This window comes from Candidatus Eisenbacteria bacterium, assembly GCA_016867715.1.
Lineage (GTDB): Bacteria > Orphanbacterota > Orphanbacteria > Orphanbacterales > Orphanbacteraceae > VGIW01.
In genome coordinates, this window is sequence record VGIW01000012.1 from 1 (window position 1) to 55,290 (window position 55,290).

Below are 55,290 nucleotides of genomic sequence, written 5' to 3' on the forward strand. Positions count from 1 at the left end.
GCCGAGCGTGGCGGGGTTCGTTCAGCAACTCCCGGCTCTCGCACCTGCCCTGGTCCTGATCGTGCGCGCCATCCGGTTCCACGTAGCTCCGACGACCTGTGATGACCGCATCCGGCGACGCATCGAAGCCGCGCTCGCCCAGCATCTACGCGAGCAGGATGGCGACGTCGGGGCTTTCCAAGACGAGCACGTTCGGTACGTGCCTCGACGGCCCAACGAGAAACCGATCCTCGTGCGCTTCGGGTGGCAACAGCGCCCGCTCGGGGGACCGGACACGATCGAGGCGTGAAGTACAATCCGACAACGTCCCCAGTACTGTGGTCGAACCACCAGCGAAAGGCAGGCACTGACCCGAGCCGGCGCTATCTACAAGGAGAGAAGCTCGATGGACGAGGAACGGAAGGTTCTGCCACTGAAGGAAGCTTATCGTTTCGGCGCAGAGAAAGGCCTCGGTCCGGAAATGGCCGAGATCAGGGAAATGGAGATTGAGTGGGACTTGTCGTACAACTCGTCCCTGCGCCGCGGGTATGTCGTCGATCTCCTTGACCGGAAACAGCTGTTCGATGACTTCAAAGAGCAGTATTGGCCTGCAGGTAAGACTCCTTGGGGGGAGCGGAAGAGCGCGTTCTGGCTTCGCCTCAAAACTCGATATGAGGACTTTCTCGCGGGGCGTGGCGAAACCGTTGCTGACCCAGAGGAGACCGACGAGGATCAGGCGTTCGCGGCCGAGACTGACCTCCGAGATTTCCTCGCGAACAACCTTGGGTGCGTGGAGCCCGGCCTAGTGCTCTACCGTGACGGCGAACGAACCGGCGTGGAGTTTCCAGTAGAGGACGGCCGCGTCGACATCCTCGCGGCCGACAGGTCCGGGCGATTCGTGGTCTTTGAGCTGAAGCTGGCTCGCGGGCGCAACAAGGTGCTCGGGCAATTGCTCTACTATATGGGTTGGGTCGACCGACATCTCGGTCAGGCTCCCTGCCGTGGGGTGATCGTGGCGAAAGAGATCTCAGAGGATCTGATCTTGGCCACCCAGCGTGTCCAGGGCGTTTCGCTCTACCGTTACAAACTCAGCGTGTCCGTTGAGCGCGTAACCTGAAACAGAGGACTGTGCCTCAACGTGAAGTAGACGTCGGAAGGAGGGCAGTGCCCTTTCCCCAGCCGTCCGCGCTCGGCGGAGCCTGCGGAGGCGTGTGGAGTTCGCGCGTGAGGCCCGCGGCGCCCCGTGTCGCGCGTTTGCGCCCGTTCCACAGGCGGCAGCGCGCGGGGCCGTGTGGAATCGCCGCCCGACGGCCCGCTGCGCCCCGTGTCGCGCGTGTGCGCCCGTTCCACAGGCGGGAGCGCGTGCGTGCGGAGGCGTGTGGAGTCTGCGCGCAAGGCCCCGCGCCCCGTGGAGCGCACCAGAGCGGCAGGGACACAGGAAAGGGCGAGGCAACTTCTGCCTTGGCCTTGAGGAACTCGGCCTTCTCACGGAACGGACAGGCATCGAACTGACGCTGGCAGGATGTCAGGTATTGGCAGCCAGAAAAGATCCGTCTACCTCCTTTTCAGAAGGCGCATTTCCTCGGGCTGGAGGATCTTGACCACCTCGTCGTTCTTGAAGAGGAACCCGTACTCCTGCATTCCGACGTAACCGCCGAACCGGTTCTTCGCATTGACACCGACTGCGACCATGTAACCTGCGTAAAGACGCCCGCCGAGCAACGGCGGCTCTTTCACCCACATCCTCTGTGGACTTCCGAATTCGTAGTGGGCTGAGTAGGGATCGAAGAGGACTCTCTCGAAGTACGTCCGAATGGCAGTCTGGTAGTCGATCGTCAGGGGACGCCCATAGTCAAGACTGTCGATCTCCTGCTGCGTCGGCATGGTCGCGCAGCTAACCATGAGAAGCGCGCATATTGCCCCCAAAAGTGCCTGAACATTCATCACGCGACCTCCGGCTCCGCCGTCTCATCCCTCGGACACAGCCCCCCGGACCGGGCATATGTACTCCGGGCGCCAGTCCATCTATGCTCAAGTCATAATAGTATCATACTGTCAACTGTCAACGGCCGCCCGTGAGGGTTCCGCCAATTCTGCCCGTTCGATTCCCGGAGATTGTGACCGGTTGACGACGGAGGGTTCTGATACTGTCCGTAACCGCTTTATAGTCACGACCGGTTTTCGCGGGCACGGCACCACGCGTCTTCACGGAAGCCGCGTCACAGGCGCGTGGAATCGCCTCCCGACGCCCCTCGGCGCGTGTGCGCGAGGTCCACAGGCGGGAGCGCGAGGCGGAGCGTGGCCCGACGGCCCGCAGCGCCCCGTGGAGCCCACCGGACCCGCAGTTCCACAGGCGGGAGCGCGAGGCGGAGAGGCGCCCGACGGCCCGCGGCGCGTGTGCGCACGTTCCACAGGCGCGAGCGAGAGGCGGACAGGCGCCCGAAGGCCCGCGGCGCTCGTCCCACAGGCGGGAGCGGGAGGCGGAGGGGGAACTGATTGATCTTCAAGAGGATGGCTTTCCACCAGAGAAGACTCTGGACCGGTGATGAGAGGACACACCAGACCGGTGCTCACAGCCCTTCCCTCCCGACGCTTATTCGTGCTAGAGTTGACCCGTCCGCCTCCCCATGGGACCGGCCCAGCTTGACTAGACGGGGGGGAGCGAGGAGTTACGAAGCTTGAGGCGCGGCCATTGAGCGGCACTGCCAGCCGACAATCTAAACGTATCCACCGATGAGGTGATCACATGGATCCCTCGCAAGCGCTTCGAGAATGGCTCGCGAACGAGGAGGAACTCCTGGGATTCCTACAGGAGCGCAAGTGGTTCAGCAAGCGTTTCCTCGTACTGACCGACCACCGTCTCATCCTCTTCGAGAGGCGGTTCTGGGGTCGCCTCAAGGACCTTAGTGATAAGCAATGGCGACAGTTCATTGATGTTCATCTCGAACAAGGGTTCTTTTCTTCAAGCATGAGGCTAACCTTCTTCACCTACCATGACTCCATCGCGTATCATGATCCACACAATCCCAAGCAAATAGAGGCCCAGGCATGGGTCTTCGACAACTTGGACAAGAAAGGCGCCCGTCATGCCTACGTAATGCTTAAAGCCAAGGAAGGAGAATGGAAAGAGAGGCGCCTCCGAGAGCAAATCGAGCGAGAGAAGTCTTGTCGTGCCGTTCACTTCCACGGTGTCCAGAACTTCCCTGAGGGTAGGGATTCTCCGACCTAACTTGGTGTCTCACCTAACGGCACCGAGTATCGCCGTGGTTATAAGCACTGGCCTGCCCCCCGAGAATTGGCTTTGGGGGAGAGTGGGTCTGTGACCGAGCGATTCTACGATCCGGTCTGGCAGGAATATGGCGATGTCCGGCAGCAAACCAGGACTGAGCACCATTTGGCTTACCGTCGTGAATAGCAGCCATAACCGACACGACTATACGTTCGAAACCCTCACCGCCCGCGACCATCGTCAGGGCAAGCAACTAATTGGCCAAGGTGTGATGGTACTCATTGGAGGCTCACTGCTATCATTGCTGATCGGGCTCCCTGAGGGTATTGCATTCTGTGTACTGGTCGGGATCGGCATGATCGTCTGGGGGCGTATCAAGATCTGGTCGCCCCGCTGAAGTCGGCAGGGCCTTCCACCCTGTGTGGTGGCGCGGTCTCATCTGAGATTCAGTTGAGCGAAAGGGACTTCCAGAGTTGCTCGCCATGAGCGGTTGGAATCGCATCCGAATGGCACTGCGGAAGCTTCAGCGCTTCCTCCTACCCGACCGAGGTCGCTCGAGGACCAAGGGCTCTCGGCGTCACTTCATCACATACCACGTCACACCCCCCGAAGCCCTTAGAGGTACTGAACCGGTCGGCTTCCCGCCTCTCCGTCGCGCCTCCCGCCGTCGACGCCGCGGGGCCGGACAAGGCACAGATCCATCGTACGCCTCCTTCCGCATAGCGGCTCGTACACGACCTAAGCAGTGTCCCTTCTGCCGAAGTCGCGAGAGTGTAACCCGATCCTCCTCGGATGGTTGGCAATGTAGAACCTGTGGATATCTCTGGTAGCTATCATGAAACGAGAGGAAAGACGGTGACAGATTTTTCGCTGCTGTCGATATCAGATCCCGAATTGAATCCATTTGACCGACAGGAACGAATGTCCTGGTGGGACGCGAAGAAGGTGAGCTCTTCCACCTTGCTCGTCGCCGGGGCGGGCGCTACTGGCAACGAAACTCTGAAGAATCTAGCACTTCTGGGCGTGCGACGAATACTAGTCGCAGATTTTGACAAGATAGCCCTCTCGAACCTGAGTCGCACTGTGCTCTTCGCCAGAAATGACCTTGGCAGGAGCAAGGCGCGCATTGCTGCCAAGCGCACTCGGCAGATGTGCCTGGCGGAAGATCCACAGATCGATTGTTTTGACGGAGACATCGTATGGGATCTCGGCACTGGCGTTTACATGGAGATGGACCTTGTCTTCGGTTGCCTCGACAATGCCGAGGCTCGGCTGGCCATCAATCGCCAATGTTGGCTGGCCAATACTCCCTGGATCGACTCCGGGATTCTGGAATTGGGGGCGCACGTAGCCACATACATACCTCTTGAGGGGCCCTGTTACCAATGTGGAATACGGCGGGAGACCCTTGCTTCTGCACGCACTCGGTATTCCTGCGACGATTTCAAGAAGTCTTTACTTGCAGAAGGAAAGCTGCCAACGGTTCAGGTAACCTCCGCGCTGGCTGCGGCCCTTCAAGTGCAGGAAGGCATGAAGCTGCTCTGCGGGCGGACAGCCAAAGGTGGGCGCTATTTTCACTACGATGGAAACACAAACACACTGGATACTTACGACACGCAGGCAACGCCGAACTGCATCGCATGCACTACTTATCCTGGTGTCCATGCTCTGGGAGCATCTGCGGAGATGACGGTGCGGGAGTTTCTGACCTACGTGAGTGATGCCAAGTTGTCCGGCCGCGGTGCAACTCTCGATCTGCGAGGCGACAGGACATTTGTCTACAGTATCCGTTGTCCCGGATGCGGAAGAGCCCGACGCCTTCTGAAACCCTCATTCAAGCTTTTCGACACGGACGCATACTGTCCTCGTTGTAGACGGCGGATCCCGGAACATACGGGCCCCCCGAATGATGTTCCGGCGGAGAAAACTCTCCTGCCAGCCCTCTCATTGCAGGCGAGTGAAGACCCGGTGCTGAATCTCAGACTGCGAGATCTCGGTATTCCATGGTACCATGTCGTTTCTGTGCAGGATGCCGGGGGAGAGTATCGGTACTACCTCTTGGGCGCGGATCGCTCCCGAGTGTTCCCAAGCATTACAATGCAGTCTCGTATTGGGCGCTCTCAGGAGAAGGAGACGACTGTCACCCGACGCCAGCTGATAGAAGTTTCCAGGTTACGGAGAGACCAGAAAGGAGAGGAATCGCAATGGCCGAGATCAAGGTGACCTTTGTCCATCCAACTGATGGGCGCAATGCGACCGTGACGCTCGATGACACTATGACACCCGAGGAGGCGATTGCGGAGTTAATTACCAATGACTTTATCGCTCCTAGCACGTTCGGGTACTGTCTCGGGAAGAAGGGTGGCGACCGGCTCGCGAACGACGTCGGACTTGGCCACGGGGGAGTTAAGGACGGTGACAAGCTTACCGTGATCCCAAACACCGATGCTGGAAGGCATTGAGAGGAGCCACCCATGCCTAGCCCCCAACAAGCACGTCTAGTCCGCCTGAAGAACGATTATCAGGAAATGCTGAACATCAAGGGTGCGGTTGTCACTTGGCATGCCATAGGCGGGTCTCCTCCATACCTTGAGGAATATGAACTTGCTGTAAGGGTCCGCACGATCATCGGCCCCGGTCCATCTTACCGGGAAGAGCATCGCATTGGGGTTAGGCTTCCCCCTTCCTATCCGGTCTCCCCGCCCCTAATAGTTATGAAGAGCTCCCCACAGCCGTTTCACCCAAACTGGTTCGCAGATGGACGGTGGTGCTGTGGACCCTGGACCCTAGAAGGTTTGGGCCAGCACGTTGTGAGAATGATACGGACCCTGCAGTTCGATCCAGAAATAACGAACCCGGATAGCCCCGCCAATCGGGAAGCAAACACCTGGTATCTAGAGCATCGCGAACGTGGGATCTTCCCCTGTGACCGAAAAGGACTTCCGGATCCGACGCAATCCCGTTTCGTCATGCAAAAGGAGACACTGAAGAAGACGTTCCGAATGGAGTAGACCTGGTCATGTGAAGCGGGCCATCTGACAAGACCGGATTGCGGGGAAACCATGCCAAAGACGAAACTCCCGCCCGACCATTCGAGGTTAACTGAGCAAATGGTGGCGATCGAACGACAGCGGTGGATTACTCAGGACCTTAAGGCTCTTGGAGCTCTATTAGATGGGAAGCAGGAGTCAATACGGCTACTGAAGCAAAGTGGTGAAGGTGTTGACGCGCATGTGTTTCTCTTTGAAACGCGGTTGCCTCTGATCATTGGGGTTGGTGTGGAAGGCCAGAACAAGTACAGGATTCCCTTCCACATTAAAGTCACGCTCCCTCGCGGCTATCCCCGAACGGCTTCCCCCATGTTTCGGATCCGCCCCATCCCATATCACCCTCTGGTGGATCGTCCTTCCTTTTTCCGTAGCTTCTTCACAGATTGGGCTACCTGGACGGGGCGTTTTCCTAACGGCCTGGCTCTCTCGGAGCAACTGGAATTGTTGATCCGCTGTCTTGTTCTTATCCCGGAAGCACTGGCCCAGGTGAGCCCAAAGAGCAAATCCGCCGACGTGCAGGGATGGTACCAATCCGTAGTGAAAAGGGGGAGTTACCCGCTAGGGGCTGAGCGTTTCAGGCAAAGCAGCAGCGGGAGCGGGAAGACGTTTGCCATGGAAACCGAAGTTGTAGCGGGGGGCTCTGTCGGATCCGCCGCGAACGTGATCGTTAGGAAGCGCTTCGACATCGAGAAGATCACTCCGGCGTATCGTCCGGAGAAAGGGAGCGTCCCCAGGCTGACAGGTGTTACTCCTTCTAACGCCTCCAAAGCGAGTGGCTCGTATCAACTCATCATCACAAAGAGGGCGGCACGGGATATTCTTGATCACGTGCACTGGGGTGAGGAGCCGAGGGAGCCACTGCACGAGCAAGGCGGGATACTCCTCGGTTATGCGATCGAAGACATTAGGGCCGGTGTGATTTGCGGGGTCGTGAAACGAGCGGTGCCAGGAGAGCCATCGCGCGCTTCCAGCGTCTATCTAGAGCTGAATCACGACGCCTGGTGGCGCATGTATGCCATTGTCGATGATCTCTCGAAAGCGAATTCCCAGCGCGGCTTGCACATTGTTGGCTGGTATCATACCCATCCAGGGAGTCTGGGCGTCTTCATGTCGGGCACTGATCTCAACACCCAGAGAACAGTGTTCCGCGCGGACTGGCAGTTCGCTGTCGTGATGAATCCACAACGCTGCATTTGGCGCGCGTACCATGGGCCCCATGCGGAGGAGTGTCTAGGGTTCTTGGAGGGCTGAGCGGGAACGAATGGACCCCTCGCGCCCTTCCTCGCGGATATCTAGGAATGAATACCTATCTCCTGGATTCTCGGAAGCACGCGGCCTTCCTGGCGGAGGAGCGTATTGATCCATTCACCCGAGAGCCCTTGCGTCCCGGCGACGAGATCGTCATCTGCGCGAGGGATAAGATGGCATTTCATTTGGCTTCCTGGAACGTACAAAACGGGTGCCCGATCTGCCACTGCACGGAAACTGGCACTCTCCCAGTGTCGACCCGTCACCCGTCGTTCCGGCAGCGGACCAAGCCGCGGGTGACAGAAGTTGCGGAGAGGAGTATTCCGAGGAGGGAAGCAAGAGGCTCGAGAATCGGCGTCCTTCTCCTCGTCGGGGCTATGGCAGCTGTGGGAGTGTGGGGCGTTATATTTCGCGTAGATACTAGCTCCCGTGAACGGGCCCGAGCAATCGACCGCCGTGCAATTGCGAGGGGGGCCGTGTCCGCAGAGGTCACAGCCGTGAACCTGAGGCGCTCACCGGGGTACTTAGGGAAGAGCCTAGCCGACGTCATTAAGGAGGTTCCATCTGGTACTGGAGTGGAAATACTCAATGGACCAACGGTGGTGGATGGATTGCCCTGGTGGGAGGTGAGGTGTTTGGGCTCTGCGGGTTGGATGGCGGAGCGGACGACGAGTGGGAAGAAGATCATAGCCAGGCAGTGAGCCCAGAGAAGAGGTTGGCGGTATAGCCTGTGTACGAGCGAGTGAGAGGTGTGACGATCGCGAGCACTACAGGAGATAGGCATCCGATCACAGGGAGAAGGTTCTCGGCGGAGATTTTGGGACGCCATGCCGATTTCGCCCGACCGGCGATCGGGACAAGCCACGAATCGTCCCGAAATAGCCATCGCGTTCACAGAACACGAAAGTCCCCTTCCGGCCCCACGACCGGAGCGTGAGACGAGAGCTGCCCACGCCGGGTCGATGCAGGGATGGGCTTTCACGGTGGGCGGGCCGCTCGGCTTTCTGCTCTCAGGATAGCCGCCGTTTCTTGAAGCGTCGATAGGGGACGCCGGGCGATTCTGTCAAGTGCTTGGTCGCAGGTTCGAGTCTCGGCCGGGGTGCCCGTTGGTACGCAAACTCTAACCGATTGATATTGATGAAGTTACGAGAGGGGGTTGGGGCTGGCTCCCCGGGCAGGACTCGAACCTGCAACCAACCGGTTAACAGCCGGTTGCTCTACCATTGAGCTACCGAGGAACCTCAAGCGAGCCGATTCGTTCGGGACGGCCGGATCGCCGTCCCATGGTGCGTGATTCTAGTGCATCCCGGACCGGATGAGAAGGCCCGGGTGCGGACGCCGGGTCGTGCCGGCCTCCGCTCGCGGTCCGGGCCGCGGCTACTTCTCGAAGAGCTCGACCGCGGAGAGCATCACGTAGCAGTCCGGCTGCGGACAGACGTGCGGCTCCTCGCCCTCCGCGTGCTCGTGATCATGCTCGTGCTCGTGAGCGCACTCCTGCTCCGCTTCCGCCGTGACCGGCTCGACCACCACGAGTTCTCCCTCGACTCGGATGCGCGCCCCTTCACACGTCGTCGGCACGGTCACCGAATGATCCGCGCTCTTCGCGTAGATCTTCGCTCCGCCGGGGCCCTCCTCGACGAGCGCCCAGCAGCCGGAGCCCTTGCACACTCCCGTCACGGTCCCTTGCACCAACACCGTTTCTCCGGCGTAGGCGCGCGGGTTCTCCATCAACTTGGCGATCGAAATCGTCTTGGTCGCGCCGATCGATTCGCCGGCCCTGTAGTACGGTTCGCTTCCGCATGCGACAGCGATGAGTCCCACAAGCGCGATCGCACCAATCGTCATCCGCGTTCTTCTCATCGAGCGAGATCTCCTCATCCGCAGTATCGTCGGCCTCGCGCTCCCCGCGAGGTCCGATCGAAGCTCCTCGCGTTCGATTCGAGACGCCGAACAGCAAGTCCCCGCGCCTCCGCGGGGACCGCATCTCGAACCGACCGCCGTCTCTTCCCTACCCCTTTTCGGCGGGCGCGGATTCCGTCGGCGTGCCCGCGCGCGCTGCGGCCTCTTCCTCCGCGCGCTTCCTCTCTTCCTTCTTCTTCTTCTTCTTCTCGACCTTCTCCTCGAGCTCCTCGATTTTCGGCTCGAGATCCACGAGCTCGATGAGAGAAAGCGGAGCGTTATCGCCCCGGCGGCGTCCCGCCTTCAGGATGCGCGTGTACCCGCCGTTCCGGTTGGCATAGGTCGGCGCGATGGTGTCGAACAGCTCGCGCACCACTTCCGCATCCGTGATCGTGCGCATCACGAGCCGCCGCGCGTGAAGGTCGCCCCTCTTCGCCGTCGTGATCAGCTTCTCGGCCAGCATTCGGAGCTCCTTCGCCCGGGCGTCGGTCGTCTCGATCCGACGCTTCCGGAAGAGCGATGTGACCATGTTCCGGAACATCGCCTCCCGGTGGCTCGTGCTCATGTTGAGGTGCCGGCCGGCTTTCTGATGTCGCATCGCGCGAAACCCTTCCTTCCCTAGGTCTCGTTCGGCTCGGCGCCGCCGCCCGTATGCCCGGAGAGGACCTCATCCAGGTTCATCCCGAACGAAAGATTCATGCCTCTCAAAATATCCGAGATCTCCTTCAGCGATTTCCGGCCGAAGTTCCTGTACTTCAGCATGTCGGCCTCGGTCTTCTGGACGAGATCGCCGATCGTGCGGATTTGCGCCGACTGAAGACAGTTGCTCGAACGGACCGAGAGCTCCAGCTCATCGACGCTACGCGAAAAGAGATCGCGCAGCTCCTCGACCTTCTCGTCCTCGATTTCTTCTTCTTCCGTCGTCGGCTCCTGCTCGAAGGTCATGAAGAGAACGAGATGATCCTTCAGGATCTTGGCCGCGTGCGAGACCGCGTCCTCGGGGGCGATCGTCCCGTTCGTCCACACCTCGAGGATCAGCCGGTCGTAGTCGGTCTTCTGGCCGACGCGCGTCTCCTCGACGCGGAACGTCACGCGCCGCACCGGCGAGTAGAGGGAATCGACCGCGACCACGCCGATCGGGGATTCCTCGAGCGGCTGCTGGTCCGCCGCCACGTACCCGCGGCCCACGTTCACGCCGACCTGCATCTTGAGCGAGGCGCCCTTGTCGAGCGACGCGATATGAAGGGTCGGGTTCAGAACCGTCATCCCCGCGGGGACCTCGAAGAGATCCGCCGTCACCTCGCCCGGGCCCTCGACATCGAGCGCCAGCGGCTTCGGCTCGTCGCCGTCGAGCCGGATCACCAGGTTCTTGAGGTTCAAAACGATATCCGTGACGTCCTCGACGACGCCCGGAAGGGTCGTGAACTCGTGCCGGGCGCCCTCGATCTTCACGTAGTACGGAGCCGCTCCCTGCAAGGAAGAGAGAAGCACGCGACGGAGAGCGCTTCCGAGAGTGGTTCCGTATCCTCTCTCAAGCGGCTCGGCGACGAACTTTCCGTACGTCTCCGTGTGCGTCTCTTCTTCCCTCTGGATCGCCTTCGGCATCTGGAGACTCTTCCACTTCATCTTACGCCGCCCCCATGGACTACTTCGAGTAAAGCTCCACAATGAGCTGCTCGTTCACATTCGCCGGAATCGCGTCGCGCGCGGGCATCTCCATTATGTGGCCGGAGAGCTTGTCGATATCCCGGGAGAGCCACGCGCAGAGCTGGTCCTCCCGGCGCCGTTCCTTCACTTCCTTAAAGACATGAAGCGATCGGCTCTTCTCGGCGACCTGCACGACCTCCCCTCTCGCGAGCCCATACGAGGGGATGCTGACCTTGCGCCCGTTGACCTGAAAGTGGCCGTGACGGACGAGCTGCCGCGCCGCCGAGCGGGAGGGCGCGAACCCGAGACGGAAGACGACATTGTCGAGGCGCCTCTCGAGCAGCCGGAGCAGGTTGTCTCCGGTCACGCCCGGCTGCCGCTCGGCTTCCGCGAAGTACTTCCGGAACTGCCTCTCGAGAATGCCGTAGATCCTTCTCGCTTTCTGTTTCTCTCTGAGCTGCAATGCGAAGTCCGATTGCTTCCGGCGCGGACGCTGGCCGTGCTCGCCGGGAGCATACCCGCGCCGATCGAAGCTGCACCTCGGGGAGAAACAACGATCCCCCTTCAGGAAGAGCTTCGCCCCTTCCCGCCGGCACAGCTTGCACTTCGCGTCGGTGTATCGTGCCATTCCCTTCCTCCGTGCGAACCGACGGCCCCCCGGCCGGGGCTCACTCTAGACGCGGCGCCTCTTCGGTGGCCGACAACCGTTGTGCGGAATCGGCGTCACGTCCCGAATCGACGAGATATCGAGGCCCGCAGCTTGCAGAGAGCGGATAGCGGCCTCGCGCCCCGCTCCCGGTCCCTTGACCAGGACTTCCACTTTCCTCAGCCCCATGGAGAGCGCCACCTTCGCCGACTCCTCGGCGGCGAGCTGCGCCGCGAACGGCGTGCTCTTCTTCGAGCCCTTGAACCCGATCCGCCCGGCGCTCGACCACGAAACAACGTTCCCCTTCGAGTCCGTAATCGTCACGATCGTGTTGTTGAACGTGGACTGAATGTGCGCCGTGCCGTACGGCTCGACCCGTTTGTCTTTCCGTTTCTTCTTCTTTTCCTTCGGGGGTGCCAAGCGCGGACCTCCTCTCCCCGGTCTTCCCGCGGAGCGCTGCGGGGCCGACCCGCCTTACGACTTCTTCTTCATGACGCCCGAACCCTTCTTCGGGCCTTTTCTCGTGCGCGCGTTCGTGCTCGTTCTTTGACCGCGCACGGGGAGTCCTCTCCGGTGGCGGAGGCCGCGATACGTCCCGATGTCCATGATCCGCTTGATGTTCATGGCCACCTCGTTGCGCAGGGCTCCCTCGACCTTGTGCTCGTTCTCGATGATCTTCCGGAGCTTGGCCGTGTCTTCCTCCGACAAGCTCTTCGCGCGGAGATCGGGGTTCACGCCCGCCGCCGCGAGAATCTTCCGCGACGTCGAGAACCCGATCCCGTAGATGTAGGTCAGAGCGACCTCGATGCGCTTCTCGGCCGGGAGATCGACCCCAGCGATACGGGCCACCGGCGACCCTCCTTTCCTCGAAACCTAAAGCATCACTGCTGTTTCTGTTTATGCCGCGGGTTCTTCTTGCAGATGACCCGCACGATCCCATTTCGTTTCACGATCTTGCAGTTCTCGCAGATCTTCTTTACCGACGCCCGCACTTTCATCGCAACTCACCTCGCATCCGCGTTCGCTTCTACTTGTATCGATAAATGATCCGGCCGCGGCTGAGGTCGTACGGAGACAGCTCGACCGTGACCTTGTCCCCGGGCAGGATTCGGATGAAGTGCATGCGAATCTTCCCGGAGATATGGGCCAGGACTCGATGGCCGTTCTCGAGTTCCACCCGGAACATCGCGTTCGGGAGGGGCTCGATCACGGTTCCCTCGACCTGCACCGCCTGTTCTTTCGCCATCCTTCCTCCCTAGCTCGTGAGGATGTCGGGGCCGTTCTTGCGCACGGCGACCGTGTGCTCGAAGTGCGCGCTGAGCGACCGGTCCGCGGTCACCACGGTCCAATCATCCTCGAGGAACCGTACGTCGGGGCCGCCCGCGTTCACCATCGGCTCGATCGCGAGGACCATCCCCTCTCGAAGACGCACTCCTTTTCCGGGGCGCCCGTAGTTCGGGACCTGCGGGTCCTCGTGCATGTTGCGGCCGATGCCGTGCCCGACCAACTTGCGGACGATCGAGAACCCTTGCGCTTCCACCTCGCTCTGCACCGCGTGGGAGATATCGCCGAGACAGTTCCCGGGGCGCGCCATCTCGATCCCCTTGTAGAGCGCCGCGCGCGTCGCATCGAGAAGTCTCTTCGCTTCGTCGCCGATCTCCCCGACCGGGAACGTCGCCGCCGAATCTCCGTGGAAGCCGTTCTTGTAAGCGCCCACGTCGATCCCGACGATGTCTCCCTCTTTCAGCGCCCTATTACCGGGTATTCCGTGCACGACCTCCTCGTTGATCGAGGCGCAGATGCTCGCGGGGTACCCGTTGTATCCCTTGAAGGACGGCTCCGCACCGCGCGATCGGATGTGCGCGGCGATCAGCTCGTCCAGCTCCTCCGTCGTCACGCCCGGAGCGATCTTCTCCGCCGCGAGGCGAAGCGCGCTCGCGACGATCGCCCCGCTCTCCCGCATCCTCTCGATCTCCTCGTCCCTCTTCAGAATGATCATGCCGCCCCCGCAGCCGTTACCGCCGCCCGCGGAGCCGTCCTTTCTTCATGAAACCGTCGTAATGCCGCATCAACAGGTGCGACTCGATCTGCTGCAGGGTGTCCAGACCGACGCCGACGACGATCAGAAGGCTCGTCCCCCCAAAATAGAACGGGACGTTGAACCGGCTGATCAGGAAGATCGGCAGGATCGTGATGAGGGCGAGGAAGATCCCTCCCGGGAGCGTGATCCGGGTGAGGATCCGGTCGATGTACTCGGACGTCCTCTTGCCCGGGCGGATTCCCGGAATGAACCCGCCGTACTTCCTCATGTTATCCGCGAGGTCCGCGGGGTTGAAGATGATCGCCGTATAGAAGTACGCGAAGAAGACGATCACCACCGAATACGCGATGTTGTACAGCGCCGTGTCCGGCGCGAAGAGGTTCGCGAGACTCTGAAACGCCTCGCTGTTGTGGAAGAACATCGTGGCCGCCGTCGAGGGGAACATCAGAACCGATTGGGCGAAGATGATCGGGATGACGCCCGCGGTGTTCACCCGAAGCGGAATGTGCGTGCTCTGCCCGCCGTACACCTTGCGCCCGACGATGCGTTTCGCGTATTGAACGGGAATCCGTCTTTGGCCCTGCGTGATCATGATCACCGCCGCGGTGATCGCGACCATCACGATGACGAGAAACGCCATGAGGAACGGGGAGAGTGTTCCCGCACGGAGCATGGCGAATGTCGTAATGGCGTCGATCGGGAACTGCGCGACGATCCCGATGAAGATGATCAGCGAGATCCCGTTCCCGATCCCCCGCTCCGTGATCTGCTCGCCGAGCCACATGATGAAGACCGTCCCGGACGTCATCGTGAGAACCGTCAGGAAGCGGAACGCCCATCCGGCCGCGGGAACAACGGGAGCGGTTTGGTCTTCGACGGGAACGGTGAGACTCTCGAGGAAGATGCTGATCCCATAGCCCTGGATAATTGAAAGGACCACGGTCCCGTACCGCGTGTACTGGTTGATCTTCCGGCGCCCTTCCTCGCCTTCCTTCTGGAGCCTTTCGAAATACGGAATCACCGCCGTCAAGAGCTGGAGGATGATCGACGCGCTGATGTTCGGCATGATGCCGAGCGCGAAGATCGTCGCCTTCGAGAGGTTCCCGCCCGCGAAGAGATCGTACAGCCCGAACAGGGTCCCCTGGTTCTGGCGGAAGAAATAGCCGAGCGCCGCCGTGTCCACGCCGGGGGTGGGCACGTGGCTTCCGATTCGATAGACCACGAGGAGGGCGAGCGTGAAGAGAACGCGCCTCCTGAGCTCCGGTATCTTAAAGATGTTTTGTATCTTGCCGATCACGTTCGCTTCCTTCGTGTCTCGACCGTTATTCCAACAGGGTGACTCGGCCCCCGGCCGTCTCGACCTTCTCGCGCGCCGCGGCGCTCACGGCGTGCACCGACACGCGGACCACGATCTCGACGCTTCCCTTGCCGAGCAGCTTGAGCGGCGCGTTCGGATTCCGAATGATCCTCTTCTCCGCGAGGATCTCGGGCGTTATCTCTTCGATCCCCTCGCAGCGGGCGAGGTCCCCCACGTTCACGATCTGGTACGTCTTGCGAAACGGGTTCTTGAAGCCGCGCTTCGGGAGGCGCCTCTGCAAGGGCATCTGGCCCCCCTCGAACCACGGCTGGACCGTGTTCCGGGCCCACTGGCCTTTCGCGCCCCGCCCGCTCGTCTTCCCCGTTCCGCTCGCCTCGCCGCGTCCGAGGCGCTTCCGCCGCCGAACCGCTCCGGGACCGGGCTTCAGGTTCTCCAGCTTGAAGGCCATGTGTCAGTCCACCTCCTCGACCCGCAGCAGATGGCGCACCTTGGCGATCATGCCGCGGATCTGGGGCGTGTCGTCGTGAACCACCGCTTCGTGCAAGCGGTGAATCCCTAATGTCCGAATCGTTACCTTCTGAACTTTTTGTCGCCCGATCGCCGAGCGGATCTGAACGATCTTCAGCCTACTCATTCCCCGTCTCCGCTCTCTCCGCGACCGCTTCCATCCCGAAGAGTTGCCGCACGGACATGCCGCGGGACTTGGCGACCGCCCCGGCGCGGCGCATCTTGTTCAGCGCGTCCATCGTGGCGGCCACGACATTGTGCGGATTGCTTGAACCAAGAACCTTGGTGAGCACGTTCCGCACTCCAGCCGCTTCCATGATCGCGCGCACCGCGCCCCCCGCGATCACGCCGGTTCCGTCCGAGGCCGGCTTCATCCACACGCGCCCCGCTCCCTTTCGGCCGACGACCTCGTGAGGGATCGTCGTCCCCAGCATTGGGATCGGCTTCATCGCCTTCCGGGCGGCCTCGGTCCCCTTGCGGATCGCCTCGGCCACCTCGCGTGCCTTCCCGAGCCCCGTGCCGACGCGGCCCTGGCCGTCGCCGACCGCCACCAAGGCGGTGAAGCTGAACCGGCGTCCGCCCTTCACGACCTTGGCGACGCGGTTGATGTAGATTACGCGTTCCTGAAGCTCGTCCCGTTCCGCATCCTCTCGGGGCGCAGGCCCCCTCTTCTGCCTCATCAAGGTGGAACTCTCCCCTAGAACTCGAGCCCTTCTTTGCGCGCGGCTTCCGCGAACGCCCGGACCCGGCCGTGGTAGGCGTACCCGCCGCGATCGAACCGCACCTTCCGAATACCCAACTCGAGGGCCCGGCGCGCCATTGTCTTGCCCAGCTCGGCGCTCTTCGCGGTCTTTCCCTTCGCCTCGGTCGCCGCCGCTTGGAACTCCTTCGACGTCGACGTGATCGAGAGAATCGTCTTTGCCCGCTCGTCGTCGACGATCTGGGCGCTCATGTGCTTGAGGCTTCGGAATACCGAAAGCCGCGGCCGTTCCGCTCCGCCGGAGATCTTCTTCCGGACCCTCGCCTTTCGCCTCAGCCTTCCTTCGTTCCTGAGGCCCGCCTTCGACTTCATCGAACTTCCCCCAGCGCCCGGCCTGCCTAGGCGGTCGCCTTGCCCGCCTTCCGCCGGATCACTTCCTCGAGATACTTGACGCCCTTTGCGTTGTACGGCTCCGGCGGCCGGAACGAGCGGATCTTCGCCGCCGTCTCGCCGACGAGCTTCTTGTCGATCCCGCGCACGACGACCCGATTGCCGGCCACCTCGATCTCGATGCCGTCCGGAATCGGGTAGTTGACCGGATGCGCAAGCCCGAGGAAGAGCTGAAGCTCTTTTCCTTGAAGCTGCGCGCGGTATCCCACGCCGTTGATCTCCAATGCGCGCTCGTAGCCCTGCGTCACGCCGATGATCATGTTGGCGATCAGGGTCCGCGTTAGGCCGTGAAGCGACCGCTGCGGGCCGCCGTCGGAGGAACGGCTCACGCGCACCGCTCCGCCGTCGACCTCGACCTTGACGTCGGAGTGGACGGTGATCGCCTGCTTCCCCTTCGGCCCGGTCACCTCCAGACGGCCCTCCTGCAGGCTGACCTGCACACCGCTCGGAATCGCGACCGGGAGCTTGCCAATGCGGGACATAGTTACCTCCGAACCGGCCGCTACCAGACGTAGCAGAGCAGCTCTCCGCCGATCCCCAGCTTCCGGGCCTCTTTGTCCGTCAGGATCCCTTGCGAGGTCGAGAGGATCGCCGTTCCGATCCCGTCGTACACGCGCGGAATGCCGCTTCGTCCCACGTAACGGCGAAGGCCGGGAGTGCTCGCGCGCCTGAGGCCCGTGATCACGCGCTCCCCCGCCGGGTCGTACTTCAGATAGACGCGAATCGACCCCTGGCGGCCGTCGTCGATCACCCGATACTTCGAGATGTACTTCTCTCGAAGCAGAACCTTCGCGATTTCAACCTTCAGATTGGAGCGCGGGATATCGACCCGCTTGTGCTTCGCCCGATTCGCATTGCGAATGCGGGTGAGCATGTCCGCCACCGGATCCGTCATCGACATGTACAGGCTCCCCGTTCCTCGGAAGCGGTTTCCTACCAGCTCGCCTTCACGACTCCCGGGATCTCGCCCCTGAGGGCCAGCTCCCGGAAGCAGATCCGGCAGATTCCGAATTTCCTCATGTACGCGCGCGGCCGCCCGCAGCGGTGGCAGCGGCGGCGGCGGCGGACCATGAACTTCGGCTTCCGATTCGTCTTCTCAATGAGCGCTTTTCTCGCCAATCGAGACTCCTTTTCCCTGCTACTTTCTGCGGAACGGCATTCCGAGAAGCTCGAGAAGGGTCATCCCCTCCTCGTCCGTTCGCGCCGTCGTCACGATCACGACGTCCATCCCCTGGATCTTCGCCACCTTGTCGTAATCGATCTCGGGGAAGACGATCTGCTCCTCCATGCCGAGCGTGTAGTTGCCGCGGCCGTCGAACGACCGGGTCGGGACGCCGCGGAAGTCGCGAATTCGCGGAATCGCGACGTTCACGAGCCGGTCGAAGAACTCCCACATCCGCCTTCCGCGCAGGGTTACCGCGCATCCGACCGGCATCCCTTCGCGGATCTTGAAATTCGCGATCGACTTGCGGGCGCGCCGAACGCTCGGCCGCTGCCCGGTGATCGCCGCCAAGTCGCCCATCACCGCGTCGAGGACTTTCGCGTCCTGCGGCGCCTCCTTGACGCCCATATTGACCACGATCTTCTCGAGCGTCGGAACCTGCATGACGTTGCCGTAACCGAAACGCTTCTTCATCTCCGGCAGGACGCTCGTCTTGTATTGTTCTTTCAGGCGAATCACGTTCCGCACTCCCCGACGGCCTCTAGCCGATCACTTCCCCGGTCTTCCGGGCGACACGGACCTTCTTGCCGTCCGCCAGCTCCTTGTGACCGACCTTCGTCGGCTTGTTGTCGTAGTAGAGCATCACGTTCGACACGTGGATCGGAGCTTCTCTCTCGAGGATTCCGCTCTGATCGCCGGGCCGCCGCGCCTTTCGATGCCGCTTGACGAAGTTCACCCCTTCGACGAGAAGGCGCGACTTCTTCCGGTCCACGCTGAGGACCTTCCCGGTCTTTCCCTTGTCCTCGCCCGAGATGACGATCACGATATCGTTCTTCTTGATCTTCACGGCTCAGAGCACCTCCGGAGCCAGCGAGACGATCCGCATGAACTGGCGCTCGCGAAGCTCCCGCGCCACCGGGCCGAAGATTCGCGTTCCCCTCGGCTCCTTCTGATCGTTGATGAGGACCGCGGCGTTCTCGTCGAAACGAATGTACGATCCGTCGCGGCGGCGGATCTCTTTCTTCGTGCGGACCACGACCGCCTTCACGACATCGCCCTTCTTCACCTGCGCGCCCGGGAGAGCGTCTTTCACGGCGCAGATCACGATGTCGCCGATGCGGGCGTACCGTCTTCTCGTTCCGCCCAGCACCCGGAAGCACATCACCCTCCGGGCGCCGGAATTGTCCGCCACGGAGAGTATCGTTTGTGCTTGAATCATCTCCGAGCTCCTCTCCGAATCCTAGGCTTCTTCGTGGCGCCGGACGATCTCCACCAGACGCCAGCGCTTCATCTTCGAAAGAGGCCGCGTCTCCATGACACGCACCAGATCGTTCACGCGCGCTTCGTTGTTCTCGTCGTGCACGTAGATCTTCGAGGTCCTCTTCACGATCTTCCCGTAAACAGGATGCGGAGAGCGCCGCTCGATCGCGACGACCGCCGTCTTGTCGGCCCCGTGCTTCACCACGCGCCCGATCCGGACCTTCCTTCTCGCTCTCGTTTCGTTCATCCCTCAAGGCCTCCCGGAGCCGTCCTCACTTCTTGTCCTCGGTGCCGGCCGCGCGGGCAGCGCCGGCGCCGAGGTGCCGGATCCCCTTCTCGTCTTCGCAAAGCACCGTCCGGATTTGTGCGATCTCTCGACGGATCAAGCGAAGTCGAAGAGGGTTGTCGAGGGCGCGCGTCGCAGCATTGAAACGCAGATTGAACAGCTCCTCTTGGAGGTCGGATTCGCGCTGCTTCAGCTCCGCGCGGCTCATCTCGCGCAGTTTGAACGTCTTCATGATCAGTCCGCCAGCTCTTCGCGGGAGATCACCTGGGTGCGGATCGGCAGCTTCGCCGCCGCGAGAAGGAGCGCCTCCCGCGCAAGCTCTCTCGATATCCCTTCGATCTCGAACAACACTCGGCCAGGCCGCACGACGGCCACCCAGTACTCCGGAGCTCCCTTCCCCTTTCCCATTCGGGTTTCGGCCGGCTTCTGAGTCACCGGCTTGTCCGGGAAGATCCGGATCCAGACCTTGCCGCCGCGCTTGACGTGGCGGGTCAGGGCCACGCGAGCCGCCTCGATCTGGCGGTTCGTGATCCAGCCCGGATCGGCCGCCTGCAGCCCGTAGTCGCCGAAGCTGATCTCATGCCCGCGCCTCGCGACGCCTCGCATGCGACCGCGCTGCTGCTTGCGGTACTTCGACTTCTTCGGCATCAACATCGCGATCGCCCTTTCTTAGCGGCGCTCGCCCGCCGCGTGCCCCGCGGCGGGTTCGCCCCATCCGCCCCTCTTCCTCCCAATCACCTCTCCCTTGAAGACCCAAACTTTCACGCCGATACAACCGAACGTCGTGATGGCGGTCGCCTGCGCGAAATCGATGTCCGCCCTCAACGTGTGGAGAGGGATGCGTCCTTCCTTATATCCCTCGCTTCGGGCCATCTCCGAGCCGCCGAGGCGCCCGGCACAGCCGATCTTGATCCCCTTCGCCCCCATGCGCATGGCCGAGGAAACCGCCTTCTTCATCGTGCGGCGGAACGAGACCCGCCCCACGAGCTGGTGGGCGATGTGCTCGGCGATGAGCTGGGCGTTGGTCTCCGCGCGATCGACCTCTTTGATGTTGATGTAGATCTCTTTCTTCGTGAGGTGCTGAAGCTCGTCGCGGAGCTGGTCGACTTCCTGCCCCTTGCGTCCGATCACGATCCCGGGACGCGCCGTATGAATCATGATCGTGACCTTCTTCGGCGCCCGGTCGATCTCGACCTTGGCGATCCCGGCGCGCTGCAGCCGGGTCCGGATGTACTTCCGGATGAAGAGGTCTTCCTTCAGAAGGTTCGCGTAGTTCCTCGTCGCGAACCACCGCGAGTCCCACGTCTTGATGATGCCGAGCCGGAGACCGACCGGATTCGTTTTCTGGCCCAAACTACTTCTCCCCCTTCGCGGTCTTGCGAAGCCCCACGACGATCGTGATATGGCTCGAGCGTTTCCGGATCCTCGTCGCCCTTCCCATCGCCCGAGGCAGAAAGCGCCGGAGCATGGGCCCCTCGTTGGCGTACGCCGTCTTCACGTACAGATCGCTGCTCTGGATCTTCATGGTCCCTTCGCCGGCCAGGGCGTTCGCCACCGCGGAGTTCAGGATCTTGGTGATGATCCGCGCCCCGCGGACATGGGCCGCGCGCAGCGTCCGGAGCGACTCCTCCACCCCGCGCCCCTGAATGAGGCGAAGCACCATGCGGGCCTTCCGCGGAGGAATCCTCGTGTAGCGAGCGTGAGCCTTGGCCTCGCCCGACTTCTCAGTCTTTCCTTCCATCCCTCAGCCCTTTCGACCGCACCGAACGCGCCTCACTTCGAGGCCGGCGCCTTCGACTTCTCTTTCTTGCCTCCGTGCGCGCGGAACGTGCGCGTGGGAGCGAACTCCCCGAGCTTGTGGCCCACCATGTTCTCGGTGATGTACACCGGTATGAACTTGTTCCCATTGTGAACCGCGAGCGTGTGGCCCACGAACTCCGGCGAGATGGTGGATCGGCGCGACCAGGTCTTGATGACTTGGCGATCGCCGCTCCGATTCATCTTCTCGATCTTCTTCGAGAGATGCTCGTCGATGAAGGGACCTTTCTTCAGCGATCGGGCCATATCTTCCTCCGGGCTCCGCGACTACTTCTTGCGGCGCCTGATGATCACCTCGTCCGATTTCTTCCGTCTCTTCCTCGTCTTGTACCCGCGGGTCGGGACGCCCCACGGCGTGACGGGGTGGCGGCCGCCCGAGGACCTCCCCTCGCCGCCGCCGTGCGGGTGATCGATCGGGTTCATCGCGACGCCGCGCACGCTCGGCCGCCGTCCGAGCCAGCGCGAACGCCCCGCCTTGCCGCCTACTTGGTTCTCGTGCTCGATGTTGCCGACCTGTCCGACCGTCGCCCGGCACTCCAAATGAACCTGGCGGATCTCGCCCGACGGCAAGCGAAGGACCGCGTACTTCCCTTCCTTCGCAAGAAGCTGCGCGTACGTGCCGGCGCTCCTGGCGATCTGCGCCCCCTTCCCGGGCCGCATCTCGATATTGTGGATCTGGCTTCCGAGCGGGATTCTCCGGATCGGAAGCGAGTTCCCCTCGCGGATCTCCGACTCGGGGCCGTCCTGAATCGGATCGCCGACCTTCACGCCGTGCGGCGCGAGGATGTAGCGGCGCTCTCCGTCCGCGTACAGAACCAACGCGATCCGCGCCGAACGGTTCGGATCGTACTCGATGCTCTCCACGCGGCCGGGCACCCCGCCCTTGTCCCTGCGGAAGTCGATCAGGCGGTAACGGCGCTTGTGGCCGCCGCCCTGATGCCGGACCGTGATCCGCCCCTGGTTGTTGCGCCCCGAGTTCTTCCGCAGAGGCTCCACGAGCTCCTTCCGCGGCTTATCCTTGGTGATCTCCGCGAAATCGGAGACCGCCCGGTATCGGAGCGTCGAGGTCGTCGGCTTGAATTTCCGAATGCCCATCGTGCCGTTCCTTCTCCGAAGCCCCCCGCCGGCGGGCGGCGAGGCTTAGACCTGCTCGAAGACCGGTATGCTCTCGCCCTTTCGGACGGTCACCGCCGCGCGCTTTCGATCCGGCGTCTTCCCGACGAAACGCCCGCGGCGGCGGAGCTTCCCCCGCGCGTACCATGTGGTGATCTTTTCCACATGAACCTTAAAGATCTCCTCTACCGCGGCCTTGATCTGGATCTTGTTCGCGTCCGTCGCGACCTCGAACACGTACTTGTTTTCGGCGGCGCGAAGGTTCGACGTCTTTTCCGTCACCACCGGCCTGAGAACGATCTTCCTCGCCTCCATGGTCCTACTCCGCTTTCTCGATCGCCCGGAGCGCCTCGGCGGTGAAAACGACCCTGCCGACGCGGACGGCGTCGTACGTGTTCAGGTTGCCGACGGTCGTGACGGCCAGGCGCGGAAGATTCCGCACCGACTTGAAGACGTTCTCGTCGAACCGGTCGAGCACCAAGAGACACTTCTCCCGGTCCTTCGCGACGCGTTTCCAGAAATCCGCGAACACTTTGCTCTTCGGCGCGTCCATCCGGGGGCACGCGTCGATCACGGTGATCGCGCCTCGCCCCGCCTTGTCCGAGAGAACCGAGAGGAGCGCCAAGCGGCGGATCTTCTTCGGGATGCGCATCGTGTAGTCCCGCGGGTGCGGTCCGTGGATCCGCCCGCCCCCGACCCAGAGGGGGGACGTCGACGTCCCCGATCGAGCGCGTCCCGTCCCCTTCTGCCGCCACGGCTTCTTTCCGGACCCCGACACCTCGTGCCGAGTCTTGGTCGACGAGGTCCCCTGCCTCTGGTTCGCCAGGAGGGCCTTCACCGCCTCGTAGACCGCCTGCTGCCTGGGCCGGACCGCAAATGCGAAATCCGGGAGCGCGACCGTTCCCTTCTCCCGGCCCTCGAAAGTCTGGAGCATTGCTTCCGCCATGATTCGCTCCCTTACACCTTGATCTCGATATCGACCCCGGCGGGAAGATCGAGCCGGCCCAGGGCGTCGATCGTCTGCGGCGTGGAGTCGAAGATCTCGATCAAACGCTTGTGCGTGCGGATCTCGAACTGTTCCCGCGACTTCTTGTCGATGTGCGGCGACCGAAGAACCGTGTAGACGGTCTTCTTCGTCGGGAGCGGAATCGGTCCCGAAATCCGGGCGCCGGTTCTCTTCGCCGTCTGCACGATCTCCGCCGTCGACTTGTCGAGAACCTCATGGTCGTAGGCGCGCAACCGAATGCGTATTCTCTGACCTGCCACGTTTCTCACCTCCGCGGCGTCGGCTACGCCGCGCCTACCGTATGCTCTCCCGAGGGGCGTCCGCCTCGCGGGCGCCGCGTCGCTTTTCGTTCACGATTCAAGAGATCGCGGGACGAGCCCGAAGCATCCATCCGATTCGCGCTCCTCGCCGCGTCCCCGTTTGCTCTTACCGGCTCCATCCGCCTAGAGACCCCTCATTCGGCTGATCAGCGCAGCCGCGATCCTCGAGGGAATCTCCTCGTATCGCAGGAACTGCATCGTGTAGAGCGCGCGCCCCTGCGTCAGCGACCGGATCGCCGTCGCGTAGCCGAACATCTCCACGAGCGGAACGATCGCCGTCACGATCTTCGCGTCCGCCCTCTGCGCGCTTCCGGAAATCTGCCCGCGACGCCCGTTGAGGTCTCCGATCACCGGCCCGAGAAACTCCTCGGGAACCACGACCTCGACCGTCATCATCGGCTCGAGTAGAATCGGATCCGCCTGCCGGACGGCATCCTGGAGAGCCATCGACGCGGCGGTGCCGAAGGCGACGTCGGTCGAATCGACGTCGTGATACGAACCTCCGACGAGACGCGCACGGATCCCGGTCATCTCGTAGCCGGCCAAGACGCCGCTCCCCATCGCTCCCCGCAGGCCCTGCTCGATCGGCCCGAGGAATTGCCTCGGGATCACGTCGGACGAGATGCCGTTCTCGAACTCGAACTGCTTCGCCGCGTCGATCGACGCGACCTCGAGGATCACGTGCGCGTATTGGCCGCGCCCGCCGCTCTGACGAACGAACTTCATATCCGAACGAGCCGTGCCGCGGATCGTTTCCCGGTACGCGACCTGCGGCTTGCCGATGTTCGCCCCGACACCGAACTCCCGCGCCATGCGCGTTGTGATCACGTCGAGATGAAGCTCTCCCATCCCGGAGATGATCGTCTGGCCGGTCTCTTCGTCGACCCGATAGCGGAACGTCGGATCCTCCTCGGCCATGCGCGCGAGCGACGAGGAGAGCTTCTCCTCGTCCGCTTTCGTCTTGGGTTCGATGGCGACCGAGATCACCGGATTCGGGAAGGTCATCGACTCGAGGGCGATCGGATGCTTCAGATCGCAGAGCGTATCCCCCGTGACCACGTTCTTCAGACCGACCGCCGCGACGATATCGCCGGCGAAGATCTCGTCGATCTCGGTCTGCTTGTTCGCGTGCATCTGAAGGATCCTTCCGATCCGCTCCTTGCGGCCCGTTCTCGGGTTCAGGACGACATCCCCGCTCTTCAGCGTCCCCGAGTACGCCCGCAGATACGAGAGCTTGCCGACGTAGTAGTCGGCGCTGATTTTGAACGCGAGCGCAGAGAACGGCTCGCCGTCCGAGGGCCTCCGCGCCAGCGTCTTGCCGGTCGTCGGATGCGTCCCCTCGATCGGCGGGACGTCGGTCGGGGAAGGGAGATACTCCACGACCGCGTCGAGGAGTCTCTGGACTCCTTTGTTCCGGAGCGCCGATCCGCAAAGAACCGGCATGACGTGAACGCCGACCGTCGCCGCGCGGATCGCCCGTCGGACGTCCTCCTCGGAGACGGGGCGCCCCTCGACGTACTTCTCGAGAAACGCGTCGTCGTACTCCGCGATCGCCTCGAGAAGCTCCGCGCGCGCCTCGTTCGCTTCGGCGGCGAACTCCGCGGGGATCTCCTCCTCGCGGAACTGCGCGCCAAGCGATTCGTCGTCGTACACGACCATCTTCATGCGCACGAGATCGACAAGACCCCGAAAGCGCTCTCCTTCCCCCGTCGGGATCTGGATCCGTACGGCATTCGCCCCGAGCTTCTCGCGCATCATGCGCACCACCCGGCGAAAGTCGGCCCCCAGCCGGTCCATCTTGTTGATGAAGGCGAGCCGCGGGATGCCGTACTTGTCCGCCTGCCGCCACACGGTCTCCGACTGCGGCTCCACGCCGCCGACGGAGCAAAAGACCGCGACGGCTCCGTCCAAGACCCGGAGAGACCGCTCCACCTCGACCGTGAAGTCGACGTGCCCGGGCGTATCGATTATGTTAACCCTGCAGTCTTTCCAGAAGCAGGTCGTCGCGGCCGACGTAATGGTGATCCCGCGTTCCCGCTCCAGGTCCATCCAATCCATGACGGTCGTGCCGTCGTGCACCTCGCCCATCCGATGAACCCGGCCGGTGTAGTAGAGAATCCGCTCGGTGGTGGTCGTCTTCCCGGCATCGATATGCGCCATGATACCGATGTTGCGCACCTTCTCGAGCGCGTATTGACGACCCATGACGGACCTCTCGCTCACCCATCTCCCGCGACGCTCTCTTCGACCGTTCGTCGCGGCGGGACTCGCGCGACCTCGAACACGCGGTAGCGCTTGGCGTTTCAGGAAGTAGGAGGATTCTCGTAACTCTTGTCAGACCCAATTCGTCATCCCACGACTGGTTGGGAACGGTTACGCTTGGACACTACCAACGGTAGTGGGCGAAAGCCTTGTTCGCTTCCGCCATCTTGTGCGTGTCCTCTCTCTTCTTGATCGTGCCCCCTTCTTTCTTCGAAGCGGCCACAAGCTCCGCGGCCAGTTTCTCCTCCATCGACTTCTCCGATCGCGCCGTGGAGTAGTCGATGATCCAACGAATCGCAAGGGACGTCCGCCGTTCCGGGCGGACCTCGACGGGAACCTGATACGTGGCGCCGCCGACCCTGCGGGACTTCACCTCGAGAACGGGCTTCGCGTTGGAGATCGCCTGCTTGAAGACCGTGATGCCCGGCTGGCCGGTCTTCTGCTCGATGATATCCATCGCCCGATAGAACACCCTCTCCGCCGTGCTCCTCTTGCCGCGGCTCATGAGCGAGCTGATGAACTTGGTCACGAGAAGGCTCCCGTGAACCGGATCCGGCAAGGGATTGCTGCGCGGAACGTATTTCTTCCTCGGCATGGCTTCTACTTCTTCGGTCTCCGCGTTCCGTACTTGGAACGGCTCTGCGTTCGTCCTTCTACCCCCGAGGCGTCGAGCGCCCCGCGGACGATGTGATAACGAACTCCGGGAAGGTCCTTCACCCTGCCCCCTCTCACGAGAACGAGGGAATGCTCCTGCAGGTTGTGCCCTTCCCCGGGAATGTAGCTCGTCACCTCGATTCCGTTTTGGAGCCGCACACGAGCCACCTTCCTGAGCGCCGAGTTCGGCTTCTTCGGGGAGGTCGTGTACACGCGAATGCAGACCCCGCGCTTCTGCGGCGAGCTCTGCAGCGCCGGCGCTTTCGTCTTCTTTTTCAAGACCTTGCGGCCCTTGCGGACCAGCTGATTGATCGTGGGCAAAAACGCACCCTCCGAGACGGAACCCGTTTCAGTTCAAAGGCATAGAACTGCTATTGTCTCCGCCTTTCTACTTGCTGTCAAGAATTTTTTCCTGCTCGTCCCCCGGCTCTTCCGGCTCCAGATCTGCTTCCGCCGCAACGACTTGCTGCTCCTCTTCGAGCGGTTCGGGCTCCTCCAGGCGGATCCGGCGGCAATGCCCGACGCCCGTCCCCGCCGGGATCAGGTTCCCCATGATCACGTTCTCTTTCAGCCCGAGGAGATGGTCGGTCGCCCCCCGAATCGCTGCTTCCGTCAGCACCCGGGTCGTCTCCTGGAACGAAGCGGCCGAGACGAAGCTCTCGGTCGAGAGAGACGCCTTCGTGATGCCGAGCAGAAGCGGCTGGAACGTGGCGGGCTTTCCCCCCTCCGCGACGAGGCGCTCATTCTCGTCGCGCACAAGCGCCTTCGACACCTGATCTCCCTCGAGAAAGACCGTGTCGCCCGGATCCTCGATCCGAACCTTCTGCAGCATCTGGCGCACGATCACCTCGATGTGCTTGTCGTTGATGCGGACGCCTTGGAGCCGGTAAACCTCTTGGATCTCGTTGACCAGATACTCCTGAACCGCGTTGTTCCCCTTGATGCGAAGGATGTCGTGCGGGTTGATCGGTCCCTCGGAGAGAGGTTCGCCCGCGTTGACGTGGTCCCCCTCTCGGACCATCAGGTGCTTGCCGTGCGGGATCAGGTATTCCTTCTCCGCGCCCGACTCGTGCGCCACGACCAACCGCCGCATTCCGCGGACGCGCCCCGAGAACTTCACGATCCCGTTGATCTCGGTCACGACCGCGGCGTCCTTCGGCTTGCGCGCCTCGAAGAGCTCGGCGACGCGCGGGAGACCTCCGGTGATGTCCCGAGTCTTTGAAATCTCGCGCGGCATCTTGGCGAGGACCTGCCCGCCCTCGATCTCTTCTCCGTCCTGGCAGTCGAGCCGCGCTCCGGTCGGGATGAGATACTCGGCCACCTTCCGCCCGCCGGGCGCGAGGATTCGGATCGTGGGGTGCAGGTTCTTCTCGCGAACGTCGATGATGACGCGCTGCCTGCGGCCCGTCTTGTCGTCCAACTCCTCGCGAACGGTGATGTCCTCGATGATGTCGACGAACTTCACCTGTCCCTTCTTCTCGGAGAGAATCGGCGCCGAATACGGATCCCACTCAAAGATGGGGTCCCCCTCGGCGACATGCTGGCCGTCCTTCACCTTCACGTTCGCGCCGTACGGAATCCGGTGCTTGGCCCGCACCCGGTCTTCCTGGTCCAGAACCTCCACCTCTCCGTGGCGCCCGATCGATACGTGCGAGCCGTCCGTGAGCTTCAGAAGCCGCACGCGCTCGCTGAAGCGGATCTTCCCGGCCAACCGCGCGTTGAGATAGTTCTCCTCGGTGATGCGCGCGGCGGCGCCGCCGATATGGAAGGTTCGAAGGGTGAGCTGGGTGCCCGGCTCGCCGATCGACTGCGCGGCGATCACGCCCGCCGCCTCGCCGAGGCTCACCATGCGCCCGTTTGCGAGATTGCGGCCGTAGCACTTCGCGCAGACGCCGCGCTTCGTCTCGCAGGTCAGCACGGACCGGATTCTGATCCACTCGATTCCTGCCTGGTCGATCTTCTCCGCGTGCTCCTCGCGGATTTCCTGTCCGGACTCGACGATCGTCTCGCCGGTGATCGGGTCGATCACGTCCTCAACCGCGACGCGACCGAGAACGCGATCCGCGAGCGGTTCGATGATCTTCTCCCCTTCTTTGAGAGGGGAGATGTCGAGGCCGAGAATCGTGCCGCAGTCATCCTCGGTGATGATGACGTCCTGCGCCACGTCCACCAGGCGGCGCGTGAGGTACCCGGCGTCGGCGGTCTTCAGAGCGGTGTCCGCGAGTCCCTTGCGGGCGCCGTGCGTCGAGATGAAGTACTCGAGCACGTTGAGACCCTCGCGGAAGTTGGAGACGATCGGGGACTCGATGATCTCGCCCACCCCTCCGGTGAGTTTCTTTTGGGGTTTCGCCATGAGACCGCGCATTCCGGCGAGCTGGCGGATCTGCTCCTTCGATCCGCGGGAGCGGGAGTCCGCCATCATGAAGATCGGGTTGAAGCCCCTCTCCGACTCGCCCATCCGCCGGAACATGTTGTCGGCGACCTCGTTCGTGCAGTGAGTCCAGATGTCGATGATCTTGTTGTAGCGCTCGAGATCGTGGATGTGGCCGCTGTCGTATGCGTCCTGGATCTTGCGCACCTGAGCCCACGCGGCCTGGATCAACCCTTCCTTCTCGGGGGGGACCATTACATCGTCGATGCCGACCGTGATGCCGGCGATCGTCGCGTAATAGAAGCCGAGATCCTTGAGCGCGTCCAAGAACTGCGCGGTCCGCTCGGGACCGAACAGGGAATGGCAACGGCCGACGAGATCCTCGATCGAGCCCTTGTGCAGAGACTCGTTGATGAAGCCGATCTCATCGGGGACGACTCGATTGAAGAAGATGCGCCCGACGGTCGTTTCGAGAAGCTTCCCGTTCACGCGCGCCTTGATGCGCGTGTTCAGCTCGACGACCCCGGCCTCGTAGGCGGATTCGACCTCGTCCGCGTCCGTGAACGCCATCCCTTCTCCCCGCGCGCCGTCCCTCGGATGGGTGAGGAAGTGAAGGCCAAGAACGATGTCCTGCGTCGGCGAGGCGAGAGGCTTCCCGCTTGCCGGCGCCAGGATGTTGTTGCTCGAAAGCATGAGCACGCGCGCCTCGATCTGCGCCTCGAATGAAAGCGGAACGTGCACGGCCATCTGATCGCCGTCAAAGTCCGCGTTGAATGCGGCGCACACGAGCGGGTGGATCCGAATCGCCTTCCCCTCCACGAGAACCGGCTGGAAGGCCTGAATCCCCAGGCGGTGCAGGGTCGGCGCACGGTTCAAGAGGACCGGGTGGTCCTTGATGATCTCCTCGAGAATGTCCCAGACCTCGGGCTTCTCGCGCTCGACGAGCTTCTTCGCGCTCTTCACCGTCTGGACGTAGCCCTTGTCCTCGAGCTTCTTGATGATGAACGGCTTGAAGAGCTCGAGGGCCATGTTCTTCGGCAGCCCGCATTGATGCAGCCGAAGCTCGGGCCCGACCACGATCACTGAGCGCCCCGAGTAGTCCACGCGCTTTCCGAGAAGGTTCTGGCGGAAGCGTCCCTGCTTTCCCTTGAGCATGTCGGAGAGGGACTTCAGGGGACGGTTCCCCGGGCCCCGCACCGCGCGCGTTCTTCTTCCGTTGTCGAAGAGCGCGTCGACCGCTTCCTGGAGCATTCGCTTCTCGTTCCGGAGAATCACTTCCGGCGCGCGGATCTCGATCAGCTTCTTGAGGCGGTTGTTCCGGTTGATCACCCGCCGGTAAAGATCGTTCAGGTCCGAAGTGGCGAATCGCCCGCCCTCGAGCGGAACGAGCGGGCGAAGATCGGGCGGAAGAACCGGGATGGTGTCGAGGACCATCCACTCCGGCTTGTTCCCCGACTTCCGGAAAGCTTCGACCACCTTGAGCCGCTTCAGGGTCTCCTTCTTCCGCTGAACGGAGACCTCCGTCTTGGCGATCACCCGAAGATCGTTCGAAAGATCCTCGATGCTGACCGCCTTCAAGAGCTTCTTGATCGCCTCCGCCCCCATGTCCGCATCGAAGCCGTCCGCGCCGAACTCCTTCCGGAGGGCGAGAAAACGGTCCTCGGAGAGCAGCTCCTTCAGTTGGAGCGGCGTGTCCTTCGGGTCGGTGACGACGTACGACTCGTAGTACAGAATGCGCTCGAGATCCCGGACCGACATGTCGAGAAGATGTCCGATGCGGCTCGGAATTCCCTTGAAATACCAAATATGGGAAACCGGGACCGCGAGCTTGATGTGGCCCAAACGCTCCCTGCGCACTTTCGCTTGCGTCACCTCGACGCCGCAGCGGTCGCAAACGACCCCGCGGTAGCGAATGCGCTTGTACTTCCCGCAGTTGCACTCCCAGTCCTTCACCGGCCCGAAGATCCTCTCGCAGAAGAGCCCGTCCTTCTCCGGTTTGAACGACCGATAGTTGATCGTCTCGGGCTTGGTGACCTCGCCGTACGACCAACCGAGGATGGTCTCGGGCGAGGCGAGCTGAATCCGGATCGACTCGAACGATGCCGGCTGCCGCTCTTCTCTCTCTCTTCCCATGTACACCTGAGTGACCCCCTAGGCGGCAACGCCGCCCCTCGCGAGCGCCGGCTCGCGAATGGTTACTCGGTCTTCTGCTGCTCGAGATAAATATCGAGACCCAACGACTGGAGTTCCTTCACGAGCACGTTGAACGACTCGGGAATGCCAGGTTGGGGCGGGTTTTCCCCCTTCACGATCGCTTCATACACTTTGGATCGGCCCACGACGTCGTCCGACTTCACGGTCAGCAGCTCCTGAAGCGTGTAGGCCGCGCCGTACGCCTCGAGCGCCCACACCTCCATTTCTCCGAAGCGCTGGCCGCCGAACTGCGCCTTGCCGCCGAGCGGCTGCTGCGTCACGAGCGAGTAGGGACCGATGGAGCGCGCGTGGATCTTGTCATCGACCAAGTGGGAGAGCTTCAGCATGTAGATGTATCCCACCGTCACCTCGTGCTTCAGCGGTTCTCCCGTGCGGCCGTCGTACAGTACCGCCTTCCCGCCCTCCGGAAGACCGGCCTCGCGAAGCTTTTCCTTGATCTCTTCGATCGCGGCGCCGTCGAAGACCGGCGACGCGGCGTGAATGCCGAGAGCCTTGCACGCCAAGCCGAGATGCGTCTCGAGGATCTGCCCGAGGTTCATTCGCGAAGGGACTCCGAGCGGGTTCAGCACGATCTCAACCGGGGTTCCGTCCGCAAGGAAAGGCATGTCCTCCTCCGGAAGGACCTTGGCGACGACTCCCTTGTTCCCGTGACGGCCGGCCATCTTGTCGCCGACGGAGATCTTGCGTTTCTTCGCCACGTAAACCTTCACGAGCTTCACGACCCCGGGGGCGAGCTCGTCGCCGCGCGAGAGCCGTTCGAGCTCGCGGAGCAGCTCGCGCTCCTTCTTGTCGATGGCCGCTTCCGCCGCGGTCTGGAGCGAGCGCACCTTGTTGTTCGTGCGCGTGTCGTCGGTCAAGGGTTCGTTCGGGTCCACCTTGTCGAAGGAGATCTCTTCGAAGAGGCGCTCGTTCCACTTGCGGCCGGCCCGGATGTGCTCATCGGTCCCCCGGTAGTAGAAGCGCGCCGTCGTCTTGTCGAGAAGGACGTCGCGGATCCGTTCGTCCCGAACGTCGCGGATTCCCTTGATCTCCTTGTTGATGCGGCGCTTGATCTCCGCCGCCTTCTTCTTCTCTTCCTGCTTCGCCCTCTCGTCCCGCTCCTTCCGCGAGAAGACCTTGACGTCGATTACGACACCGTCCATTCCCGGCGGAGCCTTGAGGGACGCGTCGCGCACGTCGCCCGCCTTCTCGCCGAAGATCGCCCTCAGGAGACGCTCCTCCGGGGAGAGCTCCGTCTCCCCCTTGGGAGTCACTTTCCCGACGAGGATGTCGCCCGCGCGGACGTGAGCGCCGACTCGGACGATCCCGTCCTCGTCGAGGTTCTTCACCGCTTCTTCTCCGACGTTCGGGATCTCTCGGGTGATCTCCTCGACACCGCGTTTCGTGTCGCGAACCTGAAGCTCGAACTCCTCGATGTGAATCGATGTGAATCGGTCTTCCTTGACGATCCTCTCGCTGACGAGAATCGCGTCCTCGAAGTTGTATCCGCTCCACGGCATGAAAGCGACGAGCACGTTCGCCCCGAGAGCGAGCTCCCCGTTCTGCGTGGCCGGCCCGTCCGCGATCACGTCGCCGGCCTCCACGCGGTCGCCGGCGCGAACGAGCGGCTTCTGCGTCACGCACGTGTCTTGATTCGAGCGGCGGAACTTGATCAGCTTGTGGAGCTCCAGCCCCTCGAAACCGGTGAGGTCGATCTCGCGCCCCTTCGAGTAGTTGATCACGATCGTGTCCGCCGAGACGCTCTCGACCGTTCCCGAGTGCTTCGCGGTCACGAGCACGCCCGAGTCGAACGCCACGCGCCGCTCGAGCCCCGTGCCGACGATCGGCGCCTCGGGCCGCAAGAGGGGCACGGACTGGCGCTGCATGTTCGAGCCCATGAGGGCGCGGTTGGCGTCATCGTTCTCTAGGAAGGGGATCAGCGCCGCGGCCGCGCTCACGATCTGCATCGGCGAGACGTCCATGTACTCGACCTGATCGCGATCCACCACCGGGTAGTCGCTCCAGAACCTTGCGGTCAGACGCTCCGGAATGATCCGGCCGTTCGCATCGAGAGGCGTGTTCGCCTGGACGACCATGCGGTCGTCCTCCTGGTCGGCGGAAAGATACTCGATCTCATCGGTCGCTCTCCCCTTCACGACCTTCCGGTACGGCGTCTCGAGGAACCCGTAGTCGTTGACGCGCGCGTAAGTCGAGAGGGAGCTGATCAGGCCGATGTTCGGCCCTTCCGGCGTCTCGATCGGGCAGATGCGCCCGTAGTGCGTGTAGTGAACGTCCCGCACCTCGAACCCCGCGCGCTCCCGCGTGAGACCGCCCGGTCCGAGCGCCGAGAGCCGCCGCTTATGCGTCAGCTCGGCGAGCGGGTTCGTTTGATCCATGAACTGTGAAAGCTGCGAGCTTCCGAAGAACGTCTTGATCACCGCGGAAATCGTCCGGGCGTTGATGAGGTCGTAGGGAGCGATGTTCTCGGTGTCCCCGAGGCTCATCCTCTCCTTGATGATCCGCGCCATGCGGCTGAGCCCGATCGAGAACTGAATCGCGAGAAGCTCGCCGACCGACCGGAGCCTGCGGTTTCCGAGATGGTCGATGTCGTCCGGTTCGTCCTTCCCGGCCCGCCGGCGGAGAAGCTGATCGACGACCCGAACGAAATCCTCTTTGGTCAGAGTGGTTTCGTGGTCGGGGACCTGCAGTCCGAGACGCCGGTTCAGTTTGTATCGGCCGACCGGCGCGAGGTCGTAGCGTCTCGCGTTGAAGAAAAGCCGGTCGAGCAGGGAACGCGCTGTCTCCATGCTCGGCGGATCGCCGGGGCGAAGCAGATTGTAAATGCGCTTCAGCGCGTCTTCCTCGCCGCCGGTCGTGTCCTTGGCGAGCGTGTTCCGAATCACTTGCGCGTCCTTCTCCTCGTTCGGAACGAGAAGGCGCACATTGCCGACCTTCGCCTCACGCATCCTCTCGAGAAGCTGGAGAGCGATCTCCTCGTTCGTCTGCGCGAGGACCTCTCCGGTCCCCGACCTTTCGTCGACGATGTCCGATGCGAGGATGCGCCCGACGAGCTCGTCCTTCTTCCGATACGAACTGAAGTGGATCTCTTCGATCTCGTAGAACAGCTCGAGGATGGAGGCATCGGACGAATAACCGAGCGCCCGAAGGAGGATCGTCACCGGGAGCTTCCGCTTCCGGTCGATGTGGGCGTACATGATGTCGTTGATGTCCGTCGTGAACTCGACCCACGAGCCGCGGTAGGGAATCACCCTCGCCGCGAAGAGCCGCTTGCCGTTCGGATGCGTCTCCTCATCGAAGAAGACGCCCGGCGAACGGTGAAGCTGGCTCACGATCACCCGCTCGGCCCCGTTGATGATGAACGTCCCCTTGTCGGTGATGATGGGGAGCTCGCCCAGGTAGACCTCTTGCTCGATGACCTCCTTGACCTTCTTCTCTCCGTCCACCGTCTCCTTGACGATGAGACGGAGAGTGGCCTTCAAAGGCGCGGCGAACGTGACGTCCCGTTCCTGGCATTCGTCAACGTCGTACTTCGGCTCCCCGAGTCCGTACGAGACGAACTCGAGGCTGAAGTTCCCGCGCGCATCCGCGATCGGAAAGATCTCGTTGAACACGGCCTGCAGACCGTGGTTCATCCGCTTGTCGGGCGGCGTGTCGGCCTGAAGGAACCAGTCGAAAGACCTGAGCTGCACATCGAGAAGGTTGGGGATGTCCATGATGGCGGGGTTCTTGGAGAAGCTCAACCTCTCGACCCAATGGATAGCCAATCTTCCATCTCCCCTATGAACGGACGACTCGGCCGCGCGCGGATCCGAAAGGCGATTCGCCTTCCGAACCCGGCGCGGCATCGGGCGGAACACCATTCACGATTCGGCCCAAGCGAGCGCGGCTTACTTCACCTCGACCTGGCCGCCCGCTTCCTCGATCTTGGCCTTGATGTCCGCGGCCTCTTCCTTGTTCACCCCCTCCTTGATCGGCTTCGGGGTGTTGTCGACGAGATCCTTCGCTTCCTTTAGACCGAGGCCGGTGATCGCACGCACGACCTTGAGGACCTGAATCTTCTTGTCCCCCGCCGACGTGAGGAGGACGGTGAACTCCGTCTGCTCCTCGGCCGCGGCGGCCTCGCCGCCCGCGGGCATCATCCCGCCCATCGGCATCGCCATCGCCTGGGGCGCCGCCGACACGCCGAACCGATCCTCGAGAGCCTTCACGAGCTCGGCCGCCTCCAGGACGGTGAGCTTCTCGATCGCCGAAACCACTTCCGCGATCTTGGGCGAGACCTCGACGGCCGATTTGGTGGCCGTATTCTCGTTCGTCATGATGTGTACCTCCCGATCTTGAGAGAGCAGGAAATCCCGCCCTTCAGGTTCCTCGCGGAGCACGCGCGCTCGCGTCCGCGCTCCCCGGTGTTTCTACGTCTTTCCGATCGCCGCGCCGGCCGTCCGGCCGCGGCGATCCGTCTATGGATCGAACCGGCGGTAGATCGCCCGAGACTACGACCCGCCGCCCTCCTTCTTCTTTCGGATTTCATCGGCTGCGACCGCGAGCGATGTCATCACCGCTCGGAGCGTTCCCGCGATCCCTTGCGCGGGCGCGTTCACGAGTCCCATGATCTGCGCGATAAGCACCGGCTTCGGCGGCAGATCGGCGAACCTCCGGATCTCCTCCGCGGTCAGCACGGATCCGCCGACGAACCCGCCCTTCAGCACGGGGATGTTGTTGTTCGCCCTCGCGAAGTCCATGAGGATCTTCGCCGGTGAGACCGGATCGGCGATCGCCAGCGCCCAACCGGTCGGCCCGCGATCCAGGAAACGTCCGAGCCCCTCCATGTTCATGTCGCGCGCGGCGATGCGGCCCAGCGTGTTCTTGATGACGAAGAACTCGGAGCCGCTTTTGCGGAACTCGCGGCGAAGACGGCTGACGCCGTCGACGTTCAGGCCGGTGAAATCGGCGAGGACAACCGCCTGCGCGTTCTCCAGCTTCTTCTTGAGGGTCGCGACCGATTCAACTTTCCTTGGTGTCGGCATGGTTGCAGATCCCTCCCCCGATCATCCGCGCAGGAGCTCGGCCTGGACGTCGACGCGCACGCCCGGCCCCATCGTGGACGAAATCGTGAGGCTCTTCCAATACGTCCCCTTCGCGGAGGCCGGCTTGGATCGCTGGATTTCCGTGATCACGGTCCGGATGTTCTCCGCGAGTTGGTCCTTGCCGAACGAGACCTTCCCGACCGGCACGTGGATGTTCCCCGTCTTGTCGGTGCGGTACTGGATGCGCCCCGCCTTCACTTCGCGCACCGCGCGCCCGACGTCGAACGTGACGGTTCCGCTCTTGGGGTTGGGCATCAGGCCGCGCGGCCCGAGAATCTTCCCGAGCTTCCCCACTTCCTTCATCATGTCGGGCGTCGCGATCATCGCGTCGAACTCGGTCCATCCGCCTTGGATCTTCTCCACGTATTCGGCGGAACCGACGAAATCGGCTCCCGCATCCGCGGCTTCCTTTTCCTTCTCGCCCTTCGCGACGACGAGCACGCGAACGCTCTTTCCCGTTCCGTGCGGAAGGACGATCGTCCCGCGGATCTGCTGCTCGGAGTGGCGGGGATCGACGCCGAGATTCGCCGCGAGCTCGACCGTCTCGTCGAACTTCGCGCTCGCCCCGCCCTTCACAAGGTCGATCGCGGAATCCAGCGGATACCGGGTCATCCGGTCCACCTTCTCGCTTGCGGCCCGATAACGCTTCCCAACCTTCATCTGTGCACCTCTGATCTCCCGCCCGGTCGCGGCCGGCATCCGGAAATCGCACCCGCGATCCGGAAACTAGCCCTCGACTTCGATTCCCATGCTTCGGGCGGTCCCTTCGATCATGCGCATGGCCATTTCGGTGTCGTTGGCGTTCAGATCCTCTTTCTTGAGATCGGCGATCTCGCGGACCTGCTTCTTCGTCACCTTTCCAACCTTGTTGCGGTTCGGCTCGCCGGACGCCTTCGGGATTCCGGCCGCCCTCTTCAGAAGAACCGCCGCGGGCGGGGACTTCGTGATGAAGGTGAACGACCGGTCCGCGTACACGGTGATGACCGCGGGGATGATGAGCCCCTGGTCCTTCTGCGTGCGCGCGTTGAAGGCCTTGCAGAACTCCATGATGTTGACGCCCTGCTGGCCGAGAGCCGGCCCGACCGGGGGAGCCGGAGTCGCGTTGCCGGCCGGGATCTGCAGCTTAACGATCGCCTGTACTTTCTTCTTCGGTGCGGCCATTGTTCTTTCCCGCGCTCGTGGGCGCTCCCGCGCTCTACAAGCTCTTTACCTGCAAAAAGTCCAACTCGACGGGAACCGGCCGGCCGAAGATCGAGACCATGACCTTCAGCTTTCCCCGGTCCGGCTGAATCTCGTCCACCACGCCCGTGAACTCGGTGAAGGGACCGTCGGTCACCTTCACGTGCTCGCCCACGTGATAGGGAATCGTCGGCGTCGGCTTCTCCTTCGTCCCCTCGACCCTTCCGAGAATCCTCTCGATCTCTTCGTCCGAGATCGGCTGCGGCTTGGCGCCGACTCCGACGAACCGCGTGACGCCGGGCGTGTTCGAGATCACGCGCCAGGTCTCGTCGGACATCTCCATCCTCACGAGAACGTAGCTCGGGAAGAACTTCCGATCCGTGATCGTCTTCTTCCCGTTTCTCATTTCCGCCACCTTCTCGGTCGGAACGAGAACCCGCGGAACCTGCTCCTGCAATCCGGCCTGCTTCACCGCTCGTTCAATGTTGCTCGCGGCTTTCTCCTCGTGGCCCGCGCTCGTGTGGACGACGTACCAGCGCAAGCGGTCCTCTTCCTCGCCCTCCTCGCGATCGCCCTCTTCGGCGTGCGGCTTCTCCGAACGATCGCCGGAAGCGGCCGCGCTCTCGACGCTCTCCTCCGAGACCGTCTCATCGGACGGAGGACGGACCTCGGCGCTCTCCACGGCCGCTTCGTCCGGGGAGTGCGCGCTCTCGTCGGTCGGCGGAGTCTCCGGAGTCGTTCCCGGGGCGCCCGCGCTTTCTTCCCTCACCTCTTCTCCCATGACCTTCCTCGACACGAGAGGACCTTATCGCAACACGAGCCGGACTAGTCGAAGGAGCCCGGCGTCCACGACCCCGATGAAGACGGAAATGAGAATGACCGCGACGATCACCACTCCCGTCGAACCTTTGAGCTCCTCCCAACTGGGCCACGCGACCTTCTGGAGCTCGATCCATACCTCGCGCAGAAACCGGATCAGTCGTTGGACGACCCCGGTGGACTCCTCATTCATCCTTCGATCCCCTTCGGTTCGCGGAGAAGAGGGCCGCAGGTGTGGCAGGGATCGAACCCGCAACCCCCGGTTTTGGAGACCGGTGCTCTACCAATTGAGCTACACACCTGTGCGCTCTCCTTGGACCTTCCAGACGGGAGAGCGGCGCGCTCCCCCCTTCGTCCTTCGTCTCGGCCCGCGAGCGGGCCGTCGCTTCCGCTACTCGATGACCTCCGCGATCACGCCCGCGCCCACGGTGCGCCCGCCCTCGCGGATCGCGAAACGGAGCGCCTTCTCCATGGCGATCGGCGTGTGCAGCTCGACGTTGATCTCGACGTTGTCTCCGGGCATGACCATCTCGCGGCCTTCCGGAAGCCGCGCGGTGCCGGTCACATCGGTCGTCCGGAAGTAGAACTGCGGGCGGTAGCCGTCAAAGAACGGCGTGTGCCGGCCGCCTTCATCTTTCTTCAAGATGTAAACCTCGCCGCGGAACTTGGTGTGCGGCGTGACCGATCCGGGAGCCGCGATCACCATTCCGCGCTCGAGCTCTTCCTTCTCGACCCCGCGGAGAAGGAGGCCGATGTTGTCCCCGGCCTGCGCATCGTCGAGCAGCTTGCGGAACATCTCGACGCCCGTCACGACCGTGTCCTTGGTCTCCTTGATGCCGATGCGCTGCACTTTATCGCCGACTTTCACGCGGCCCCTCTCGACTCGGCCGGTTCCAACCGTTCCGCGGCCCGTGATGCTGAACACGTCCTCAATCGGCATGAGGAACGGCTTGTCGACGTCGCGCACCGGATCGGGAATGAACGTGTCGATGGCGTCCATCAGCTCCTGGATGCACTTCGTCGCGGCTGGATCCTCGGGGCTGTTCATCGCGAGCAGCGCGGAGCCCCGGATGACGGGAGTCGCATCGCCCGGGAACTCGTACTTGCTGAGCAGCTCGCGCACCTCGAGCTCGACGAGGTCGAGAAGCTCCGGATCGTCCACCGTATCGACCTTGTTCAGGAAGACGACGATGTAGGGCACGTTTACCTGGCGCGCGAGGAGCACGTGCTCGCGCGTCTGCGGCATCGGGCCGTCCGCCGCGTCGACGACGAGAATCGCGCCGTCCATCTGCGCCGCGCCGGTGACCATGTTCTTCACGTAGTCCGCGTGGCCGGGGCAGTCGACGTGCGCGTAGTGCCGCTTCACGGTCTGGTACTCCACGTGCGCGGTTGCGATGGTCAGAATCTTCGTCGCATCGCGGCGCCCGTGCGCTTCCGAAGCTTTCGCCACCTGATCATAGGTGATCGCGTCGGCCAGCTTCTTCAGCGCCTGCACCTTGGTGATCGCCGAAGTGAGCGTGGTCTTTCCGTGGTCGACGTGGCCGATCGTCCCCACGTTCACATGCGGCTTCGTTCGTTCGAATTTCTCCTTCGCCATCTGTTTCGCTCCTTCTAGCCAACACGGGCGGCGAGGTGCGGGTCCACGGAGAGAGGTGGAGCCCACGACCAGAATTGAACTGGTGACCTATTGCTTACCATGCAATTGCTCTACCGACTGAGCTACGTGGGCTTCCCGCGTTACCGCAAGACCGCCTTTTCTCTCGCTCCTCCGTCGACGTCCGGACCGCGTCGCCGGCCGACACTTCTGGAGCGGGAAACGGGATTCGAACCCGCGACCCTCAGCTTGGAAGGCTGATGCTCTAGCCAGCTGAGCTATTCCCGCACAATCCGAGCGACCTCGGTTGTCTCGCGCGGATCGACTTCGGTCTCTCCTCCAGGGCGTTCCCGACACCGCGTCGTCCGGGACGCAGTCGGGCTGCGCGCGCCCGTCATCTCATCCGCCGTCGCGCCGCAAGACCCGAGAAAATCCTCTATCCATAAAGAATGGGGAGGGGAGGATTCGAACCTCCGAAGGCTTCGCCGACAGATTTACAGTCTGTTCCCTTTGACCGCTCGGGAACCTCCCCACGTCCTGACTCTTTCTTCTCCGCCGCTTGCTAACCGGCTCGACAATCTCCGCGCTCATCTTTGGAGCTGGCGAGAGGAATCGAACCCCCAACCACCTCATTACAAATGAGACGCTCTACCAATTGAGCTACGCCAGCAGTTGAACCTCGACAGGAGATGCACCTGCAAAGACAGAACTTACAAGCTACCACCCGCGCCCGAGGGTGTCAATGAAAATACAACGGCTTTCGTTCTTTTTCATCTTTCGCCCCGCCGGGGAGACGGGGATCCGGCGAACGAAACCCGTCACCGCTCCCGGACCGCCTTGCCATGATACCGGTCCCTCTGCCATAGTCAAAGAGCTTTTCCACCCGCGTCCCCGCGAGGCGAGGGGTCTCGCCGCGCGCGAGGCCTTCTTGGGAGGGGCTAACCTCTTGAATGAAATCGGGATGCGGGCGCGAGCCTTTGGTATGGGGCACCGCCGCTTTCTTCTCGTCCTCTTCACGGCCGCCCTGCTTCCGCGCCTCCTATTTCTTTCCGAGGCAACGAGTTCCCCTCTCTTCGACCACCTCTATCTGGATGCCAAGTCGTACGACGAATGGGGGCGGGAGATCGCGTCCGGGAAGTGGCTCCGCAACGAGCCGTTCCACATGGCCCCGCTCTATCCCTACCTGCTCGGCAGCCTCTTCCAGCTCGTCGGGCATAACTTATTGATTGTGCGTCTGATCCAGCATTTCGTCGGGGCGGCCTCCGCCGTGCTGGTCTTCCTCGTGGCGAGGCGCCTTCTCGGCCGGGCGACCTCGGTTGTCGCGTACGTTCTCGCTCTCGGATACGTTCCCTTCATCTATTTTGAAGGACAGGTGCTCGCTTCCTCCCTCGGGGTCTTCCTCGGCCTTCTCAGCCTTCATCTTCTCTTGAGATCCCTCGAGAGGGAAGGGAAGGGCCTCTTCCCCGCCGGGCTCGTCCTCGGGATCGGGGCGGTCGCTCGCCCCAACCTTTTGTTTTTTATGCCGTTTGCGCTTCTCTGGGTTCTCGCCGCGGAGAAGGCGAGTCGCGCGCGCCTCCCGCTCTTCCTGGCCGGGTTCGCGCTCGCCCTCCTCCCCTCCACACTCCACAACTATCGCGCTTCCAAGGAGATCATCCCGATCTCCTCCCACGGGGGGGTCAGCTTCTATCTCGGCAACAACCCCTACACGCGCGGGGTCTATGTCCCGCCCCCCGAGTTCGGGGGAACTCCCGAGGCGATCGACATCTACGATTCCAGGCGGCTCGCGGAGAAAGATCTCGGGCGAAGGCTCTCGGCTTCCGAGATCTCTTCTTATTGGTATGCGAAGAGCTTCGATTTCATCCGGGAGAACCCGGGGCGTTTCTTCGGCCTCCTCGCGCGAAAAATCGCTCTCTATATGAATGCGTACGAAATCCCGCTCGACGTGAACTACGAGTTCGACCGCAGGCTGTACGCGGTCCTTCGCGCGGGACCATTCCCCTTCGGGCTTCTCCTCCCGCTCGCGATCGTGGGCGCCCTCTCAATTCCCCGCGACCGAAGGCGGGCGTATCTTCTCGTCCTCTTCGTCCTCGCGAACGCCGCCTCCGTCATCGCGTTCTTCGTGTGCGCGCGCTACCGCCAAACCGCGGTCCCCGCGCTCGCGATCCTCGCCGCGATCGCGATCGCGCGGCTCGCACGCGATGCGCGCGCCGCCCGATGGCGTTCGTTCGCCGGCGTCGCGGCGGCGGCGGCTCTCCTCGCGATCCCGATCCACCTCAACCTCTACGAAGGACGCGGGACGAGCGAGGTTCGCTCCACGGTCATCCTCGGCAGGGCCTACGCCGAGGCCGGGGACCGACAGCGCGCTGAGGACCTCTTCCGCGAGGCGCTTCGCCTCGCTCCCGGCCACGTCGACGCCGGCATGAACCTTGGGCTTCTCCACTATCGAGCCGGGCGCTTCGAGGAGGCCGCGGAGGCGTTCCGAGGCGCGGCCGAGGCCATGCCCGCTTTCGCCGGAGCGTGGAATAACCTCGGGAACGCGCTCCGCGAGGCGGGCCGACCGGACGTGGCGGTCGACGCGATCCGCGAGGCGACCCGCGCGGACACGTCCTACGCGGGAGCGTTCAATAACCTCGCCTACACGCTCGCCCTTGTCGGCCGCGAGGACGAAGCCGAAGAAGCGTACCTTCGCGCGATCCGCCTCGACCCTGCGTCGATCCACGCGCGGGCGAACCTCGCCGATCTCCAGTTCCGCCGCGGGAAGATTCCCGAGGCGGCGCGCACCACGGAGGAGGCGGCGCGCGCTCTCCCCGGGCTTCCGGCGGCCGCCTGGAAGAACGATCGAATCGCGCGCGCGGCGGAGCTCTCGCTTGCCGCGAGGGATGCGGCGGCGCGAGGCGAATCCCAGGCGGCCCTTCACGCGATCGCCGAAGCGCTCGCGATCGACGGCGCTCCCGTGCGCGAGTGGGCGGCGCGCGACCCGCTCGTCCGTCCGTTCCTCGAGCAAGCTCTCGCCCGGGAGCCCGGCGGCCGGGAGGGGAGGGGCCGATGAGCGGACGATCGATCGCGGCGATCATTCCGGTGAGAGACGCCGGGGCGACGATCGAGGAGACTCTCCGTTCGATTTATGCATCAAGCACACCGCCGGACGAGGTGATCGTCGTCGACGATGGATGCTCCGACCGCTCCATGGAGATCGCGCGGCGATTCCCCGCGCGCATCCTCCCCTCCGAGCCCCCCGGAGGGGTCGCACGCGCGAGAAACACCGGCGCGGCGGCAGCGCGAGGGGAGATCCTTCTCTTTGTCGACGCGGACGTCGTGCTCGAGCCGAACGCCGTTCGGGCGGCGGCGGACGCCCTCGCCGACCCGGGTGTCTCGGTCGCCGTCGGGCTTCAGTCGGCGGTCTCCCCGTTCCCGAACGCGGCGAGCGTTTATAAGAACTACTGGCTCCACTACACGTACAAGAAGAGGGCCGAGCGCCTGGCGGTCCTCTATTCGAGCGCGGTCGCGATTCGCCGAGAACCATTCGAGCAGGCGGGAGGCTTCGACCCGAACTACCGCACGCCGAACATCGAGGACTCGGATCTCGGGAAGCGGCTCACCGACGCCGGATGCCGGATCGCGGTCGTTCCGGAGATGGAGTTTCGACACATCAAGCGATACGATCTTTCCGGCATGTTCCGCACCGACTTCCGGCGGACGGTCGGCATGACGAAGGTCCAGATCCGCGATCGCTTCCGTCGGATCCTCAAGGGGAACTACTCGTCGATCCCGACCTCGTTTCTCGTTTCGTGCCTTGCTCCGTGGATCGCGCCTCCCCTTCTCGCCGCAGGGGAGATCTTCGCGGCGCTTCTCTTCCCGCCCGCTCTCGTTCTCCTTCTCAACCGCGACTGGATCAGAAGCCTCGCGGAAAGCCAGGGCGCGCGCGCCGGACTTCTCGGCGCGTTCTTCCTTCACCTGGACGTGGTCGCGGTGAATCTCGGCGTGCTTTGGGGAATCGCGGAGTACGCGGCGGGAAAGAAATACTGATCGGCGCCGTTACGTTCCTACTGCGCGCGCGGTGTGGCCCGATAGCCGGCCGCGACGACCGCCTCCACCAACGCGTCCTCGATCGGATCGTTCGTCGAGAGGTCCACGCGGGCGCTCTTCTCTTCCAGGCTCACCTTCGCCGAAACGACCCCGGGCGTTTTCTCGAGAAACTCGGTCACCCTCCGCACACAACTGGCGCAGTGCATCCCCTCGACATCGAGAATGACCGTGCGCACCGGCGTCTCCGAGGCGCGGGAAGCGCCGGAGGTCGCCTCTTGTCCCTGCCCCGCGGAGGAGGGGGAACGGGATGCTCGGGACGCGAAGAGAAACGCGATCAAGACCGCGACGAGGACCGCGACGAGAAGAGCGATCAGCGATCGAGGATGCACGGCAAGGACCTCCTTCGGATGAAGACGAACGCACTGTTCATCTTCCACGAGAACGAGGCCGTTCGCAAACGGTTTCTCCGAGAGGGAGAAGGATCAATGGGAAGGACCGCTCTTTCGCGCCCAGCGGTTCACCGCGAGCCGCAGAGTCTTCGGATCGAAGGGCTTCACGACGACGTCGTTCATTCCCGCGCGTAGACACGCCTCGCGGCTTTCCTTGTCGGCGTGGCCGGTGAGCGCGATGATCGGGATCCGGCGCTCGGGGTCTTCCGAGGAGCGGATCTCCACGGTGGCGTCGAGCCCGCTCGTCCCGGGCATCTCGACGTCCATCAACACGAGATCGTACCGTTCGCGCGACAAGCACGCGATCGCTTCCCTTCCATCCGACGCGACATCGACGGAGTGGCCCGCCTTCTCGAGGAACTTCTTCGCGATCGATCGGTTGATTGAACCGTCATCGACCACGAGAATGCGGAGCGCACTGATCTCCGCTCCCTCGCGGGAGAGAGCGAAACCGAAGTGAGCGCCTCTCGCGTCCTCGCGGTTCTCCGCCCAGATTCTCCCCTCGTGCGCCTCGACGATCCTTCGCGCGATGGCGAGCCCGAGGCCGTGGCTCTCCTCGCCGCCGGTCGGCTTGGCCGAAAGGCGGCAGAACTCGCCGAACGCCTTTTGGAGGTCTTCATCGCTGAGCCCGGGGCCTTCGTCCAGAACGGAGACGAGCGCCTCGTTTCCCGTTTCGCTCACGCGAACCGTGATCCGCGTCGAGCCCGGCGCGTACTTGATCGCGTTCGACACGAGGTTATCGAGAACCTGCCGAATCCGAAGGCTGTCCGCCTCGACCACGGGGGCCGGATCCGGAACGTCCGCGACGAGGAGCTGTCCTTTTCCATGCGCGTTCCCCTCGTGGAATCGAGTCGCCTCGCGCACGAGGAGGCCGAGATCGGTCGGAACGCGCTGGATCTCGAGCTTGCCCGCGCCGGTTCTCGCCTCCTCGAGAATGCTCTCGAGCAGGCGGAGAAGACGCCCGCTCTCCTCGCGAAGGAGCGCGACATGCTGCGCGACTTCCCCCGCTGCTCCGGCGATCGACTCCGCGAGCAGCGTGGCGAGATTGTGGATGCCGCCGATTCCGCCGCGAAGATCGTGCGCGGCGACGCCGAGAATCCTCTTCTTCTCCTCGCCGGCCCGCCGGAGGTTCGTGTTCGCCCACTCGAGCTCCTCGCGCCGCGCCTGCAGCTCCGCCACCAGCTCGGCCGAGATCGCGTTCGCGCGCGCCAGCTTCTCGTTCGCCCGATGGAGTTCCTCGCTCCGCTCTTCGAGCTCGGCGACGAGCTCCGCAGACCGCACGTTCGCCTCGGCAAGCCGGTGGTTCGCCCTCATGAGCTCCTCGCTTTTTGCCTCGAGCTCGGCGACAAGCTCCGCCGCCTCTACGTTCGCCAGCGCGAGCCGCTCGTTGACCGCCTCGCGGTCCTCGGGGCGATTCGGCAGGGTCCGGTCTTCCATGCTTTCCCCCGAGGCTAGAACGTCACCACAATCGAGTTCGGGCCGAGATCGGAGACCACAGTGGCCAGACCGACCAGCTGGGCGCCGTCCAACAGACGTCCGTTCGTCTTGTTTCCATTTATACTGCAATAGTATTTGGTACAAGGAGCGCACACGAGAACCCGGCCTCCGAGCGAACGGAACTGTTCAAGATAGCTCACGAGCGGCTCGAACCCCTCCACCTGGATCCCCTTCATCGCGCCGTCCATCGCCCAGACCGTTCCGTCCATCGTGAGGAAGATCGAGGTCTTCCTGCCGAGCGCGAGGGTGGAGCATGCCCAGGAGAGCGCGAGCGTGGCGCGCGTCCCTCGATCTTGCTTTCCGGTCGTGAGAACGACCACTGCGTTCTGTTCGTTCGTCATCATCCTCCCCTTCACGCCCGCGCCGACCGGCGCCGACGCGAACTAGACAAAGAGAACCATCCGCCCTTTCATCGCCTTCCCGAGAAACGTCGCCACGCCGCACGGATCGACGCACCCGTCCCCGATGAGCTCGTCGCAGTCGAGGCCGAGAAGCGCGGCGGATGTGTCGCAGAGGTGGAAATGGGCGCCCATCTCCCGGGCTTTTTCGATCAGCTCGTCGAGATCTCCGATCCCGTGCTTCCGCATGCGATACCCGAGGAAGAGCTTTCCCAAGCCTCCCCAGTTCATTCTCGAGAGAGGCGCCCGCCCGGCTCCGCACGGAAGGAACTTCCCGAGCAGGCGGTTCATGAGCGGCTTGTTCGCGCTCGTCTTTTCCGCATCCCTGAGGGCGGCCGTCGCCCAAAACGTGAAGAAGAGGTGCACTTCCTGCCCGAGTGCGAGCGCGCCGTTCGCGATCGTGAAGACGGCGAACAAGCGGTCCCACTCGCCGCTGAAGCAGACGATCGAAACCGAGTCGCTCTTCTCCGTCTCGCGGCGCGGGGCGCTCTCTTCGAGAGCGGCGATTCTCGCCTCGAGGTCACTCATCCGTGCAGGATCGACCGTCCGAGCTTCCAAGCTAGAACCCTCCCATCAAACGGATGGTCGCAACGACGACGTTCCCCTCTCTCTCCAAGCGCGCGAGCTCGTTCTGCGTCGTCTCGCACCAGGCCTTGACATCGCTCTCGAACGCGAGATCGTCCGCGGTGATCACGATGACGGATCCCGGCTTCGCCTGGCGCCGCGCCTTGGCCAGCTCGACGATCGGCCGCGGGCAACGCATGCCCCGCGCTTCGATGCGTATTTCGTTGTTCGTGTTCATCCGCAGCGCTCCTCCGTCTGTTTTCATGTATGAACGATCGCGGCTGCCGGATGAAGCTGCCCGTTCCGGCAAAGGCTCGCTCTCTATGGAGTTTCGGCATGTGCCGCGCCGAACGTGAGAGCTCTACGGCGCCGCGCCGCCCGACCGGCCGCGGCTTTCGAGCTCGCTTCCGAACGAGGGAAAAACGCGCGGAGTCCGTTCATTCGAGATAAGATCGGGCGCCGCTCGGTCCAACGACGGAATCGGGGCGCCCGGCGCTCCCCCGGAGGGCGATCAGGGGCGTTCCGAACCGCCCTAAGCCGTTTCTCCCCGCGTGCCGATAGGGAGGTGAAGGCTTCGCCAACCAAGGAGGGATGTATGGATCGAGAGATACTGACCGCGGAACAAGTCGCCGACTATCTCCGGCTCAGCCGGAAGTCGGTCTACCGCCTCGCGCGCGCCGGCGTCCTCCCTGCGAAGAAGATCATGAACCAGTGGCGGTTCGAGCGGACGCGTCTCAACGAGTGGATTCGCGAGAAGGAAGAGGAACCGGTTAGCGTGTAGCCCAGATCCTGCGCGCGTTTCCCGCTGCGGCCGCAGATCTCGGCCGGCGTTCCCTTTCTAGTGTTGCTTCGCTCTTCGCAGAAGCTCGCGAATCCGTCCGTCCGACGGCCTTCGCTCGAGGTACGTCTCAAGCAGGCGAAACGCCTCCTCCTCGTTTCCCGTCCCGAGAAGAAAGACGCCCAGACTTTTCATTCCGTCCGGATAGTCCGGATCGAGCATGAGCGCACGTCTGTACTCGACGAGCGCCGTCTCCGGTCTCCCCATCTTCTCGGCGACGTATCCGAGCTGCAGGCGAACCTCTTTCGTCTCTCCGAGCGCGATGAGACGCCGGAAGGCCGCTTCGGCTTCCTCGAACCGATGAGCCCGCTCGTATGCGCGCCCGAGGTTGTAGAGAAGCGGGCGATTGTCCGGGGCGAAGCTCACCCCCGTCTCCAGAACCTCCAGCGCTTCCCGCAGCATGTTCTTGTGCATGAGAAGCGCACCCAGGTTGTTCAGGAAGTCCGGGTTTCTCGGCTCCGCCTCGATGGCCCGTTTCATCTCGACGAGAGCCGAATCGATCGCTCCGCTGTTGAAGTAGATCCCGGCGAGGTTGGCTCGCGCCTTCGCGTGATGGGGCGCGGAACGGACCGCCCGCCGGTACGCTTGAAGCGCTCCCTCCGTGTCGCCGAGCGCCTCGCGCGCAAGGCCCACGTTGTTCCAGACGTCCGCGCTCTCCGGATCGCGCTCGAGCGCGCGATCGTACTCCGCGAGCGCGGCGCGCGGATCCCCTCGGTCATAAAGGATCTTCCCGAGATGAAGATGCGCGCGGACCACGCTCTCCCGCGGCACGGAGAGAGGCGTGAAGTTGAGAACCAGAACGAGCGCGGCGAGCGCGGCGGCTGCTTTCCCGAACCGCGCACGCGACCGCGCCCTCTCCGCGAGATGAAGAACCGCGCCGGCCGCGAAGAGAAGATGCACGGGAAAGACCGGCATCCGGTATCGAGACGCGAACGGGAACGGAAGGATCGCGAGAAGATAGGAGAGAAGGAAGAGAAGAGGGAGGTTCCGAGTCCAGCTCGCGCGGAGCGCGACAAGCACGCCGAAGAGCGCGAGAGGAGCGAGAACCGCCGCCGGAAGAAAGAGCATCTTGAGGACGGCGGACCTCTCGCGGAAGAAGTCGAAGTCGTGGCTGATCTCGACCTCCCACCCGCCCCAGAAAAGCAAGAAACGCTTCGCCGCGCGCGCGGCCGCTCGGATCGGCTCCTTCCCCATCTCCGCAAACGCTTTTCCATAATAGAAGCGGTCCCGATCGACCTCTCGAAACGCGCCGGCGTCGGTCGCGAGTCGTTCGATCGCCTTCCACTCATACCCCGGAGCGATCGACGCGAGACCGTCCGCGCCCGCCCGGTTCCCGATGTAGAAGTTCATCCCGCCGTTCGCTTGGATGAGGACCGGATCCCCGATCGCAGCGTTTCGGAAGAAGACCGGCGCGACGAGAAGCACGGTCCCGAGGAGCACGAAGAGCGCGCGGCGCGGCGCCGCTTCCCTCGGACCGGAACGGAACGCCCAATAGAGGAGAACCGGAAGGGCGGCGAGGATCGTGGGGCGCGTGATCGCGGAGAGACCCGCGAGCGCCCCGACGATCATCCACGCGCGCGGCCGCACGCCGCGGCGCGCGAGGCCGAGCGCGACGCGCAAGAGGAGCAAGTTCAGGAAGACGACGAGCGTCTCCGCGAGCAGAAGCCCCTCGAGGAATAGAAACCGCGGGTAGAGAGCCGCGAGCGCGGCGGCGACGAGTCCGGTCGATCGGCCGCCGATGAGCCTCCCGGCATCGTACAGAAGAAACAGGATCGCGACGCCGAGGAGATGCTGGGCGAGACAGATCCAGCCGTACGACGCGCCGGCGCGGAGAAGGAGCGCGAGGAGATAGGGATAGACCGGTCCGTGGATGTGGACGCGCGTCCAGAGCCACTCGCCGTCCGCGATCGCCCGCGCCCAACCAAAGTACTCGGCGGCGTCGATGATCGGCTGGCCGAAGAACGGGTTCCGCGCCGACTCCCAAAGATAGATGAGCCGGACGGCGAGAGCCGCGAAGAGAAGGATCGCGATCGCCGTCACGCGCCGGGATCCGGCCTTCGCCTTCTTCCGTTTCACCTTCAAGAAGATGCCTCCGCGTCCGCTCGCTCCCGAGAATAGCAGATGCGGCGCGGGCGGGAAGCGTCCCCTCGATCTGGTGCGAGAAAGAAGACGAGCGTGCGAAGGAAGGAGAAGAAAGCAAGGACGGGCCCGCATCGGTCGACCGACGACCCGGAGTCCCGGGTTGGATCCCGCTTCCTAGGCTCCCCCTGCAAGCCACGGACTCGGGATCGGCCGGCTCGCCGCATCCGGGAGGTCCGGCGTCGTTCGCGGTCGACCGTGCGGTGCCCGCCCTCAAGGAACGATCGTCTCGGCCCGAACCGAACCAGGACGGGCTTCGCGCGCCCGCTCCGCCCATCCCTTCAAGACCGAATCATGGCTCGAGACGTGGGCTCTTCCGCCCCTCGGCCCCTATTCCAAGAGACGGAAACCGCCGGCTGGGCGTTCAGAAGAGCAAATGGCGGGCCCGACCTCGCGCCGGTTCTGTCCAGACTCGCAACGAATTGTCTCGCAAGGAGTTTCGTTAGAATCGAGGCAAGACGAAAGAGCGGGCGGGCGAGATCATTCTCCACGAGCAGGGAACCCGGTTTCCGGCCGTGTCGCGTACGTTTCGCTTAACTATCTACGGAACAACCGGTTGCCAGATGGAAACGAAGTTCCCGGCCGAGGGTGCCCACAGGGCGGTCCTAGCGTCGTGAGCGCCGGGATGGGATGGTCGAGGAGGCCGGCTTCTCCGGCTTCTCGGTGAGGTCGTAGCGCCGGATCTTGTTGCGGAGACCGCGAAGGGAGAGACCCAGCTCGCGCGCCGCGCGGCTCCGGTTCCAGCCGAGCCGTTCGAGGACATCGGCCACGCGCCGCTTTTCGAGCGCCTCGATCTCGTCCCGAAGAGCCGCCGGCGTGTCCTTCCCGTCCGAGGACCGCGCCGGATCCCCTTCGAAGACGAGATCCGACGGGAGGTGCTCGATCTCGATCCGGTCGCCCGGCGCGAGAAGGACCGCGCGGAGGATCGCCTTCTCGAGCTCGCGCACGTTCCCCGGCCACGCGTACTGTTCGAAGAGACGCTCGACCTCCGGCGCGAGAAGGATCGACGGGCGCCCAAGCTCTCTCCGGAACCGCTCGAGGAAGTGCGCGCCGAGAATCGCGACGTCCCCGCGCCGCTCTCTGAGCGGCGGAAGCCGGAGCACAATGTCGTTGATTCGATAGAAGAGATCCTTGAGGAATCGATCTTCGTGGATGTCGCGCCGGAGCGAAAGGTTCGACGTGGCGCAGACGACGCGCACGTCGACCGCGCGCCTCCGCGTGCTTCCGATCGGACGGATCACGCCCTCGTCGAGCACGTGGAGAAGCGATCGCTGCACGTGAGGCCCCGCCTTGCCGATCTCGTCGAGGAGGATCGTTCCCCCATCCGCCTCATCGAAGAGCCCTTTGCGGTCCTCGACAGCGCCGGTGAACGCTCCTTTCACGTATCCGAAGAGCTCCGACTCGAGCAGTTGCTCCGGGAGCGAGGCGCAGTTCACCGTCACGAACGGCTTCCCCGCGCGCGGGCTCGACTCGTGGATCGCGCGGGCGAGGAGCTGCTTTCCGGTCCCCGTCTCCCCCTCGATGAGCACGGACACCGGGAAGCGGCTCACGCGCTCCGCGATGCGGAGGGTCTCGATCGTCGCCGGATCGCGCGTGATGATCTTTTCGAACGGAGAGCCGGGCGCCGCGGGCACGGGTTCCAAACGAGCGAGAAGCGCGCGGACCTCCGCGGTTTTCTCCGGGTTCCCCGCGCGGGCGAGCACATCGTTCGCGCGGGCGAGCACGGCGCGCGCCTCCGCGGAGGCGCCGACCTCGATCCAACCGCGCGCAAGATCGATCGACACGAGCGCTTCTTCCGTTTCCTCTCCGAGCTCCTCCCAAATCCGCTTCGCGCCGAGGAGATGCGCGAGCGCCCGTTCCGTCGAGCCTCGGCCTCCCCGGCCTGCCTCGATACGGCCCGCGACGACGAACGCCCGGGCAAGATCTCGCTTGTAGCCGATCCGCTCGAAGAAGCGAATCCCCTCCGCGATCTCCTCGCGGCCTCTCCGCCAGTCGCCGCGCGCGAGCGCCGCCTCCGCGAGAACTCGCCTCTGCCGCCCTTCGAGCGACGGATCGCCGAGCGCCGCGAGTGTTCCGGTGAGCTCGAGCGCGAGGCGCTCCGCCTCCTCGGCGGCGCCCCGTCGAAGGAGAAGATCGGCAAGTTCGAGAGCGACGGTCACCGCGGCGTCGCCGCCCGGCGCGACGGCGCGCGCGAGGGTGAGGGCGTCCTGGAGGCGCTCTTCCGCGCGCGAGCGAAATCCTCGCCGCTCCTCATCCGCGGCGCGAAGCTCTTCAATCAAAATCCGTTCACGTGGAAAGCGATTGTCCGCGCAGATCGCCTCGGCGGCTTCCATTCGCTCGCGAAACTCGCTCGTGCGCGCGCCATCGAGCGCGAGCCGAGCAAGCGCGATCAGCGCCCGCGCGCTCCCGAGCTCGTAGCCGATCTCGGAGAAGACGCGGAGCGCCTCGCGCGTCCCCGCTTCCGCTTCCACGGCGAGCCCGAGCCGATACGCGAGGTTGCCGCGGTTCAGGCTCGCCGAACCGTAGAGGTAGAGAAAGCCCGCGTCCTCCGCCCGACGCCGCGCCCGATCGAGATGCCGGAAGGCCTCCGTCCAGAGGCACTCCGACTTGGCAAGCGTGCCGAGGTGGATGAGCGTCCGGCATTCTCCCTCCGCATCGCCGGCGATCCGATAGGCGAGCATCGCCTCCTCGAAGTGATCGCGCGCCTCCGCGGCGAGCCCCTCGCGCTGCGCGACGACGCCAAGAAGAGATCGCGCGGGGCCGACCCACTCGCGCCGGTCTTCCCTCTCGGCGGCGGCGAGGCCCGCGTCCGCTTTCCGGCGAGCCGCGCCCAGATCCCCGCGCTCGAGCGCGATCCGTCCATCGAGAACAAGCGCGCCCGGGCGGACCCCATCGCTTCGCTTTGCCTCGGCGGCGAGGGCCGACGCCTCGTCGATTCCTCCGGTCCAGAAGAAACACCAGGCGAGCTTCTCGCGAACCTCGGCCCGCGCCTCGCGCGTCATTCCTTCGGCTCCCTCGAGCGCGCGCCGGAACTCTTCGATCGCTTCCTTGTATCGATTCGTTGAGAAGTAAATCGAGCCGAGGTCGTCGGAGAGCGCGCGAGGAGACGTCTCCGGCGGGATGCCGAGCATCTCGCGGATCTCGTGCAGATTTCGCTTCAGGCGAAACGGCTCCTCGAAGCGCATCCTCTTCCTCCTCGGCCTCTTGAGCGAACCTACCGCGGCAGAAATCCGGCGACGATCCAAAGGACCCGCGCGAACGTCCGCACGGATCTCGTGGCCTCGGCCGTCGACTCGAATTCCGCCGTCGGACCGCTCGGCGCCGTCACCGGGAAGTCGTCCGGGTCCGTGTCGCCGTTCGTCGGATCGAAGACCGGCGTCGGTCCCGGACCCGGCGGAAGCCGAATGAACCCCTCCGCCGGGTTCGCCGCGAGGAAGAGGAGGAGGAGAGCCGCCAAAACGGCCGATGCCTTTCTTCTCGACATCCCCGAGCCTCCCTTGGGGCCAAAGCCCCTGTAAAGAAACGAGTTGGGCGCCGGGCGGAACCCCTCGCTCCCCCCGCCGCCCGATTAGACTATACGCACGATTTCCGCAGGCGGACAGGGGAGGCGGGCGCGCTCGCCTTGCTTCTCAAGACGTGGCGCGGGCGTGGAGGGCACTTTGCCCGCTCGTCGCGTCGGTGGACGCGGCCGCGCTCTCGTTCCCGGCCGGCTAGCCTGGATCTAGCCGGCCCTTCGTGAACGAGAAGAAGGTGTTCTCGTCGGCGAGGCGAACGCCGGACATCAGGTCCTCGGGCGTCTTCCCCACCGCCTTGAGGCCGCCGGGGCAAGACATCAGGGGGACGCCCCGCTCAAGCAGCGAGGAGAGGGAGCCAGGGCCTCTGCTGATTCGCGCGGTCGCGCGAGGCTCGGGACCCGATCGAAAGCGCCGGGCTCGGAGCGAACGCTCCGGGAGCCTTCTTCGTTCGCCGGATGGACCCGCCCGGCTGTAAGCCTCCCGCCGATCACTACCGGATGAAGACGAAGTGCGCCCGCCGTTCGAGCGTTCCCGATGTCGCCCGGATCCTCCCCAGGGCGAAGTAGACGCCCGATGCGGCCCGGCCGCCTCCATCCTTCTCTCCGTCCCACGGAACCGCGTGCTCGCCCACCGACAGAACGCGTTCGATCGGCCTCGCGATTTCCCGTCCGGCGAGATCGTAGATCGAGACGCTCACTTCCGCACTCCAGGGGAGGGCGAGATCGAGCACGATCGATCCGCCGCCGGCTGTTCGAGCGCCGAACCGAACGGTCGAGGGAGAGGCCTCGTCCGCCGGAAGCTCCGCCACCCCCGTTTCTGTCCGCCGGAAGATGAGCAGGAGTTTCGTTTGTGTATAAACCGTGTCCCATGTTTCGCCCGGATCGATCTCCGCGACGATCTCGGTGAAGGCGCCGCTGCGCGACGCGTAGGTCAACACGGCGAAGCTGTCCCCGTCCTCCGGCTCGAACCCCTCGCTGGTCTCGATGACGAGTCTCCCGGAGAGCGTCGCGGCCCCTGGAACTCGCATGCGGCCATACTCCGTCGAGTCCGTTCCCGCGATCTCGAGCGCGAACTCCCCGGTTTCCATTTGGGAGTAGGCGGAGCCGACGGCGAAGACGCTTCCCGCGCCGATCGCGATCTCCCCGCCGTTTGCGAGCGACACGCCCGTCGCGAGCGCCCGCCCGCCGCGGATCTCGAGTCGGCCGTCCGCCGTGATCGAAGAGAGATTCGTGAGAGCGTCGGTCGTCCCGTTGTCTCGGTAGAGATTCGAGCCGATGCCGTCCAGAAGGATCGTCGCCGCGAGCGTTTGGATGTTCGCGCCGATGAGCTGCATCGTGCTGGTCTCGAAGACTTGCCAGGTGCCTCCGGTGAGAGTGCCCGCGGAGTAGTTGCCGGACGGATTGCCGGCCCGAAGGGTTCCGCCTCCCGTCGCTTCTGCCAGCCCCGTGCTCGTCAGCGTCGCGGTGATATCGAGGAGGGCGCCGTTTTCCGCGCGAAGGACACCATCGCTCGCCTTGGCGTTCGTGCCGAGGAGAAGCGTCTTCCCTTCACGGTCCGCAACGACAAGGTCGTGGTTCGTGAGGAGCACGGAGACCGTTCCTTCTCCTCGAATCGTGTGGTCTGCGCCGTGGATCAGGCTGCCTCCCGCGGATCCGCGGACCTGAGCGTCCGCTAGGTCGCCCGCCGGTCCCTTGCGTGATGGGGCCCGCGCCGAGAACGAGAACCCCCCCGCCCACCGCTTGGAACGTCGCGTGGTTGGTCTTCGGCTCGCTCGAGAAGACGAGCGATCGCCCCGGGGAATCGGCGGAGACGAGGCCGTAGTTGGTGAGACGCGGGTTCACGGTCCCCCGTCCGCGAATCGTGTGCGTCGAATCCTGCACCAAGGTGCCCCCCCCCGCCGCACGTGATCAGCTTCGCGTCATTCGGGTCTCCCGACGTCCGGAGCTCGATCTCTCCGGACCCTCCGAGGTCGATGTTCCCGGTCCCCGTGAAGCGGAGAACCATCGGC

General features: G+C 63.7%; 63 protein-coding genes and 6 tRNA genes. 11 read left to right on the forward strand and 58 right to left on the reverse strand.

Features of this window, described 5'->3' with window-relative positions:
- Positions 1-385: 385 nt before the first annotated feature.
- Positions 386-1,096, forward strand: a complete 711-nt coding sequence (locus FJY73_03905; GenBank protein MBM3319804.1) for a DUF91 domain-containing protein — start codon at positions 386-388, stop codon at positions 1,094-1,096.
- Between the two features lie 437 nt (positions 1,097-1,533).
- On the opposite strand, the gene FJY73_03910 is transcribed toward FJY73_03905, so the two are convergent.
- Complete coding sequence (locus FJY73_03910; protein MBM3319805.1) at positions 1,534-1,923, reverse strand: hypothetical protein; 390 nt, start codon at positions 1,921-1,923, stop codon at positions 1,534-1,536.
- Positions 1,924-2,725: 802 nt separating this feature from the next.
- Between FJY73_03910 and FJY73_03915 the strand changes: the two genes are divergently transcribed.
- From FJY73_03915 to FJY73_03945, 7 genes are all read left to right on the forward strand, one after another.
- Positions 2,726-3,208 (forward strand): hypothetical protein, encoded by a 483-nt coding sequence (locus tag FJY73_03915; GenBank protein MBM3319806.1) that lies wholly within the window; start codon positions 2,726-2,728, stop codon positions 3,206-3,208.
- Positions 3,209-3,341: 133 nt separating this feature from the next.
- Positions 3,342-3,605 (forward strand): hypothetical protein, encoded by a 264-nt coding sequence (locus tag FJY73_03920; protein ID MBM3319807.1) that lies wholly within the window; start codon positions 3,342-3,344, stop codon positions 3,603-3,605.
- A 458-nt stretch (positions 3,606-4,063) separates the two neighbouring features.
- Positions 4,064-5,431 carry a ThiF family adenylyltransferase gene (locus FJY73_03925; protein ID MBM3319808.1) on the forward strand — a complete coding sequence of 456 codons (1,368 nt, stop codon included), beginning with the start codon at positions 4,064-4,066 and terminating at the stop codon, positions 5,429-5,431.
- Positions 5,413-5,670: a hypothetical protein gene (locus FJY73_03930; protein MBM3319809.1), complete on the forward strand. Its 258-nt coding sequence runs from the start codon at positions 5,413-5,415 to the stop codon at positions 5,668-5,670. Before FJY73_03925 ends, FJY73_03930 begins: the two co-directional genes overlap by 19 nt.
- A gap of 66 nt (positions 5,671-5,736) precedes the next feature.
- Entirely contained in the window at positions 5,737-6,219 is a 483-nt protein-coding gene (locus FJY73_03935) for a hypothetical protein (GenBank protein ID MBM3319810.1), read from the forward strand.
- Positions 6,220-6,270: 51 nt separating this feature from the next.
- Positions 6,271-7,509, forward strand: coding sequence for a hypothetical protein (locus FJY73_03940; protein MBM3319811.1), 1,239 nt, complete (start codon positions 6,271-6,273; stop codon positions 7,507-7,509).
- 47 nt (positions 7,510-7,556) lie between these two features.
- Complete coding sequence (locus FJY73_03945; protein ID MBM3319812.1) at positions 7,557-8,207, forward strand: hypothetical protein; 651 nt, start codon at positions 7,557-7,559, stop codon at positions 8,205-8,207.
- A 462-nt stretch (positions 8,208-8,669) separates the two neighbouring features.
- Here FJY73_03945 and FJY73_03950 read toward each other — a convergent pair.
- From FJY73_03950 to FJY73_04185, 48 genes are all read right to left on the reverse strand, one after another.
- Positions 8,670-8,744, reverse strand: a tRNA-Asn gene (locus FJY73_03950).
- Positions 8,745-8,883: 139 nt separating this feature from the next.
- Positions 8,884-9,366 carry a DUF4920 domain-containing protein gene (locus FJY73_03955; GenBank protein ID MBM3319813.1) on the reverse strand — a complete coding sequence of 161 codons (483 nt, stop codon included), beginning with the start codon at positions 9,364-9,366 and terminating at the stop codon, positions 8,884-8,886.
- A gap of 148 nt (positions 9,367-9,514) precedes the next feature.
- Complete coding sequence (gene rplQ, locus FJY73_03960; protein MBM3319814.1) at positions 9,515-10,003, reverse strand: 50S ribosomal protein L17; 489 nt, start codon at positions 10,001-10,003, stop codon at positions 9,515-9,517.
- Positions 10,004-10,023: 20 nt separating this feature from the next.
- Positions 10,024-11,031: a DNA-directed RNA polymerase subunit alpha gene (locus tag FJY73_03965; protein MBM3319815.1), complete on the reverse strand. Its 1,008-nt coding sequence runs from the start codon at positions 11,029-11,031 to the stop codon at positions 10,024-10,026.
- Between the two features lie 19 nt (positions 11,032-11,050).
- Positions 11,051-11,680 (reverse strand): 30S ribosomal protein S4, encoded by a 630-nt coding sequence (rpsD, locus tag FJY73_03970; protein MBM3319816.1) that lies wholly within the window; start codon positions 11,678-11,680, stop codon positions 11,051-11,053.
- A gap of 45 nt (positions 11,681-11,725) precedes the next feature.
- On the reverse strand, positions 11,726-12,118 hold the full coding sequence (rpsK, locus tag FJY73_03975; protein MBM3319817.1) for a 30S ribosomal protein S11: 393 nt from the start codon (positions 12,116-12,118) through the stop codon (positions 11,726-11,728).
- 54 nt (positions 12,119-12,172) lie between these two features.
- On the reverse strand, positions 12,173-12,547 hold the full coding sequence (gene rpsM, locus FJY73_03980; protein MBM3319818.1) for a 30S ribosomal protein S13: 375 nt from the start codon (positions 12,545-12,547) through the stop codon (positions 12,173-12,175).
- A 32-nt stretch (positions 12,548-12,579) separates the two neighbouring features.
- Complete coding sequence (gene rpmJ, locus FJY73_03985) at positions 12,580-12,696, reverse strand: 50S ribosomal protein L36 (protein ID MBM3319819.1); 117 nt, start codon at positions 12,694-12,696, stop codon at positions 12,580-12,582.
- Between the two features lie 29 nt (positions 12,697-12,725).
- Complete coding sequence (infA, locus tag FJY73_03990; GenBank protein ID MBM3319820.1) at positions 12,726-12,944, reverse strand: translation initiation factor IF-1; 219 nt, start codon at positions 12,942-12,944, stop codon at positions 12,726-12,728.
- Positions 12,945-12,953: 9 nt separating this feature from the next.
- Positions 12,954-13,697, reverse strand: coding sequence for a type I methionyl aminopeptidase (map, locus tag FJY73_03995; protein MBM3319821.1), 744 nt, complete (start codon positions 13,695-13,697; stop codon positions 12,954-12,956).
- A gap of 16 nt (positions 13,698-13,713) precedes the next feature.
- A complete protein-coding gene (gene secY / locus FJY73_04000; GenBank protein ID MBM3319822.1) occupies positions 13,714-15,036 on the reverse strand; it encodes a preprotein translocase subunit SecY in 1,323 nt (440 codons plus the stop codon).
- A 25-nt stretch (positions 15,037-15,061) separates the two neighbouring features.
- Entirely contained in the window at positions 15,062-15,505 is a 444-nt protein-coding gene (rplO, locus tag FJY73_04005) for a 50S ribosomal protein L15 (protein ID MBM3319823.1), read from the reverse strand.
- Positions 15,506-15,508: 3 nt separating this feature from the next.
- On the reverse strand, positions 15,509-15,691 hold the full coding sequence (gene rpmD / locus FJY73_04010) for a 50S ribosomal protein L30 (GenBank protein ID MBM3319824.1): 183 nt from the start codon (positions 15,689-15,691) through the stop codon (positions 15,509-15,511).
- Positions 15,684-16,244, reverse strand: a complete 561-nt coding sequence (gene rpsE / locus FJY73_04015) for a 30S ribosomal protein S5 (GenBank protein ID MBM3319825.1) — start codon at positions 16,242-16,244, stop codon at positions 15,684-15,686. The genes rpmD and rpsE overlap by 8 nt, the downstream gene beginning before the upstream one ends.
- Positions 16,245-16,261: 17 nt before the next feature.
- A complete protein-coding gene (locus FJY73_04020; GenBank protein ID MBM3319826.1) occupies positions 16,262-16,636 on the reverse strand; it encodes a 50S ribosomal protein L18 in 375 nt (124 codons plus the stop codon).
- Between the two features lie 26 nt (positions 16,637-16,662).
- Positions 16,663-17,196 carry a 50S ribosomal protein L6 gene (rplF, locus tag FJY73_04025; GenBank protein MBM3319827.1) on the reverse strand — a complete coding sequence of 178 codons (534 nt, stop codon included), beginning with the start codon at positions 17,194-17,196 and terminating at the stop codon, positions 16,663-16,665.
- Positions 17,197-17,216: 20 nt separating this feature from the next.
- Positions 17,217-17,615, reverse strand: coding sequence for a 30S ribosomal protein S8 (gene rpsH / locus FJY73_04030; GenBank protein ID MBM3319828.1), 399 nt, complete (start codon positions 17,613-17,615; stop codon positions 17,217-17,219).
- Between the two features lie 32 nt (positions 17,616-17,647).
- A complete protein-coding gene (locus tag FJY73_04035; GenBank protein ID MBM3319829.1) occupies positions 17,648-17,833 on the reverse strand; it encodes a type Z 30S ribosomal protein S14 in 186 nt (61 codons plus the stop codon).
- Between the two features lie 19 nt (positions 17,834-17,852).
- Positions 17,853-18,395 carry a 50S ribosomal protein L5 gene (gene rplE / locus FJY73_04040; protein MBM3319830.1) on the reverse strand — a complete coding sequence of 181 codons (543 nt, stop codon included), beginning with the start codon at positions 18,393-18,395 and terminating at the stop codon, positions 17,853-17,855.
- Between the two features lie 22 nt (positions 18,396-18,417).
- Positions 18,418-18,723, reverse strand: coding sequence for a 50S ribosomal protein L24 (gene rplX, locus FJY73_04045; protein ID MBM3319831.1), 306 nt, complete (start codon positions 18,721-18,723; stop codon positions 18,418-18,420).
- 3 nt (positions 18,724-18,726) lie between these two features.
- Positions 18,727-19,095, reverse strand: a complete 369-nt coding sequence (gene rplN / locus FJY73_04050; protein ID MBM3319832.1) for a 50S ribosomal protein L14 — start codon at positions 19,093-19,095, stop codon at positions 18,727-18,729.
- Positions 19,096-19,116: 21 nt separating this feature from the next.
- Positions 19,117-19,383 (reverse strand): 30S ribosomal protein S17, encoded by a 267-nt coding sequence (gene rpsQ, locus FJY73_04055; GenBank protein ID MBM3319833.1) that lies wholly within the window; start codon positions 19,381-19,383, stop codon positions 19,117-19,119.
- A gap of 25 nt (positions 19,384-19,408) precedes the next feature.
- Entirely contained in the window at positions 19,409-19,654 is a 246-nt protein-coding gene (gene rpmC, locus FJY73_04060) for a 50S ribosomal protein L29 (GenBank protein ID MBM3319834.1), read from the reverse strand.
- Positions 19,655-19,656: 2 nt separating this feature from the next.
- On the reverse strand, positions 19,657-20,076 hold the full coding sequence (gene rplP, locus FJY73_04065; GenBank protein ID MBM3319835.1) for a 50S ribosomal protein L16: 420 nt from the start codon (positions 20,074-20,076) through the stop codon (positions 19,657-19,659).
- A 15-nt stretch (positions 20,077-20,091) separates the two neighbouring features.
- On the reverse strand, positions 20,092-20,775 hold the full coding sequence (rpsC, locus tag FJY73_04070; GenBank protein MBM3319836.1) for a 30S ribosomal protein S3: 684 nt from the start codon (positions 20,773-20,775) through the stop codon (positions 20,092-20,094).
- Position 20,776: 1 nt separating this feature from the next.
- Entirely contained in the window at positions 20,777-21,163 is a 387-nt protein-coding gene (rplV, locus tag FJY73_04075) for a 50S ribosomal protein L22 (protein MBM3319837.1), read from the reverse strand.
- A 32-nt stretch (positions 21,164-21,195) separates the two neighbouring features.
- Positions 21,196-21,486, reverse strand: coding sequence for a 30S ribosomal protein S19 (gene rpsS / locus FJY73_04080; protein ID MBM3319838.1), 291 nt, complete (start codon positions 21,484-21,486; stop codon positions 21,196-21,198).
- A gap of 21 nt (positions 21,487-21,507) precedes the next feature.
- The gene (rplB, locus tag FJY73_04085) at positions 21,508-22,335 is read right to left on the reverse strand and encodes a 50S ribosomal protein L2 (GenBank protein MBM3319839.1); all 828 of its coding nucleotides are present in this window, start codon (positions 22,333-22,335) and stop codon (positions 21,508-21,510) included.
- A 45-nt stretch (positions 22,336-22,380) separates the two neighbouring features.
- The gene (locus FJY73_04090; protein MBM3319840.1) at positions 22,381-22,668 is read right to left on the reverse strand and encodes a 50S ribosomal protein L23; all 288 of its coding nucleotides are present in this window, start codon (positions 22,666-22,668) and stop codon (positions 22,381-22,383) included.
- Between the two features lie 4 nt (positions 22,669-22,672).
- Positions 22,673-23,299 carry a 50S ribosomal protein L4 gene (gene rplD, locus FJY73_04095; protein MBM3319841.1) on the reverse strand — a complete coding sequence of 209 codons (627 nt, stop codon included), beginning with the start codon at positions 23,297-23,299 and terminating at the stop codon, positions 22,673-22,675.
- 11 nt (positions 23,300-23,310) lie between these two features.
- The gene (gene rpsJ / locus FJY73_04100; protein ID MBM3319842.1) at positions 23,311-23,619 is read right to left on the reverse strand and encodes a 30S ribosomal protein S10; all 309 of its coding nucleotides are present in this window, start codon (positions 23,617-23,619) and stop codon (positions 23,311-23,313) included.
- A 183-nt stretch (positions 23,620-23,802) separates the two neighbouring features.
- Positions 23,803-25,884, reverse strand: a complete 2,082-nt coding sequence (fusA, locus tag FJY73_04105; protein ID MBM3319843.1) for an elongation factor G — start codon at positions 25,882-25,884, stop codon at positions 23,803-23,805.
- A gap of 181 nt (positions 25,885-26,065) precedes the next feature.
- On the reverse strand, positions 26,066-26,536 hold the full coding sequence (rpsG, locus tag FJY73_04110) for a 30S ribosomal protein S7 (protein ID MBM3319844.1): 471 nt from the start codon (positions 26,534-26,536) through the stop codon (positions 26,066-26,068).
- Positions 26,537-26,541: 5 nt separating this feature from the next.
- Complete coding sequence (locus tag FJY73_04115) at positions 26,542-26,916, reverse strand: 30S ribosomal protein S12 (GenBank protein ID MBM3319845.1); 375 nt, start codon at positions 26,914-26,916, stop codon at positions 26,542-26,544.
- Positions 26,917-26,983: 67 nt separating this feature from the next.
- Positions 26,984-31,099: a DNA-directed RNA polymerase subunit beta' gene (gene rpoC, locus FJY73_04120; GenBank protein ID MBM3319846.1), complete on the reverse strand. Its 4,116-nt coding sequence runs from the start codon at positions 31,097-31,099 to the stop codon at positions 26,984-26,986.
- A 62-nt stretch (positions 31,100-31,161) separates the two neighbouring features.
- The gene (gene rpoB / locus FJY73_04125; GenBank protein MBM3319847.1) at positions 31,162-35,025 is read right to left on the reverse strand and encodes a DNA-directed RNA polymerase subunit beta; all 3,864 of its coding nucleotides are present in this window, start codon (positions 35,023-35,025) and stop codon (positions 31,162-31,164) included.
- A 42-nt stretch (positions 35,026-35,067) separates the two neighbouring features.
- Positions 35,068-35,496 carry a 50S ribosomal protein L7/L12 gene (rplL, locus tag FJY73_04130; protein MBM3319848.1) on the reverse strand — a complete coding sequence of 143 codons (429 nt, stop codon included), beginning with the start codon at positions 35,494-35,496 and terminating at the stop codon, positions 35,068-35,070.
- Between the two features lie 174 nt (positions 35,497-35,670).
- Positions 35,671-36,204, reverse strand: a complete 534-nt coding sequence (locus tag FJY73_04135) for a 50S ribosomal protein L10 (protein ID MBM3319849.1) — start codon at positions 36,202-36,204, stop codon at positions 35,671-35,673.
- A 21-nt stretch (positions 36,205-36,225) separates the two neighbouring features.
- Positions 36,226-36,924 carry a 50S ribosomal protein L1 gene (locus FJY73_04140; GenBank protein MBM3319850.1) on the reverse strand — a complete coding sequence of 233 codons (699 nt, stop codon included), beginning with the start codon at positions 36,922-36,924 and terminating at the stop codon, positions 36,226-36,228.
- Between the two features lie 66 nt (positions 36,925-36,990).
- Positions 36,991-37,425: a 50S ribosomal protein L11 gene (rplK, locus tag FJY73_04145; GenBank protein MBM3319851.1), complete on the reverse strand. Its 435-nt coding sequence runs from the start codon at positions 37,423-37,425 to the stop codon at positions 36,991-36,993.
- 34 nt (positions 37,426-37,459) lie between these two features.
- Positions 37,460-38,224: a transcription termination/antitermination factor NusG gene (gene nusG, locus FJY73_04150; GenBank protein MBM3319852.1), complete on the reverse strand. Its 765-nt coding sequence runs from the start codon at positions 38,222-38,224 to the stop codon at positions 37,460-37,462.
- A gap of 24 nt (positions 38,225-38,248) precedes the next feature.
- Positions 38,249-38,455, reverse strand: coding sequence for a preprotein translocase subunit SecE (gene secE / locus FJY73_04155; GenBank protein MBM3319853.1), 207 nt, complete (start codon positions 38,453-38,455; stop codon positions 38,249-38,251).
- A 36-nt stretch (positions 38,456-38,491) separates the two neighbouring features.
- A tRNA-Trp gene (locus FJY73_04160) sits at positions 38,492-38,564 on the reverse strand.
- 89 nt (positions 38,565-38,653) lie between these two features.
- Positions 38,654-39,859 (reverse strand): elongation factor Tu, encoded by a 1,206-nt coding sequence (tuf, locus tag FJY73_04165; GenBank protein MBM3319854.1) that lies wholly within the window; start codon positions 39,857-39,859, stop codon positions 38,654-38,656.
- A 56-nt stretch (positions 39,860-39,915) separates the two neighbouring features.
- Positions 39,916-39,991, reverse strand: a tRNA-Thr gene (locus tag FJY73_04170).
- A gap of 76 nt (positions 39,992-40,067) precedes the next feature.
- Positions 40,068-40,144: transfer RNA gene (locus FJY73_04175), tRNA-Gly, on the reverse strand.
- Positions 40,145-40,306: 162 nt separating this feature from the next.
- Positions 40,307-40,388 (reverse strand) — tRNA-Tyr (locus FJY73_04180).
- A gap of 62 nt (positions 40,389-40,450) precedes the next feature.
- Positions 40,451-40,526: transfer RNA gene (locus FJY73_04185), tRNA-Thr, on the reverse strand.
- A gap of 276 nt (positions 40,527-40,802) precedes the next feature.
- Between FJY73_04185 and FJY73_04190 the strand changes: the two genes are divergently transcribed.
- Together FJY73_04190 and FJY73_04195 are read left to right on the forward strand one after the other, a co-directional pair.
- Complete coding sequence (locus FJY73_04190) at positions 40,803-42,905, forward strand: tetratricopeptide repeat protein (protein MBM3319855.1); 2,103 nt, start codon at positions 40,803-40,805, stop codon at positions 42,903-42,905.
- The gene (locus tag FJY73_04195) at positions 42,902-43,882 is read left to right on the forward strand and encodes a glycosyltransferase family 2 protein (GenBank protein ID MBM3319856.1); all 981 of its coding nucleotides are present in this window, start codon (positions 42,902-42,904) and stop codon (positions 43,880-43,882) included. The genes FJY73_04190 and FJY73_04195 overlap by 4 nt, the downstream gene beginning before the upstream one ends.
- 17 nt (positions 43,883-43,899) lie before the next feature.
- Here the strand turns inward: FJY73_04195 and FJY73_04200 are convergent, their stop codons facing one another.
- From FJY73_04200 to FJY73_04220, 5 genes are all read right to left on the reverse strand, one after another.
- On the reverse strand, positions 43,900-44,271 hold the full coding sequence (locus FJY73_04200; protein ID MBM3319857.1) for a heavy-metal-associated domain-containing protein: 372 nt from the start codon (positions 44,269-44,271) through the stop codon (positions 43,900-43,902).
- A gap of 93 nt (positions 44,272-44,364) precedes the next feature.
- Positions 44,365-45,768 (reverse strand): response regulator, encoded by a 1,404-nt coding sequence (locus tag FJY73_04205; protein MBM3319858.1) that lies wholly within the window; start codon positions 45,766-45,768, stop codon positions 44,365-44,367.
- A gap of 14 nt (positions 45,769-45,782) precedes the next feature.
- Positions 45,783-46,172, reverse strand: a complete 390-nt coding sequence (locus tag FJY73_04210; GenBank protein MBM3319859.1) for a DsrE family protein — start codon at positions 46,170-46,172, stop codon at positions 45,783-45,785.
- 39 nt (positions 46,173-46,211) lie between these two features.
- Positions 46,212-46,754, reverse strand: coding sequence for a DsrE/DsrF/DrsH-like family protein (locus tag FJY73_04215; protein MBM3319860.1), 543 nt, complete (start codon positions 46,752-46,754; stop codon positions 46,212-46,214).
- 31 nt (positions 46,755-46,785) lie between these two features.
- Complete coding sequence (locus FJY73_04220) at positions 46,786-47,028, reverse strand: sulfurtransferase TusA family protein (protein ID MBM3319861.1); 243 nt, start codon at positions 47,026-47,028, stop codon at positions 46,786-46,788.
- A 357-nt stretch (positions 47,029-47,385) separates the two neighbouring features.
- Between FJY73_04220 and FJY73_04225 the strand changes: the two genes are divergently transcribed.
- Entirely contained in the window at positions 47,386-47,571 is a 186-nt protein-coding gene (locus tag FJY73_04225; protein MBM3319862.1) for a helix-turn-helix domain-containing protein, read from the forward strand.
- Positions 47,572-47,628: 57 nt separating this feature from the next.
- Here the strand turns inward: FJY73_04225 and FJY73_04230 are convergent, their stop codons facing one another.
- The 4 genes from FJY73_04230 to FJY73_04245 form a co-directional block, all read right to left on the reverse strand.
- Complete coding sequence (locus FJY73_04230) at positions 47,629-49,710, reverse strand: tetratricopeptide repeat protein (GenBank protein MBM3319863.1); 2,082 nt, start codon at positions 49,708-49,710, stop codon at positions 47,629-47,631.
- Between the two features lie 662 nt (positions 49,711-50,372).
- The gene (locus FJY73_04235) at positions 50,373-52,952 is read right to left on the reverse strand and encodes a sigma 54-interacting transcriptional regulator (GenBank protein ID MBM3319864.1); all 2,580 of its coding nucleotides are present in this window, start codon (positions 52,950-52,952) and stop codon (positions 50,373-50,375) included.
- Positions 52,953-52,981: 29 nt separating this feature from the next.
- Positions 52,982-53,251, reverse strand: coding sequence for a hypothetical protein (locus FJY73_04240; GenBank protein MBM3319865.1), 270 nt, complete (start codon positions 53,249-53,251; stop codon positions 52,982-52,984).
- Between the two features lie 521 nt (positions 53,252-53,772).
- Positions 53,773-54,870, reverse strand: a complete 1,098-nt coding sequence (locus FJY73_04245; protein ID MBM3319866.1) for a hypothetical protein — start codon at positions 54,868-54,870, stop codon at positions 53,773-53,775.
- Positions 54,871-55,290 lie beyond the last annotated feature (420 nt).

Coding starts and splice junctions, on each gene's coding strand:
- FJY73_03905 (MBM3319804.1), top strand. CDS start 386: ATGGACGAGGAACGGAAGGTTCTGCCACTGAAGGAAGCTTATCGTTTC.
- FJY73_03910 (MBM3319805.1), bottom strand. CDS start 1,923: ATGAATGTTCAGGCACTTTTGGGGGCAATATGCGCGCTTCTCATGGTT.
- FJY73_03915 (MBM3319806.1), top strand. CDS start 2,726: ATGGATCCCTCGCAAGCGCTTCGAGAATGGCTCGCGAACGAGGAGGAA.
- FJY73_03920 (MBM3319807.1), top strand. CDS start 3,342: ATGTCCGGCAGCAAACCAGGACTGAGCACCATTTGGCTTACCGTCGTG.
- FJY73_03930 (MBM3319809.1), top strand. CDS start 5,413: ATGGCCGAGATCAAGGTGACCTTTGTCCATCCAACTGATGGGCGCAAT.
- FJY73_03935 (MBM3319810.1), top strand. CDS start 5,737: ATGCTGAACATCAAGGGTGCGGTTGTCACTTGGCATGCCATAGGCGGG.
- FJY73_03940 (MBM3319811.1), top strand. CDS start 6,271: ATGCCAAAGACGAAACTCCCGCCCGACCATTCGAGGTTAACTGAGCAA.
- FJY73_03945 (MBM3319812.1), top strand. CDS start 7,557: ATGAATACCTATCTCCTGGATTCTCGGAAGCACGCGGCCTTCCTGGCG.
- FJY73_03955 (MBM3319813.1), bottom strand. CDS start 9,366: ATGAGAAGAACGCGGATGACGATTGGTGCGATCGCGCTTGTGGGACTC.
- rplQ (MBM3319814.1), bottom strand. CDS start 10,003: ATGCGACATCAGAAAGCCGGCCGGCACCTCAACATGAGCACGAGCCAC.
- FJY73_03965 (MBM3319815.1), bottom strand. CDS start 11,031: ATGAAGTGGAAGAGTCTCCAGATGCCGAAGGCGATCCAGAGGGAAGAA.
- rpsD (MBM3319816.1), bottom strand. CDS start 11,680: ATGGCACGATACACCGACGCGAAGTGCAAGCTGTGCCGGCGGGAAGGG.
- rpmJ (MBM3319819.1), bottom strand. CDS start 12,696: ATGAAAGTGCGGGCGTCGGTAAAGAAGATCTGCGAGAACTGCAAGATC.
- infA (MBM3319820.1), bottom strand. CDS start 12,944: ATGGCGAAAGAACAGGCGGTGCAGGTCGAGGGAACCGTGATCGAGCCC.
- map (MBM3319821.1), bottom strand. CDS start 13,697: ATGATCATTCTGAAGAGGGACGAGGAGATCGAGAGGATGCGGGAGAGC.
- rplO (MBM3319823.1), bottom strand. CDS start 15,505: ATGGCCTTCAAGCTGGAGAACCTGAAGCCCGGTCCCGGAGCGGTTCGG.
- rpmD (MBM3319824.1), bottom strand. CDS start 15,691: ATGAGTAGGCTGAAGATCGTTCAGATCCGCTCGGCGATCGGGCGACAA.
- rpsE (MBM3319825.1), bottom strand. CDS start 16,244: ATGAGGCAGAAGAGGGGGCCTGCGCCCCGAGAGGATGCGGAACGGGAC.
- FJY73_04020 (MBM3319826.1), bottom strand. CDS start 16,636: ATGAAGTCGAAGGCGGGCCTCAGGAACGAAGGAAGGCTGAGGCGAAAG.
- rplF (MBM3319827.1), bottom strand. CDS start 17,196: ATGTCCCGCATTGGCAAGCTCCCGGTCGCGATTCCGAGCGGTGTGCAG.
- rpsH (MBM3319828.1), bottom strand. CDS start 17,615: ATGTCGATGACGGATCCGGTGGCGGACATGCTCACCCGCATTCGCAAT.
- rplN (MBM3319832.1), bottom strand. CDS start 19,095: ATGATTCAAGCACAAACGATACTCTCCGTGGCGGACAATTCCGGCGCC.
- rpsQ (MBM3319833.1), bottom strand. CDS start 19,383: ATGAACGAAACGAGAGCGAGAAGGAAGGTCCGGATCGGGCGCGTGGTG.
- rpmC (MBM3319834.1), bottom strand. CDS start 19,654: ATGAAGACGTTCAAACTGCGCGAGATGAGCCGCGCGGAGCTGAAGCAG.
- rplP (MBM3319835.1), bottom strand. CDS start 20,076: ATGTTGATGCCGAAGAAGTCGAAGTACCGCAAGCAGCAGCGCGGTCGC.
- rplV (MBM3319837.1), bottom strand. CDS start 21,163: ATGGAAGGAAAGACTGAGAAGTCGGGCGAGGCCAAGGCTCACGCTCGC.
- rpsS (MBM3319838.1), bottom strand. CDS start 21,486: ATGGCCCGATCGCTGAAGAAAGGTCCCTTCATCGACGAGCATCTCTCG.
- rplB (MBM3319839.1), bottom strand. CDS start 22,335: ATGGGCATTCGGAAATTCAAGCCGACGACCTCGACGCTCCGATACCGG.
- FJY73_04090 (MBM3319840.1), bottom strand. CDS start 22,668: ATGGAGGCGAGGAAGATCGTTCTCAGGCCGGTGGTGACGGAAAAGACG.
- rplD (MBM3319841.1), bottom strand. CDS start 23,299: ATGGCGGAAGCAATGCTCCAGACTTTCGAGGGCCGGGAGAAGGGAACG.
- fusA (MBM3319843.1), bottom strand. CDS start 25,884: ATGGGTCGTCAATACGCGCTCGAGAAGGTGCGCAACATCGGTATCATG.
- rpsG (MBM3319844.1), bottom strand. CDS start 26,536: ATGCCGAGGAAGAAATACGTTCCGCGCAGCAATCCCTTGCCGGATCCG.
- rpoC (MBM3319846.1), bottom strand. CDS start 31,099: ATGGGAAGAGAGAGAGAAGAGCGGCAGCCGGCATCGTTCGAGTCGATC.
- rpoB (MBM3319847.1), bottom strand. CDS start 35,025: ATGCCGCGCCGGGTTCGGAAGGCGAATCGCCTTTCGGATCCGCGCGCG.
- rplL (MBM3319848.1), bottom strand. CDS start 35,496: ATGACGAACGAGAATACGGCCACCAAATCGGCCGTCGAGGTCTCGCCC.
- FJY73_04135 (MBM3319849.1), bottom strand. CDS start 36,204: ATGCCGACACCAAGGAAAGTTGAATCGGTCGCGACCCTCAAGAAGAAG.
- FJY73_04140 (MBM3319850.1), bottom strand. CDS start 36,924: ATGAAGGTTGGGAAGCGTTATCGGGCCGCAAGCGAGAAGGTGGACCGG.
- rplK (MBM3319851.1), bottom strand. CDS start 37,425: ATGGCCGCACCGAAGAAGAAAGTACAGGCGATCGTTAAGCTGCAGATC.
- nusG (MBM3319852.1), bottom strand. CDS start 38,224: ATGGGAGAAGAGGTGAGGGAAGAAAGCGCGGGCGCCCCGGGAACGACT.
- secE (MBM3319853.1), bottom strand. CDS start 38,455: ATGAATGAGGAGTCCACCGGGGTCGTCCAACGACTGATCCGGTTTCTG.
- tuf (MBM3319854.1), bottom strand. CDS start 39,859: ATGGCGAAGGAGAAATTCGAACGAACGAAGCCGCATGTGAACGTGGGG.
- FJY73_04195 (MBM3319856.1), top strand. CDS start 42,902: ATGAGCGGACGATCGATCGCGGCGATCATTCCGGTGAGAGACGCCGGG.
- FJY73_04205 (MBM3319858.1), bottom strand. CDS start 45,768: ATGGAAGACCGGACCCTGCCGAATCGCCCCGAGGACCGCGAGGCGGTC.
- FJY73_04210 (MBM3319859.1), bottom strand. CDS start 46,172: ATGATGACGAACGAACAGAACGCAGTGGTCGTTCTCACGACCGGAAAG.
- FJY73_04215 (MBM3319860.1), bottom strand. CDS start 46,754: ATGAGTGACCTCGAGGCGAGAATCGCCGCTCTCGAAGAGAGCGCCCCG.
- FJY73_04220 (MBM3319861.1), bottom strand. CDS start 47,028: ATGAACACGAACAACGAAATACGCATCGAAGCGCGGGGCATGCGTTGC.
- FJY73_04225 (MBM3319862.1), top strand. CDS start 47,386: ATGGATCGAGAGATACTGACCGCGGAACAAGTCGCCGACTATCTCCGG.
- FJY73_04235 (MBM3319864.1), bottom strand. CDS start 52,952: ATGCGCTTCGAGGAGCCGTTTCGCCTGAAGCGAAATCTGCACGAGATC.
- FJY73_04240 (MBM3319865.1), bottom strand. CDS start 53,251: ATGTCGAGAAGAAAGGCATCGGCCGTTTTGGCGGCTCTCCTCCTCCTC.